The organism is Paraburkholderia madseniana, from assembly GCF_009690905.1.
In the GTDB taxonomy this organism is placed as follows: domain Bacteria; phylum Pseudomonadota; class Gammaproteobacteria; order Burkholderiales; family Burkholderiaceae; genus Paraburkholderia; species Paraburkholderia madseniana.
Map to the genome: position 1 here is coordinate 1 of NZ_VOSW01000061.1, position 57,146 is coordinate 57,146.

Annotated in this window: 54 protein-coding genes and 1 other RNA gene (1 of these 55 running past the window's edge); 27 read left to right on the forward strand and 28 right to left on the reverse strand. The window is 62.2% G+C overall.

Annotated features, from left to right (window positions below; genetic code table 11):
• Both dnaX and ffs read right to left on the reverse strand, forming a co-directional pair.
• Nucleotides 1–1,196: DNA polymerase III subunit gamma/tau (gene dnaX / locus FSO04_RS28370; protein WP_154564756.1), on the reverse strand; the 1,196-nt coding region annotated here is incomplete at its 3' end.
• Nucleotides 1,197–1,402: 206 nt separating this feature from the next.
• Nucleotides 1,403–1,501: signal recognition particle sRNA small type (gene ffs / locus FSO04_RS28375), an RNA gene on the reverse strand.
• 444 nt (nt 1,502–1,945) lie between these two features.
• Here ffs and trxA point away from each other — a divergent pair.
• The 8 genes from trxA (at nt 1,946) to FSO04_RS28415 (ending at nt 10,911) form a co-directional block, all read left to right on the forward strand.
• Nucleotides 1,946–2,272: a thioredoxin TrxA gene (trxA, locus tag FSO04_RS28380; protein ID WP_054039468.1), complete on the forward strand. Its 327-nt coding sequence runs from the start codon at nt 1,946–1,948 to the stop codon at nt 2,270–2,272.
• 236 nt (nt 2,273–2,508) lie between these two features.
• Nucleotides 2,509–3,777, forward strand: coding sequence for a transcription termination factor Rho (rho, locus tag FSO04_RS28385; protein ID WP_006048863.1), 1,269 nt, complete (start codon nt 2,509–2,511; stop codon nt 3,775–3,777).
• Between the two features lie 208 nt (nt 3,778–3,985).
• Nucleotides 3,986–4,537 (forward strand): MerR family transcriptional regulator, encoded by a 552-nt coding sequence (locus FSO04_RS28390; protein WP_154564758.1) that lies wholly within the window; start codon nt 3,986–3,988, stop codon nt 4,535–4,537.
• Nucleotides 4,534–6,090, forward strand: a complete 1,557-nt coding sequence (locus FSO04_RS28395; protein WP_154564760.1) for an MFS transporter — start codon at nt 4,534–4,536, stop codon at nt 6,088–6,090. Before FSO04_RS28390 ends, FSO04_RS28395 begins: the two co-directional genes overlap by 4 nt.
• A 15-nt stretch (nt 6,091–6,105) precedes the next feature.
• On the forward strand, nt 6,106–6,939 hold the full coding sequence (locus FSO04_RS28400) for a M90 family metallopeptidase (protein ID WP_154564762.1): 834 nt from the start codon (nt 6,106–6,108) through the stop codon (nt 6,937–6,939).
• A gap of 261 nt (nt 6,940–7,200) precedes the next feature.
• Nucleotides 7,201–7,467, forward strand: coding sequence for a type B 50S ribosomal protein L31 (locus tag FSO04_RS28405; protein WP_154564764.1), 267 nt, complete (start codon nt 7,201–7,203; stop codon nt 7,465–7,467).
• A 304-nt stretch (nt 7,468–7,771) separates the two neighbouring features.
• Nucleotides 7,772–9,529, forward strand: coding sequence for an ArnT family glycosyltransferase (locus tag FSO04_RS28410; protein WP_154564766.1), 1,758 nt, complete (start codon nt 7,772–7,774; stop codon nt 9,527–9,529).
• A 2-nt stretch (nt 9,530–9,531) separates the two neighbouring features.
• Nucleotides 9,532–10,911, forward strand: a complete 1,380-nt coding sequence (locus FSO04_RS28415; RefSeq protein WP_154564768.1) for an MATE family efflux transporter — start codon at nt 9,532–9,534, stop codon at nt 10,909–10,911.
• Between the two features lie 237 nt (nt 10,912–11,148).
• Here the strand turns inward: FSO04_RS28415 and FSO04_RS28420 are convergent, their stop codons facing one another.
• Both FSO04_RS28420 and FSO04_RS28425 read right to left on the reverse strand, forming a co-directional pair.
• Complete coding sequence (locus FSO04_RS28420; RefSeq protein ID WP_154564770.1) at nt 11,149–11,577, reverse strand: carboxymuconolactone decarboxylase family protein; 429 nt, start codon at nt 11,575–11,577, stop codon at nt 11,149–11,151.
• Entirely contained in the window at nt 11,529–12,038 is a 510-nt protein-coding gene (locus tag FSO04_RS28425; protein ID WP_154564772.1) for a MerR family transcriptional regulator, read from the reverse strand. The genes FSO04_RS28420 and FSO04_RS28425 overlap by 49 nt, the downstream gene beginning before the upstream one ends.
• Nucleotides 12,039–12,341: 303 nt before the next feature.
• Here FSO04_RS28425 and FSO04_RS28430 point away from each other — a divergent pair, with 303 nt between their 5' ends.
• Complete coding sequence (locus FSO04_RS28430) at nt 12,342–12,938, forward strand: ComEA family DNA-binding protein (RefSeq protein ID WP_154564774.1); 597 nt, start codon at nt 12,342–12,344, stop codon at nt 12,936–12,938.
• Between the two features lie 176 nt (nt 12,939–13,114).
• Complete coding sequence (locus tag FSO04_RS28435) at nt 13,115–13,543, forward strand: YidB family protein (RefSeq protein ID WP_154564776.1); 429 nt, start codon at nt 13,115–13,117, stop codon at nt 13,541–13,543.
• Nucleotides 13,544–13,711: 168 nt separating this feature from the next.
• On the opposite strand, the gene clpB is transcribed toward FSO04_RS28435, so the two are convergent.
• Entirely contained in the window at nt 13,712–16,309 is a 2,598-nt protein-coding gene (gene clpB, locus FSO04_RS28440) for an ATP-dependent chaperone ClpB (RefSeq protein ID WP_093632636.1), read from the reverse strand.
• Between the two features lie 119 nt (nt 16,310–16,428).
• Nucleotides 16,429–16,926 carry an RrF2 family transcriptional regulator gene (locus FSO04_RS28445; protein ID WP_154564778.1) on the reverse strand — a complete coding sequence of 166 codons (498 nt, stop codon included), beginning with the start codon at nt 16,924–16,926 and terminating at the stop codon, nt 16,429–16,431.
• A 304-nt stretch (nt 16,927–17,230) separates the two neighbouring features.
• On the opposite strand from FSO04_RS28445, the gene FSO04_RS28450 reads away from it, so the two are divergent.
• On the forward strand, nt 17,231–17,788 hold the full coding sequence (locus FSO04_RS28450; protein ID WP_154564780.1) for a group III truncated hemoglobin: 558 nt from the start codon (nt 17,231–17,233) through the stop codon (nt 17,786–17,788).
• 134 nt (nt 17,789–17,922) lie between these two features.
• Here FSO04_RS28450 and moaE read toward each other — a convergent pair whose 3' ends face one another.
• From moaE to FSO04_RS28480, 6 genes are all read right to left on the reverse strand, one after another.
• Complete coding sequence (gene moaE / locus FSO04_RS28455; protein ID WP_054039446.1) at nt 17,923–18,399, reverse strand: molybdopterin synthase catalytic subunit MoaE; 477 nt, start codon at nt 18,397–18,399, stop codon at nt 17,923–17,925.
• A gap of 71 nt (nt 18,400–18,470) precedes the next feature.
• Nucleotides 18,471–18,728, reverse strand: coding sequence for a molybdopterin converting factor subunit 1 (moaD, locus tag FSO04_RS28460; RefSeq protein WP_154564782.1), 258 nt, complete (start codon nt 18,726–18,728; stop codon nt 18,471–18,473).
• A 25-nt stretch (nt 18,729–18,753) separates the two neighbouring features.
• A complete protein-coding gene (locus tag FSO04_RS28465; RefSeq protein WP_154564844.1) occupies nt 18,754–19,986 on the reverse strand; it encodes a molybdopterin molybdotransferase MoeA in 1,233 nt (410 codons plus the stop codon).
• A gap of 460 nt (nt 19,987–20,446) precedes the next feature.
• Entirely contained in the window at nt 20,447–21,898 is a 1,452-nt protein-coding gene (gene thrC, locus FSO04_RS28470) for a threonine synthase (RefSeq protein WP_154564784.1), read from the reverse strand.
• A 7-nt stretch (nt 21,899–21,905) separates the two neighbouring features.
• Nucleotides 21,906–23,237 (reverse strand): homoserine dehydrogenase, encoded by a 1,332-nt coding sequence (locus FSO04_RS28475; protein WP_093632629.1) that lies wholly within the window; start codon nt 23,235–23,237, stop codon nt 21,906–21,908.
• A gap of 76 nt (nt 23,238–23,313) precedes the next feature.
• A complete protein-coding gene (locus FSO04_RS28480; RefSeq protein WP_168435878.1) occupies nt 23,314–24,561 on the reverse strand; it encodes a pyridoxal phosphate-dependent aminotransferase in 1,248 nt (415 codons plus the stop codon).
• A gap of 422 nt (nt 24,562–24,983) precedes the next feature.
• On the opposite strand from FSO04_RS28480, the gene FSO04_RS28485 reads away from it, so the two are divergent.
• The 12 genes from FSO04_RS28485 (at nt 24,984) to FSO04_RS28540 (ending at nt 38,266) form a co-directional block, all read left to right on the forward strand.
• The gene (locus tag FSO04_RS28485; RefSeq protein ID WP_154564788.1) at nt 24,984–25,358 is read left to right on the forward strand and encodes an Mth938-like domain-containing protein; all 375 of its coding nucleotides are present in this window, start codon (nt 24,984–24,986) and stop codon (nt 25,356–25,358) included.
• A gap of 211 nt (nt 25,359–25,569) precedes the next feature.
• The gene (locus FSO04_RS28490; RefSeq protein WP_154564790.1) at nt 25,570–27,327 is read left to right on the forward strand and encodes a glycosyltransferase family 39 protein; all 1,758 of its coding nucleotides are present in this window, start codon (nt 25,570–25,572) and stop codon (nt 27,325–27,327) included.
• Nucleotides 27,328–27,352: 25 nt separating this feature from the next.
• Nucleotides 27,353–27,724, forward strand: a complete 372-nt coding sequence (locus FSO04_RS28495; RefSeq protein WP_054034531.1) for an SMR family transporter — start codon at nt 27,353–27,355, stop codon at nt 27,722–27,724.
• A 259-nt stretch (nt 27,725–27,983) separates the two neighbouring features.
• Nucleotides 27,984–29,135: a DegT/DnrJ/EryC1/StrS family aminotransferase gene (locus FSO04_RS28500; RefSeq protein ID WP_154564792.1), complete on the forward strand. Its 1,152-nt coding sequence runs from the start codon at nt 27,984–27,986 to the stop codon at nt 29,133–29,135.
• 6 nt (nt 29,136–29,141) lie between these two features.
• A complete protein-coding gene (locus FSO04_RS28505) occupies nt 29,142–30,185 on the forward strand; it encodes a glycosyltransferase (protein WP_154564794.1) in 1,044 nt (347 codons plus the stop codon).
• Nucleotides 30,182–31,129 (forward strand): formyltransferase, encoded by a 948-nt coding sequence (locus tag FSO04_RS28510; RefSeq protein WP_154564796.1) that lies wholly within the window; start codon nt 30,182–30,184, stop codon nt 31,127–31,129. Before FSO04_RS28505 ends, FSO04_RS28510 begins: the two co-directional genes overlap by 4 nt.
• A complete protein-coding gene (locus FSO04_RS28515; RefSeq protein ID WP_154564798.1) occupies nt 31,126–32,172 on the forward strand; it encodes a bifunctional UDP-4-keto-pentose/UDP-xylose synthase in 1,047 nt (348 codons plus the stop codon). The genes FSO04_RS28510 and FSO04_RS28515 overlap by 4 nt, the downstream gene beginning before the upstream one ends.
• Before the next feature lie 10 nt (nt 32,173–32,182).
• Nucleotides 32,183–33,076: a polysaccharide deacetylase family protein gene (locus FSO04_RS28520; RefSeq protein ID WP_154564800.1), complete on the forward strand. Its 894-nt coding sequence runs from the start codon at nt 32,183–32,185 to the stop codon at nt 33,074–33,076.
• 150 nt (nt 33,077–33,226) lie between these two features.
• Nucleotides 33,227–33,688, forward strand: coding sequence for a peroxiredoxin (locus tag FSO04_RS28525; RefSeq protein ID WP_168435879.1), 462 nt, complete (start codon nt 33,227–33,229; stop codon nt 33,686–33,688).
• Between the two features lie 347 nt (nt 33,689–34,035).
• Entirely contained in the window at nt 34,036–35,925 is a 1,890-nt protein-coding gene (locus FSO04_RS28530) for a PhoH family protein (protein ID WP_154564802.1), read from the forward strand.
• Between the two features lie 205 nt (nt 35,926–36,130).
• On the forward strand, nt 36,131–37,303 hold the full coding sequence (locus tag FSO04_RS28535) for a C40 family peptidase (RefSeq protein ID WP_154564804.1): 1,173 nt from the start codon (nt 36,131–36,133) through the stop codon (nt 37,301–37,303).
• Between the two features lie 156 nt (nt 37,304–37,459).
• Nucleotides 37,460–38,266 carry an SDR family oxidoreductase gene (locus FSO04_RS28540; protein WP_154564806.1) on the forward strand — a complete coding sequence of 269 codons (807 nt, stop codon included), beginning with the start codon at nt 37,460–37,462 and terminating at the stop codon, nt 38,264–38,266.
• Between the two features lie 108 nt (nt 38,267–38,374).
• On the opposite strand, the gene FSO04_RS28545 is transcribed toward FSO04_RS28540, so the two are convergent.
• From FSO04_RS28545 to FSO04_RS28590, 10 genes are all read right to left on the reverse strand, one after another.
• Nucleotides 38,375–39,385, reverse strand: a complete 1,011-nt coding sequence (locus FSO04_RS28545) for an inorganic phosphate transporter (protein WP_154564808.1) — start codon at nt 39,383–39,385, stop codon at nt 38,375–38,377.
• Nucleotides 39,385–40,011 carry a DUF47 domain-containing protein gene (locus FSO04_RS28550; protein ID WP_028196679.1) on the reverse strand — a complete coding sequence of 209 codons (627 nt, stop codon included), beginning with the start codon at nt 40,009–40,011 and terminating at the stop codon, nt 39,385–39,387. Before FSO04_RS28550 ends, FSO04_RS28545 begins: the two co-directional genes overlap by 1 nt.
• A gap of 128 nt (nt 40,012–40,139) precedes the next feature.
• A complete protein-coding gene (locus FSO04_RS28555; RefSeq protein ID WP_063495982.1) occupies nt 40,140–41,525 on the reverse strand; it encodes a replicative DNA helicase in 1,386 nt (461 codons plus the stop codon).
• A gap of 147 nt (nt 41,526–41,672) precedes the next feature.
• Nucleotides 41,673–42,125, reverse strand: coding sequence for a 50S ribosomal protein L9 (gene rplI, locus FSO04_RS28560; protein ID WP_054034563.1), 453 nt, complete (start codon nt 42,123–42,125; stop codon nt 41,673–41,675).
• Between the two features lie 27 nt (nt 42,126–42,152).
• Nucleotides 42,153–42,428 (reverse strand): 30S ribosomal protein S18, encoded by a 276-nt coding sequence (rpsR, locus tag FSO04_RS28565; protein WP_012432802.1) that lies wholly within the window; start codon nt 42,426–42,428, stop codon nt 42,153–42,155.
• A 2-nt stretch (nt 42,429–42,430) separates the two neighbouring features.
• Entirely contained in the window at nt 42,431–42,730 is a 300-nt protein-coding gene (gene priB, locus FSO04_RS28570; protein ID WP_028196682.1) for a primosomal replication protein N, read from the reverse strand.
• A gap of 51 nt (nt 42,731–42,781) precedes the next feature.
• Nucleotides 42,782–43,156 carry a 30S ribosomal protein S6 gene (gene rpsF, locus FSO04_RS28575; protein WP_154564810.1) on the reverse strand — a complete coding sequence of 125 codons (375 nt, stop codon included), beginning with the start codon at nt 43,154–43,156 and terminating at the stop codon, nt 42,782–42,784.
• Nucleotides 43,157–43,391: 235 nt separating this feature from the next.
• Nucleotides 43,392–44,381, reverse strand: coding sequence for an anti-sigma factor family protein (locus FSO04_RS28580; protein WP_154564812.1), 990 nt, complete (start codon nt 44,379–44,381; stop codon nt 43,392–43,394).
• Complete coding sequence (locus FSO04_RS28585; RefSeq protein WP_233465010.1) at nt 44,371–45,090, reverse strand: RNA polymerase sigma factor; 720 nt, start codon at nt 45,088–45,090, stop codon at nt 44,371–44,373. The genes FSO04_RS28580 and FSO04_RS28585 overlap by 11 nt, the downstream gene beginning before the upstream one ends.
• A gap of 119 nt (nt 45,091–45,209) precedes the next feature.
• Nucleotides 45,210–46,124: a LysR family transcriptional regulator gene (locus FSO04_RS28590; RefSeq protein ID WP_154564816.1), complete on the reverse strand. Its 915-nt coding sequence runs from the start codon at nt 46,122–46,124 to the stop codon at nt 45,210–45,212.
• Nucleotides 46,125–46,436: 312 nt separating this feature from the next.
• Here FSO04_RS28590 and gcl point away from each other — a divergent pair, with 312 nt between their 5' ends.
• From gcl to FSO04_RS28610, 4 genes are all read left to right on the forward strand, one after another.
• Complete coding sequence (gene gcl, locus FSO04_RS28595; protein WP_154564818.1) at nt 46,437–48,212, forward strand: glyoxylate carboligase; 1,776 nt, start codon at nt 46,437–46,439, stop codon at nt 48,210–48,212.
• Between the two features lie 110 nt (nt 48,213–48,322).
• Nucleotides 48,323–49,132 (forward strand): hydroxypyruvate isomerase, encoded by an 810-nt coding sequence (gene hyi, locus FSO04_RS28600; RefSeq protein ID WP_154564820.1) that lies wholly within the window; start codon nt 48,323–48,325, stop codon nt 49,130–49,132.
• Between the two features lie 69 nt (nt 49,133–49,201).
• The gene (locus tag FSO04_RS28605) at nt 49,202–50,110 is read left to right on the forward strand and encodes a 2-hydroxy-3-oxopropionate reductase (protein WP_054034569.1); all 909 of its coding nucleotides are present in this window, start codon (nt 49,202–49,204) and stop codon (nt 50,108–50,110) included.
• A 538-nt stretch (nt 50,111–50,648) separates the two neighbouring features.
• Nucleotides 50,649–51,050 carry a DUF3597 domain-containing protein gene (locus FSO04_RS28610; RefSeq protein WP_154564822.1) on the forward strand — a complete coding sequence of 134 codons (402 nt, stop codon included), beginning with the start codon at nt 50,649–50,651 and terminating at the stop codon, nt 51,048–51,050.
• 159 nt (nt 51,051–51,209) lie between these two features.
• On the opposite strand, the gene FSO04_RS28615 is transcribed toward FSO04_RS28610, so the two are convergent.
• The 6 genes from FSO04_RS28615 to FSO04_RS28640 all read right to left on the reverse strand — a co-directional run.
• Entirely contained in the window at nt 51,210–52,253 is a 1,044-nt protein-coding gene (locus FSO04_RS28615; RefSeq protein WP_154564824.1) for an asparaginase, read from the reverse strand.
• A 224-nt stretch (nt 52,254–52,477) separates the two neighbouring features.
• Nucleotides 52,478–53,404, reverse strand: a complete 927-nt coding sequence (locus FSO04_RS28620; RefSeq protein ID WP_074284329.1) for a CysB family HTH-type transcriptional regulator — start codon at nt 53,402–53,404, stop codon at nt 52,478–52,480.
• A 95-nt stretch (nt 53,405–53,499) separates the two neighbouring features.
• The gene (locus FSO04_RS28625; RefSeq protein WP_154564826.1) at nt 53,500–54,558 is read right to left on the reverse strand and encodes a sulfate/molybdate ABC transporter ATP-binding protein; all 1,059 of its coding nucleotides are present in this window, start codon (nt 54,556–54,558) and stop codon (nt 53,500–53,502) included.
• Nucleotides 54,558–55,571: a sulfate ABC transporter permease subunit CysW gene (cysW, locus tag FSO04_RS28630; protein WP_154564828.1), complete on the reverse strand. Its 1,014-nt coding sequence runs from the start codon at nt 55,569–55,571 to the stop codon at nt 54,558–54,560. Before cysW ends, FSO04_RS28625 begins: the two co-directional genes overlap by 1 nt.
• Entirely contained in the window at nt 55,568–56,482 is a 915-nt protein-coding gene (gene cysT / locus FSO04_RS28635) for a sulfate ABC transporter permease subunit CysT (RefSeq protein WP_154564830.1), read from the reverse strand. Before cysT ends, cysW begins: the two co-directional genes overlap by 4 nt.
• 152 nt (nt 56,483–56,634) lie before the next feature.
• Nucleotides 56,635–57,146: the end of a sulfate ABC transporter substrate-binding protein gene (locus FSO04_RS28640; RefSeq protein WP_154564832.1), read on the reverse strand. The gene runs 538 nt beyond the window's last position; the window shows 512 of its 1,050 coding nt (coding positions 539–1,050); its start codon lies off the right edge, out of view; it ends in the stop codon at nt 56,635–56,637.

Sequence of the window (57,146 nt, forward strand, 5' to 3'; positions counted from 1 at the left end):
CCCCACACCGCCGGTGGCACAGCGCCCCCCGGCGAGCCGGCGCGTTTAGCTCCACCCGCCCCCGCCGGCCCTGCCGCTCGCGCCGAAGCCGCGCCACCACCACCTCCGGTGGGCGCCGGCTCGAACGCCAGCATGCGCAACAGCGTCATCGTGAAACCAGCGTATTCGTCAGGCGCGAGACCCAGTTCGCTTCGGCCGATAGTCGCAATCTGATAGAACAACTGCACCTGCTCGGCGCTCAACGCTTCAGCAAAACGACGTAGATCACCCGCTTCCGGCCACTCGTCCAACACCGACGACGGCGCGAACTGCGCCCACGCGATTCGGTGCAACAGACTCGCCAGATCCTGCAACGCCGTCGAAAACGACAGGCTGCGCAGCGCCATCTCGTCCGCGACCGACAGCACGGCGGCGCCGTCACCATCGGCAAGCGCGTCGAGCAGGCGAATCAGATAGCTTTGATCGAGCGCGCCGAGCATGCCGCGCACCGCTTCTTCATTCACCTGATTGGCCGAATAGGCGATCGCCTGATCGGTCAGCGAAAGCGCGTCGCGCATCGAGCCGTCGGCCGCGCGCGCGAGCAGGCGCAATGCCTGGGCGTCGAACGGCACCTTCTCTTCGCCGAGAATGTGCTCGAGATGCGACACGATATGCCCGGCCGGCATCTGCTTCAGATTGAACTGCAGACAGCGCGACAGCACCGTGACCGGAATCTTCTGCGGATCGGTGGTAGCAAGAATGAATTTGACGTGCGAAGGCGGCTCTTCCAGCGTCTTCAACATCGCGTTGAAGGCGTGGTTGGTCAGCATGTGCACTTCGTCGATCATGTAGACCTTGAAGCGCGCGTCGACCGGCGCGTAAACCGCACGCTCCAGCAGCGCCGCCATTTCGTCGACACCGCGGTTACTCGCCGCGTCCATCTCGACATAATCGACAAAGCGGCCTTCATCGATCTCGCGGCACGCGCGGCACACGCCACACGGCGTGGAGGTCACACCGGTTTCGCAATTCAGCGCCTTGGCGAAGATGCGCGACAGCGTGGTTTTGCCGACGCCGCGGGTGCCCGTAAACAGATAGGCATGATGCAGACGGCCACCGTCGAGCGCGTGCGTGAGCGCGCGCACCACGTGCTCCTGTCCGACGAGCGAAGCGAAATCCTTCGGCCGCCATTTGCGTGCGAGAACTTGATAGGTCATCCGGAAATTGTATCAGTAACGATGGCGCGCAAAACCGAATCGAGACGGCGCGCGAACGCGTGTTGCCGCTTCATTGAAACAGGCTAACGGACCGATAGAAAAAAATAGATGAAGCGCGCGAGAAATGCCACTGCGGCGTCTGTGTGACAGCGCTTGGGGTAAACAGGAGATGGGACGTACGGCAGAGGAAAAACAGAAAAAAGGAAGGTGACGAGCCTGACCCTCGGCACTGGTGGAAAACGGCTGTGGCTGCTTCGTTCCCGACCTGACCAGGTTGACCATCCCTCCATGCGAGGAGGCCCGTCACGAAACATTCTATCACCGCTTGGCCCGTCGCGCGACTGTTAATACGACCAAACTGACATCGACGCGCCGAATCAGGCGCCTCGTACCATATAGACAATCCCCTCGAATGACGCGTCCGGGTCACTTGAGTTTGCGCTGCCTGCCACCAGATAAGCTGCGTCGCGGTTACCAGAACGTAGCGGTACCTCACCGGCAGCCGTTGGCCCCACTGCCCTTGATGAGTACTATCACCACCGGCAACGCATAGCGAATTAAGCTAAACTGCCGTACGGATGACCCGCAGACGCGAGCTTTCCGCGCATTCCGGAATGGGTCTTTCGACCATTTCAAGCGTGCGCAGGTAAGGCTCCGATTGCGGCAAAGCGAACGGAAGTTTCCCTAGATTTTGACGTATCGTGGCGAGCAATTCAGGCGGGCCTCGAACCGATAGAGGTATTCATACAATGAGCGAATCAATCAAGCATATTAGCGACGCATCGTTCGAACAGGACGTCGTGAAATCCGATAAACCCGTGCTGCTCGATTTCTGGGCTGAATGGTGCGGTCCGTGCAAGATGATCGCGCCGATCCTCGACGAAGTCGCGAAGGATTACGCCGATCGCCTGCAAATCGCCAAGATCAACGTCGACGAACATCAATCGACGCCGGTCAAGTTCGGCGTGCGTGGCATCCCCACGCTGATCCTCTTCAAGAACGGCGCTGTCGCCGCGCAGAAGGTCGGCGCATTGTCGAAGTCGCAACTCACCGCGTTCCTCGACGGCAACCTGTAAAACGGTCGCATCGGCGCGCGTGAGGTCCTCAGGACCTTCAGGCGCGCTGCGATAGGCGTGTTGTCCGGCGACAACACGCTTAATAAGAAAGATGCCATGCCGCCGCACTGGCGGAAATTGGCGTGTGCTATGCTAGAATCCGCAAAACGTCGAAAAGACGTGTAAGTCCTTGAGCGGTTCCGCTCACTCTCCTCCCAGATTTCATTTCGTCGCACCTTCTCCTGCGGGTTCTCCGTATGCATTTATCCGAGCTTAAGACTCTGCACGTGTCCGAATTGATCGAGATGGCCAATGGCCTCGAGATCGAAAGTGCAAACCGCCTGCGCAAGCAGGAACTGATGTTTGCCATTCTAAAAAAACGAGCCAAAACGGGCGACACGATCTTCGGCGACGGCACGCTCGAAGTGCTGCCGGACGGCTTCGGCTTCCTGCGCTCGCCGGAAACCTCGTACCTCGCCAGCACGGACGATATTTACATCAGCCCGTCGCAAATCCGCCGCTTCAACCTGCACACGGGCGACACGATCGAAGGCGAAGTGCGCACGCCGAAAGACGGCGAACGCTATTTCGCGCTGGTCAAGGTGGACAAGGTCAACGGCCAGCCGCCGGAAGCCTCGAAGCACAAGATCATGTTCGAAAACCTGACGCCGCTGCACCCGAACAAGGTGCTGCTGCTCGAACGTGAAATGCGTGGCGAAGAAAACGTCACGGGCCGCATCATCGACATGATCGCGCCGATCGGTAAGGGCCAGCGCGGCCTGCTGGTTGCGTCGCCGAAGTCCGGTAAGACCGTGATGCTGCAGCACATCGCGCACGCCATCAAGCAGAACCACCCGGATGTCGTGCTGTTCGTGCTGCTGATCGACGAACGCCCGGAAGAAGTGACCGAAATGCAGCGTTCGGTGGCCGGCGAAGTGATCGCCTCCACGTTCGACGAACCGGCTGCACGTCACGTGCAAGTCGCCGAAATGGTGATCGAAAAAGCCAAGCGCCTCGTCGAAATGAAGAACGACGTGGTGATTCTGCTCGACTCGATCACGCGTCTCGCGCGTGCGTACAACACCGTCGTGCCGGCCTCGGGCAAGGTGCTGACGGGTGGTGTCGACGCAAACGCGCTGCAACGTCCGAAGCGCTTCTTCGGCGCGGCGCGCAATATCGAGGAAGGCGGATCGCTGACCATCATCGGTACGGCGCTGATCGAAACCGGCAGCCGCATGGACGACGTGATCTACGAAGAGTTCAAGGGCACCGGCAACATGGAAGTGCACCTGGAGCGTCGCCTTGCTGAAAAGCGCGTCTATCCGTCGATCAACCTGAACAAGTCCGGCACGCGCCGTGAAGAACTGCTGATCAAACCCGAAGTCCTGCAAAAGATCTGGGTGCTGCGCAAGTTCATTCACGACATGGACGAAGTCGAGTCGATGGAATTCCTGCTCGACAAGATTCGCCAGACGAAGAGCAATTCCGAGTTCTTCGACATGATGCGTCGTGGCGGCGGCAGCTAAGGTTTAAGCCTCAAGGCTGCACCAGAAGTAACCAACCGCACCGCACAAGAAAGCCGCTCGCCGCAAACGAGCGGCTTTTTTTCGTCTGTAGCACCTGCAATGACATACAAGTACCGCGCTCATTCAATTGCGAGCGCCTCTGCAAACCTGAACGTGAACGTACACGTTGTACTATAATGCGGTCAATCCATCCAACCCGGCAACTCCCATGTCAAAGGACTCGCCCACCCTGCTGACCGTCCGAGACGCCGCGGAGCGCCTTGGCGTCACACCACGCACGCTGAAATACTACGAGGAGCGCGGCCTCGTTTCGCCGAGTCGGAGCGAGGGCCGTTATCGCCTGTACGACGAAGAAGACCTCAAACGCTTCGGCCGCATTCTGCGTTTGCGCTCACTCGGTTTCTCGCTGCATGGCATCACCGAGATGCTCAAACGCCCGCTCGAATCGGTCGACGGCAGCCACCGTTACTCGCAGGAATCGCTGCAGCAGATTCGTGACGCCCTCGCGCAACAGGTCAGCGCCCTCGACACGCGCATTGAAGCGATGCGCCGCGAACTCAAGGAAGCACAGAAGCTGCGGACCGAGTTGGCGCCCGACCTCGAATATCTCGAGCGCCGCCTCGCAGGAGAAAACGCCGACGTTCTGCTCGAGCAACGGCGCAACGCGCGCGCCGCGGCGGCGGCGGGTCCGTCCGCGAAACGCCGGAAGACGCAGGATGAAGCAGCACCCGATGCCGCAGAGCCTGACAAATCCGCATGAGCGCCACGTCTTCTCGCGTACCGTTGTTTAGCGCCGCAAAACTGCGCGGCGATTTTTTCCCGTGGGTACTGGCCGTCGTCACCGGCCTCGACTATTTCGACAACGCGATCTTTTCGTTTTTCACCAGCTACATCGCGGGCGGCATCAACGCGTCGCCGGATGAACTGGTATGGGCGTCGAGCGCATATGCGGTGGCGGCCGTGCTCGGCATCCTGCAGCAGCAATGGTGGGTCGAGCGTTTCGGTTACCGGCATTACGTCGCCGGCTGCATGCTGCTCTATTCAGTGGGCGCGATCGCCGCCACATTGTGCGAGTCATCGATCGAACTCGCATTCGCTCGCGGATTTCAGGGCTACTTCATTGGCCCGATGATGGGCACCTGCCGCATCCTGATCCAGATGAGCTTTACGCCGCGCCAGCGACCCTTGGCAACCCGCGCTTTTCTGGTGCTGATCGTGTTGAGCAGTGCGCTTGCGCCGCTGGTCGGCGGTCAACTGGTCGCGCATTTCGACTGGCGTGCGCTGTTCGCCTGCACCGCGCCGGTGGGTGTACTGTTTGCCATCCTTGCCCTGCTCGCACTGCCCGACACCGGCAACCGTCTGCCGGAAGAGCGCGGCGCGGTACACTTCTGGCCTTACCTGATCTTCGCGTTCGCGCAAGGCGCGCTGCAAATCGTCATGCAACAAGTGCGGTTCCAGCTGTTCAGCGCCTCGCCGGGGCTGATTCTGCTGACGGTCGCGGGCATCGTCGCGCTTGGCTGGTTCGCGTATCAGCAATGGCATCATCCGGCGCCGCTGATGCGCCTGCACGCGCTGCGCGAAAAGGTGTTTCAGGTCGGGCTCGTGCTGTACATGTTCTACTACTACATCTCGACGGTGTTCAGCTATCTGACGTCGCGGTTTCTCGAGAGCGGCCTCGGCTATCCGGTCGAGAATGCCGGGCGACTGGTTGGCGTGACGTCGCTGATTTCGGCGAGCGCGCTGTTCGTCTACCTGCGCTACGCGAAGCTCCTGCCCCGCAAGAAGTGGATCATCGTGCCGGGCTTCGCGGTGGCCGCATTCGCCGCGGCATGGATGACGCGTATGTCGCCAGGCGTGGGCGAAGCCGCGCTGATCGTGCCGATGCTGCTGCGCGGCTTGCTGTTATTGTTCATCGTGCTGCCGGTCGCGAATCTGACGTTTAGAATCTTCGCCATTGAAGAATTCACGCACGGCTACCGGCTGAAAAACATCGTGCGGCAACTGACGATCTCGTTCGCGACGGCCTCCGTGATCATCGTCGAACAACATCGGCAGGCGCTACACCAAGCTCGCCTCGCGGAGTTCGTCAATCCGTACAATCCGTTGTTCCAGAACTCGCTCGCTGCGCTGACCAGCGGCTTCAGTGCCACCGGCCGCTCGCCGTCCGAGGCGCATTCGCTTGCGATATTGGAAATCAGCCGGACGGTTGCGCAGCAGGCGAGTTTTCTGGCGTCGCTGGACGGCTTCTACTTCCTGATTGGTATTGCGATATGCGGCGGCCTGTTCGCCGCGTGGCAAAAACAGATCGACTAAGGGTTTCATCAGGCCATGCTCTCGAAACTCACCCAATGGTTCGGCACGCGCCGCCGCGACCGCGCGCTGCGCAACTACGCGATCGAAGACGCGCTTTGGCAGGCCACGCTCGACGACCTGCCGTTCCTCGCTCACCTCGAGGCGCCGGATCGCGTGCGTCTGCGCCAGCTGACCAGCCTGTTCATCGCGCAAAAAGAATTTTCGACCGCGCACGAACTCGAACTGACCGACGCCATGACCGTGGCGATCGCCGCGCAAGCGTGTTTGCCGGTGCTGAACCTGAGCCTCGATCTGTATCGTGGATGGGTCGGCGTGATCGTCTATCCGGGCGAGTTCGTGATCCGCAAGACGGTCGAGGACGAAGACGGCGTGGTGCACGAGGTCGAGCAGGACGCGAGCGGCGAAGCGTGGGAAGGCGGCCCCGTCATCCTCTCGTGGGAAGACGCGCAGATGACGGACGGCTCGGACGCCTACAACGTCGTGATTCACGAATTCGCGCACAAGATCGATATGCTGACCGGCGAGGCGGACGGCCATCCACCGCTCATGCGCCGCTGGCATGCGCCGCTCGACTCGCAGGCGTGGGCCGACGTTTTCGATCATGCTTACGACCACTTCTGCGCCAAAGTCGAGGCTGTGCCGGAGCGCCGCTGGGCACGTTTCGAGCGCGATTCGCTGATCGATCCGTATGCGGCAGACCATCCATCGGAATTTTTTGCCGTTTGCAGCGAGGCGCTGTTCGTCCAGCCGCAGGCCTTCGAGGCGGAGTATCCCGAGCTATACCGCTTGCTGGCGCGGTATTACCGGCAGGATCCGGCGCGGATCGGGCTGACATTTGCTCCGACTTGACGCCCGCCGCCGCGCAAGCGCCCGCCAGATAAGGGCTGCCGCCCCGCCTTCCCATCCGATACGAATCGGCGCGGCGGCACCAAAAACGTGGCGAAAACGAGGCAAACGGCTGCCAAAAAGCTAGCAGAAAGGTCGTCAAGCGACTGATTTTCTGGCATAATCGCCGTTTTTCGACCATAGGCAAGTGGCTCGCGCCTAGATGCTGTCCGCATTCGTAGCGGCTGCTCGCGGGTTGGCTACCGCCAGATTAAAGGAAAGACCATGAAAGAAGGCATTCACCCGGATTACCGCGAAGTCCTGTTCGTCGACATGTCGATCGACTTCAAGTTTGTCACGCGCTCGACCATCCAGACGCGTGAAACCGCCGAATTCAACGGCAAGACCTACCCGCTCGCCAAGATCGAAATATCGTCGGAATCGCATCCGTTCTACACCGGCCAACAAAAGATCATGGACACGGCAGGCCGCGTCGAGAAGTTCAACAAGAAGTTCGGCTCGCGCGCTACCGGCAAGGCAGCAGCGAAGTAATACCCGCCTCGTCGCCGGCCTTGGCCCGCAACGAAGCAGCAGCAAAAAAGGGCAGCGCGAGCTGCCCTTTTTTGTCTCCGCTTCTTCGTCTCGCTTCTTTGTCCCCTTACCCCGGACGCCTGGTCGCACCCTGCCGCCCGTTGCGGCGACGTGTTACAGGCACCCCAATGACGTTGCGAGCCATTACCAGCCGTGACGCGCATCGCACGGCACGACTACAATGCCGGATGCTCCAAATTGGCCATTCCCGCCGGACCATTCGTCCGGTCCCGGCTGCACCGCTTATCCGATATCCACACACCGCATGAGACCTGCCGTTCGCCTCACTGCCTCCGCGACCAGTGCGTTGCCGCGCTGGCTGCTGCTGACCATCTGTATCGTCTACGCATTTTTCGGCCTGTTCGGCCGGGATCCGTGGAAGAACGAGGATGCAGCCGGCTTCGGCGTCATGTGGACGATGGCCAACGGCAGCGCGCACGACTGGCTGCTGCCGAACCTGGTCGGCAAATACATGACGGAAGACGGCCCGCTCGGGTACTGGCTCGGTGCCAGCGCGATCCGCGCGCTCGCGCCATGGGTCGACGCGAGCAACGCGTCCCGCGTCTTCACGGGCCTGCTGTTTTGCGCCGGCTGTGCGTTCGTCTGGTATGCGGCCTACCTGCTCGGCCGGCGCGCCGAAGTGCAGCCGTTCAAGTATGCATTCGGCGGCGAACCGGAGCCGCGCGACTACGGCCGCACCCTCGCCGACGGCGCACTGCTGATCCTGCTCGCCTGCTTCGGCCTTGCCGAACGCGGCCACGAAACCACGCCGCAGCTCGTGCAGTTCTTCGGCATCGCCATGCTCGTGTACGGGCTCGTGCGGATGATCGACAAGCCCATTCAGGGCGCGCTGATCTGGGGCTTGGCGCTCGGCCTCGTGACCCTGTCAAGCAGCCCGGTGCTGGTCGGCGCGCTATTGCTCGGAACCCTGGCGATGGCGCTGATCGTGCGTGAAGCGCGCACGCGCTGGCTGCTGCTGGCCGGTTTGCCGGTGGCGCTCGTGCTCTCGGTCGCGTGGCCAATCGCCGCGCTCGCCGCCTTTCCCGACGACGCGGTCTGGTACCTGAACCAGTGGGTGCACGTCAGCCTGTCGTCGTTCGCCGGGCCGCCCGGCTCGGTGGCAGCCTACGCGCTCAAGAATCTGCCGCTCTTTACCTGGCCGGCCTGGCCACTGGCCCTCTGGGCGTGGTTCAGTTGGTCGGGCCTACGGCGCGCGCCGCACGTCGCGATTCCGCTGTCGGTGATCGGGCCGCTGCTCGTGCTGGTCGTGTTGCAGAGCCATCAGTCGAACCGCCTTTACATGCTGTTGCTGCCGCCGCTCGCGGTGCTGGCCGCCTTCGCGCTGCCCACGCTCAAGCGCGGCGCGATCAACGCGATCGACTGGTTCGCACTGTTGAGCTTCACGATCCTCGGCAGCTTCGTCTGGCTGGTGTACATAGCCGGACTGACCGGCTTCCCGCATCCGCTCGCACGCAACCTGGCGCGTCTCGCCCCGGGTTTTGCGCCGCAGTTCAAAGTCCTGTCGTTCGTGTGCGCGGTCGCCGTGACGATCTGCTGGTTCGTCCTCGTGCAATGGCGTCTCGCCCGTCATCCGAAAGTCCTGTGGCGCAGCGTGGTGCTCTCGAGCGCCGGCACGACGCTGATGTGGGTGCTGCTGATGACGCTGTGGCTGCCGGTGGTCAACTACAGCCGGACCTATAAGGACGTCGCCGAGCAGATCGCGAGCCATCTGCCGGAGGACTACACCTGCATCTCGCCGGTGCGCCTCGGTAACGCGCAGATCGCGACCTTCGCCTATTTCGGCGATATGCATTTCTCGTTCAATCAGGATTGCGACGTGATCCTGCGTCAGGACACCCAGGACTTCGGCGATCCGAGCGCCATGTCGGACTTCATGTGGAAGCTGGTGTGGGAAGGCCGCCGCGTAGCCGACCGCGACGAACGCTTCCGCCTGTACGTGCGGATCGACCGTCCGAAGCCGCCGGTCGTCAAACGCCGCAACTGGCATAAGAAGCCGGACTGAGCATGTTCGCCGACGTACGGAAAATCGCTGGACTCGCATGGCCCGTGCTGATCGGCCAACTGGCGATCATCGCGTTCGGCGTGATCGACACGGCGATGGTCGGCCGCTATTCGGCCGTCGATCTCGCCGCGCTCGGCCTCGGCTCGTCGATCTACATTTCCGTCTACATCGGTCTGACCGGCATCCTCACCGCGCTGCAACCGATCACCGCGCAACTGTATGGCGCGCGCCGCTACACGGAGATCGGCGAGGAAGTGCGCCAGGCCTTGTGGCTCGCGCTCGCATTGACAGTGATCGGCTTTCTGATTCTCTATTTTCCGGGGCGCGTGCTGCAGCTCGCGCGCGTGCCCGAGACGCTGCATGAGCGCACGGTCGCCTACCTGCAGATTCTGGCGTTTGGCTTGCCGGCCGGCCTTGCCTTTCGCGTCTATAGCTCGATCACCAATGCCGTCGGCAAACCGCGGCTCGTGATGATCCTGCAGATCGGCGCACTGCTGCTCAAGGTTCCGCTCAACACATGGTTCATCTTTGGCGGACTCGGTGTGCCGGCGCTCGGCGGACCGGGTTGCGCGCTTGCCAGCACCACGATCAACTGGGGGCTGGCCGTAGTGGGGATGCTGCTGTTAAGGCGCGTCGACGTGTTCAAGCCGTTCGCGATCTTTGCCCACTTCTGCTGGCCCGTCTGGCGCCGGCAGGCGGCGCAACTGCGCCTCGGCATTCCGATGGGTCTGTCGTACCTGATCGAAGTCACCTCCTACACGTTCATGGCGCTCTTCATTGCGCGCTTCGGCACGACGACGCTCGCCGGCCACCAGATCGCCGGCAACATCGGTGCGGTGCTCTATATGACGCCGCTGGCGATCGGGATTGCCTCGTCGACGCTGGTCGCCCAGGCATTAGGTGCGCATCGCCCGGAAGCGGCGCGCACGCTGTCGCGGCACGGCATCATGATGGCTGTGGCGATTGCCTGCTGTTACGGCGTGATCGTGCTGGTGCTGCGGCCGTACGTGATCGAAGGCTATACGCCGAACGCGCAGGTCGCGGCGGCGGCGATGCCGCTGGTGCTGATCGTCGTGTGCTATCACCTGTTCGATGCGTTGCAGATCACCACCGCGTTCGTGCTGCGTGCGTACAAGGTGGCGGTCGTACCGACCGTTATCTATGCGGTTGCGCTGTGGGGCGTGGGGCTCGGCGGCGGGTATCTGCTCGGATTTAATGTCACGGGTTTTACGCCGGAATGGCTGACCGGCGCGCGCGGCTTCTGGGTCGCCAATACGGCGAGCCTGGCGATTGCCGGCATCGGTTTGCTGTTGTACTGGCGTGGTGTGAGCAAGCGGTATTTGGGTGCCGAGGCGGTGGTCAGGGTGGATTCGGCGGCTTGAGGAGGCTTGTTGGGCTCAATCGGCTTGCTGCCCTTGCCGGGCTTGCCGGGAGCATTCGACCGGATCGTGGGAGTTGGCGTGCAAGACCGCCGGAAAAGCCCCACCCATGCTAGCTGGGTTTTCCGGCCATATCCGCAGCGCGACGTCGAAGTGGCATGCGATAGCGGACCGTTAGTTGCATGTTGGACGCTGTAAAAAACGGCCGCACCCGGCAGCCGCCCGCCCTTCTCTCTTGTCTCAAGCCGCCTGCGCCTCTTTCGGTGCCTGCCGCTCCTCCAACGCCAGATCGCGCCGCTCGAAAATCTCCCGCGCCGCGAACAGCGCGTTCAGCGCCGCCGGGAAGCCCGCATAGAGCGCCATCTGCATGAACACCTCGACGATCTCCTCGCGCGTGCAGCCGACGTTCAACGCTGCCTCGATATGCACCTTCAACTGCGGTTGCGCACAACCGAGCGTCGCCAGCGATGCAATCGTCGCGATCTCGCGGGCGCGCAGGTCGAGTTGCGGCCGGCTGTAGATATCGCCGAAGCCGAATTCGATCACCAGGCGTCCGAAATCCGGCGCGATCGGCGCAAGCGCGGCGATCACCTGCTCGCCGGTCGAGCCGTCGATTTCCTTCAGTTTGTCCCAGCCTCGGGTGTAGCGATCGTTTTGTGCGTGTTCCATGGTGAGTCCTTGTCCGAATGCGAAAGTGATTGGGTTTCGTCGATCTGTCGTGTCGGATTGCTCGCGGCGGGCGTCCGCTCAACGGTTTGCTGCGCAGATGCTTCGTAGTAAGCGATTTTGTCGATGATCGCGCCGAGATTGCTTTGCAACTCGGCGATCCGCGCCAAAACGGCATCCCGATGCGCCACCAGCAAGTCGCGGCGCTCACCCACCGTAGACTGACCTTCTGTCCGCAGTGCCGCGAACGCCTGCATCCCAGCGATCGGCATACCGGTCGCCTTCAGGCGCATCACGATCTGCAGCCAGTCGAGATCGGCCGGCGAATACAGGCGATGCCCCGCCTGCGTGCGCCCGACCGCCCGAATCAGGCCGGCCTGCTCGTAATAACGCAGCGTATGGGTGGAGACGCCGATCGTTCCGGCGACCTCGCCGATGGTGAGTGCTTTTGACATTTTCGACATGACGGAACTCAGGTTAGGACTTCGAGTGCACTCTAAGTCAAGTGGAAGGTGCTGTCATTTATCCGCCTTGTCATTATTTACGGTGGATCGATAAACTCATAACTGCTTAATCACCAGGCAAAAGCTTCAAATATTGTCCAGCCTGATTTACTTGTCATGAATCGATCGGTATAAATCGTCGGCGTTCGCAAATAAGGGCGCGCAATTTGTTCTATGCTTAAGCGCAGCGCCTGCTGACAAGGTGCGTCGTCCCGAGTTTTCCCTTTGCGGCTAACTTTTTTTGCCCTCAATGGAGTGCTTGCCATGCTGAAGAAGCTTTTGATGCTTTGCGTTGCTTTGGCTTTGTCGCTGTCGGCCGGATTTGCGGCAGCCGTCGAAGTAAATTCCGCCGATCAGGCGGCGCTCGAATCGGTCAAGGGTATCGGGCCGGTGCATGCGAAAGCGATCATCGACGAACGCAGCAAGAACGGCCCGTTTAAGGATGCCGATGATCTCGCCACCCGCGTCAAAGGCATCGGCACCAAATCGGTGACCAATCTCGAAGCAGCCGGTCTGACGATCAACGGCTCGTCCACGCCGCCTACGGGCGCCAAGGCTGCCTCGAAATCCAGTAGCACCGCCAGCACCAAGGCGGCGCCTGCGGCCGCTCCTGCGGCGACTACCGCGGCCGCGACAACAACACCAGCGGCACCGGCTGCGCCTACCGAGGCATCCGGCACCAAAGCGTCGAAGTCGAAGAAGAAGAGCAAGGCCGCGGCGTCCGACGCGGCGGCTGCTTCCGCGCCGGCCACAGCGGCCGCTGCCAGCGCGCCGGCCGACGCATCCGGCACCAAGGCTTCGAAGAAGAAGGCGAAGAAGAGCAAGGCTGCATCGGCTGCGGCAGCCTCTGGCGGGGCGTAAATCGAGTTGAGTACCGGCCGCATGGCGGCCTCGCCGGTCACGCGCGATGCGCGCGTGATGCACACATAAGCGCGGCCCCGCTTCCGTCTACCTTCCTTCCACCGGCGCCGCGCGACCGCGCGGCGTTTTCACCCGCTGACTCGTCAAACACGGGTCGGCATTCAAGAGAGACCGTCATGAGCCTACTCGACACTATCGGTTCCCTGGTTGGCAAATCGCCTGAAGGCGGTGGCCAGCAAGCCCTCGTTTCAGCCGCGCTGGAATTCGTCAACAACCAGCCGGGCGGCCTGAACGGCCTGATCAGCAGCTTCAAGGAAAAGGGCCTCGGCGACGTCGTGTCGTCGTGGGTCAGCAACGGCGAGAATCAGGCGATCTCGCCCGACGCCCTGCACAGCGTGCTTGGGTCGGACGTCGTCACCAACCTTGCGGCGAAGGCCGGCGTGCAACCGGATCAGGTCACCGGTCTGCTGTCACAGATTCTGCCGCACGTCGTCAACGCGGCGACGCCCAATGGTGAAGTGCCCGCCGAGGGCCAGGTGAACGCGAGCAGCGTGCTCGGCGCGCTCGGCAGTCTGTCGTCGCTGTTCGGCAAGGGCAACGCGTAACGCCGAACGTATCGGCCGCCGCCGCGCTGATCCGGGCGCACCGCGGCAAATAAAAAGGGCAACGAATCTTGATTCGTTGCCCTTTTTTCATTCGTCCGCCAGGGGCAGTTCACCACGTCCGCCCTGTCGGAGCTGCGATACGCGCCGCAGGGGTGACTAGAACACCACTTAATGCACGACGCGGTCGAACACCAGCTTGCCGTCTTCCACTTCGACCGGAATCACATCCTTCGGACCGAACTTGCCGGCGAGTATCAGCTTGGCGACCGGGTTCTCGATCTCCTGCTGGATTGCGCGCTTCAGCGGCCGCGCCCCGAACAGCGGATCGTAGCCGACCTTGCCGACGTGCTCGAGCGCCGCGTCCGACACCACCAGTTGCATGTCGAGCTTGGCAAGCCGTTCATGCAGACGCTGCAACTGAATCCGCGCGATCGACTGGATGTTCGAACGGTCGAGCGCATGGAACACCACGACGTCGTCGATCCGGTTCAGGAACTCGGGCCGGAAGTGCAGCTTCACTTCTTCCCAGACCGCGTCCTTCACCGCTTCCTGCGGCTCGCCGACCATCGCCTGGATCACCTGCGAACCGAGGTTCGACGTCATCACGATCACCGTGTTCTTGAAGTCCACGGTACGACCCTGGCCGTCGGTCATGCGGCCGTCGTCGAGCACTTGCAGCAGGACGTTGAACACGTCCGGATGCGCCTTCTCGATTTCGTCGAGCAGGATCACGCTGTACGGCTTGCGGCGCACCGCTTCGGTCAGGTAACCCCCTTCCTCGTAGCCGACGTAGCCCGGCGGCGCGCCGATCAAACGCGCGACGCTATGCTTCTCCATAAACTCGCTCATGTCGATGCGGATCAGATGATCTTCCGAATCGAACAGGAACGACGCCAGCGCCTTGCACAGCTCGGTCTTACCCACGCCGGTCGGCCCAAGGAACAGGAACGAGCCATACGGCCGGTTCGGATCCGCCAGACCCGCGCGTGAACGGCGAATCGCATCCGCCACCGCGGTGATCGCTTCGTCCTGACCGACCACGCGGTCGTGCAGCTTCTCTTCGATCTGCAGCAGTTTTTCGCGCTCGCCCTGCATCATGCGCGACACCGGAATGCCGGTGGAACGCGAGACGACTTCAGCGATTTCTTCCGCGCCGACCTGCGTGCGCAACAGACGCGGACGCGTCGGGTTGTTCTGCTCCTTCGCTTCGGCCTGGGTCACTTCCTTCAACTGCGCTTCAAGACCCGGCAGCTTGCCGTACTGCAACTCGGCGACCTTCTCCAGCTTGCCTTCACGCTGCAAGCGAACGATTTCCGCACGCGTTTTTTCGATGTCTTCCTTCAACTGCGCGCTGCCCTGCACCGCCGCTTTTTCCGCGGTCCAGATTTCTTCGAGGTCCGAATATTCGCGATCCAGCCGCTCGATTTCTTCTTCGATCAGTTGCAGACGCTTTTGCGACGCTTCGTCCTTTTCCTTCTTGACGGCTTCGCGCTCGATCTTCAACTGGATCAAACGACGGTCGAGCCGATCCATCTCTTCCGGCTTCGAGTCGATTTCCATCTTGATCTTCGAAGCGGCTTCGTCGATCAGGTCGATGGCCTTGTCCGGCAAAAAACGATCCGTGATGTAGCGATGCGACAGTTCGGCTGCCGCGACGATCGCCGGGTCGGTAATGTCGACGCCGTGATGCAGCTCGTACTTTTCCTGCAAACCGCGCAGGATCGCGATGGTCGCTTCGACCGACGGTTCGTCGACCAGCACCTTCTGGAAGCGGCGCTCGAGCGCGGCGTCTTTTTCGATGTACTTGCGATATTCATCGAGCGTGGTGGCGCCGACGCAATGCAGTTCGCCGCGCGAAAGCGCCGGCTTGAGCATGTTGCCGGCGTCCATTGCGCCTTCGGCCTTGCCCGCACCGACCATCGTGTGAATTTCGTCGATGAAGACGATGGTCTGGCCTTCGTCTTTCGCGATGTCGCTCAGTACGGCCTTCAGGCGTTCTTCGAACTCGCCGCGGTACTTCGCGCCGGCCAGCAACGCCGCCATGTCCAATGACAGCACGCGCTTGCCCTTGAGCGTTTCCGGCACTTCGCCGTTGACGATACGCTGCGCGAGGCCTTCGACGATCGCGGTCTTGCCCACGCCCGGCTCGCCGATCAGCACCGGATTGTTCTTGGTGCGGCGTTGCAGGATCTGGATCGAACGGCGAATTTCGTCGTCGCGGCCGATCACGGGGTCGAGCTTGCCGGCCCGCGCACGCTCGGTCAGGTCAACGGTGTACTTTTTCAGCGCTTCACGCTGGCTTTCGGCGTCCTGGCTATGCACTTGCGAACCGCCGCGCACCGCCGCGATCGCGCTTTCCAGCGACTTGCGCGACAGGCCATGCTGGCGCGCCAGACGCCCGGCCTCGCCTTTGTCGTCGGCAACCGCGAGCAGGAACATCTCGCTCGCGATGAACGTGTCGTTGAGTTTTTGTGCTTCCTTGTCCGCCTGGTTCAGCAAGCCGGTCAGTTCGCGGCCGATCTGCACGTTGCCGTCGGTGCCCTGTACCTGCGGCAGGCGCGTGATGGCATCGTTCAGCGCGGTTTGCAGCGCCTGGACATGCACGCCGGCACGCGAGAGCAGCGAACGCGCCGACCCGTCCTGCTGGGCGACGAGCGCCGAGAGGACATGAACCGGTTCGATGTATTGATTGTCGTGACCAACGGCCAGACTCTGCGCGTCGGCCAGTGCTTCCTGGAATTTAGTAGTAAGTTTGTCGATTCTCATCAAGAGACCTCCAATTTCAATTACCACCAAATTGAGGCGTTTTACGCAGGTTTCAAGCGCTTTTTTGCAATCAGCAACAACTATTTAACATTTGACGCGCGAGAACTTGCCCGCAGGTTTCAGGAAGCCGGCGTGGCGCCGCCAGCAGAAGCGACCGGCACGATCGGGATGACGGTGCTCAAACCCAGCAGCGCAGCCAGCGGGCCGTGCGGCTCTGCAACCTCGCCGATGGTGTGACGATCGAGTTCGGCGAGGAAGGCGTTGCGCGCCGCCTCGAGCACGCCACGCAGTCCGCAGTGCGATGTAATGACACAGGCCCGGCGCTCGTTTTGCTGGTCCGGGAAGCAGCCGACCAGCGCAAAGTCGCTTTCCGTGGCCCGCACGATCTCACCCACGGTCAGCGCACTGGTCTGTTCAGCGAGCCGCAGCCCGCCGTTACGCCCGCGCACCGTCTCGACCCAGCCGAGTTCACCGAGTTGCTGCACCACCTTCATCAAATGGTTCTTGGATATCCCGTACGCGTCCGAGATGTCCTGAATGGTCGATAACCCTTCACCGCGGACGGTGAGGTACAGCAGGACGCGTAGTGAGTAATCCGTATAGTCGGTCAGTCTCATAAGTGCAGGTGCCACGATGAGCGCAAGCCGCGATCCGGGGGATAACCGCGTCGATGCAAGGGTTGCCGGGAGCCGTCGCTTCGCCATAAGATGCTGGCGCTACGCATGTTTTCTTATTTTGCGCTGACGGTCGGTGTTTGTCTTTCGGCAGTAATGGTAACGTTTCCCGCACGGGCCATTCATACGAAAAGCGGGGCATTCGTGGCCTACTTCCTTTTGTTTGGACACAGTTTGAGGTCATTCCTGACGGTCTGTGGCGCCATGTGGCGATTCATAATGAATAACGACATTATCTGGAATTTGCATGAATCCCTCTTTTCCCGCCGCACCGGTTGTCGAGCGCGCCGCCGAACCTACTGAGGCGAATATTCGCGAGCTCGTCTACGGCTTTTACGACCGCGTGCGCGCCGATCCGCTGCTGGGCCCCGTGTTCGAGGCGACGCTGGCGGGCCGTTGGGACGACCACTTGCCCAAGATGTGCACGTTCTGGGGCAGTCTTGTGCTGGGCGCGAAGCAATACCGCGGCAATGTGCAGCAGGCGCATCAGCCGCTCGAGGGCGTCGAGCCGCAGCATTTCAGCCGCTGGCTGTATCTGTTTCTGGATACGGTGGAGTCGCGCTATCAGCCGGCTGCCGCGGTGCGCTTCATGGAGCCGGCGCTGCGTATCGCGCAGAGTTTGCAGTTGAGCCGCTTTGGCTGGGATTACCAGATTCCGGCGGAGCAGCAGGCGTTGCTGGAGCGCGTCGCGCCGAAGCGTCCGCGCGACGATGACCCGCACGAACCGCATGCGCCGGGAGCCTCGACGCGGCGACGGGGTGAGCCGTTCCCGACGAGGATCATCGGCAAGGCGAAGACTGACTGACGGCGGTGCCCAAGCGGTGTCTCAGGGCCGCACGTAGGCCATGACGCGCAGGTACCCGAACTTGCACTGAAGATGCGCTGAAGCGTTCTGGGCGCGCCGCCCGGTCAGCTTCGGGACCTAAAACCGGCGCCCTCCTAATCCTCTTCCTGGTTACCCGACTCGATACCCCACCGGGCCAGCGCCGCGTCATCGGCGACGCGGGCATCCACCCAGCGCTCGCCCTCTTCGGTTTTCTCTTTCTTCCAGAACGGCGCCTGGGTCTTCAGGTAGTCCATCACGAACTCACACGACGCGAAGGCATCGCCCCGATGCGCGGCGGTGGTCGCCACCAGCACGATCTGGTCGAGTGGATACAGCTTGCCGACCCGGTGCACGATCAGCACTTCGATTCCCGGCCAACGCTCGCGCGCGCTCACGACGATCGCTTCCAGCGACTTCTCCGTCATGCCCGGATAGTGTTCGAGCTCCATGGTTTCGACCGTGCTGCCGTCGTTCAGGTCGCGCACGGTGCCGACAAAACAGGCCACCGCGCCGATCTTCGGATTGCGCGCGCGCAACGCGGCGACCTCGGCAGTGAGGTCGAAGTCTTCCGTCTGGACGCGAACGGGCATCTCTGGCTCCTAGGCGGCTTGGCGAGGTTTAGCGTGATCTGGCGGGTTTTTTAGCGACGATTCGACGCGTCTCAACCGCCGGTGACGGGTGGAAAGAACGCGACCTCGCAACCTTCGGTGACGCGTGCGCCGGCATCAGTCATCACGTGATTGCAGGCCATGCGCAGCGCGCGGCCTTCGGCAAGGGTGTCAGCCCAGGTGCCGCCGCGCACGCGCAACCAGGCGCGCACGTCGCCGACGGTCGAGATGCCGTCCGGCAGATCGACCGTTTCGTCGGCGGTGTCGAGCGCTTCGCGCACGCTTGCAAAATATCGGAGTTGAATCTTCATCGGGAAACCGCCGGCTTTGCCGGCCTCAGTTCAGCAATTCGGAAAAGGGGATGAAACGCACGGTCTCACCGGCGCTGATCGCGTGGTTCGGCGGATTGTCGATCAGGCCGTCACCCCACACGGTCGATGTCAGCACGGCCGAGCTCTGATTAGGAAACAGATCGAGGCCGCCGGCCGCATTGATACGCGCGCGCAGAAATTCGTTGCGCCGGTCGGCCTTCTTCTGCGTGAAATCCGCGCGCAACGACAGCGCGCGCGGCGCCACCGTCTGCATGCCGGCCAGAAGCAGGACGAACGGGCGAACGAACAGCAAAAAGGTCGCGAAGCTGGAAACCGGATTGCCCGGCAGGCCGATGAAGAAGGTTTCGGCTGACGCAGCCGCATCGGTCTGCTGCGCGGCACGGCGCACCGCGCCGAAGGCGAGTGGCTTGCCGGGTTTCATCGCGATCTGCCACATCGACAGGCGCCCCTCCGCCTCGACTGCCGGCTTGACGTGATCCTCCTCGCCGACCGACACGCCGCCGCAGGTGAGGATCAGATCGTGCGCTTGCGCGGCTTCGCGCAACGTCGCGCGGGTCGCGTCGAGTTTATCGGGGACGATGCCGTAGTCGGTGACTTCACAGCCTAGTTTTTCCAGCAGCCCGCGCAGCGTGAAACGGTTCGAGTTGTAGATCGCGCCGGGTTTCAGCGGTTCGCCAGGCATGGTCAATTCGTCGCCGGTGAAGAATACGGCGACTTTTACTCGGCGGCGCACCTGGAGTTCGGCGCAGCCGACCGACGCGGCGAGTCCCAATGCCTGCGGCGTCAGGCGCGTGCCCGCTGGAAGGATGGTCGAACCGTTACGGATGTCGGCGCCTTGGGCGGTGATCCATTCGCCGGGTGCTGGGTTGTGGAGGATCGTGACCTCGTTGCCGGCGGCCTCGGTTTGCTCCTGCATCACGATGGCGTCGGCGCCCGGCGGCACCGTAGCGCCGGTGAAGATGCGGGCTGCCGTGCCGGGTTTTAACGGCTCGGGCGCGTGGCCGGCTGGAATGCGTTGCGAGACCGGCAGGCGGCGGTTGCCATCGGTTGCCAGATCTTCTGCGCGGATCGCGTAGCCGTCCATTGAACTGGTGTTCATGGGGGGGACGTCGAGCGGCGACGTAACGTCTGCTGATAGCACGCGGTTGAGCGCGTCTAACGTGGGGATCGATTCCGTGCCGGTGATCGGGCTCGCTGCGCTGAGCAGGGTCGCCAACGCTTCGGCAGTGGAGAGCATCGGGGCGCGGGGCGTTGGGGTGGACATCTTCTGGTCTCGAAGCCGCTGGTTAAAAGAATATTGTAGCGGTCGAACTTGGTGGACGGTGGTGGGTGGGTGTTATGGTGGTTTTTTTGCCTTCGGCGCTGGCCGTTCCTTGATCTGGTTTTTGTGCCTTTCCTTGTTTTGTTAGTGGTCTATTAGCGTTGCCCCTGTGCGGGGCGGCACCTACTTTTTTTTGCATGCCGCAAAGAAAAGTAGGCAAAAGAAAGCGGCTCAAACCACTCCTGCTAAGCGGGGCCCGTAGTTTACACGGGGTAGTGGTGCATCTGGAATCTGTGTTCGTGCACCTGCATGCGCCAGTGACAAGGGCGTCATTCTTCCGGCGGCGCTGCGCGCGCCGAAGAGCACTTCTTCAAACCAATCTCACCCGTCGCCCGTCGTATCGAGCGCGACGCTGTCGCGCTCGATACTCACGGTGTTACTCGCCCGTGTTCGCGACGATGAAGTCCTTTACGCGCTGTACGTCCGCCGGTAGCACTTCGAATCGCTGCGGCAGCGATTCCAGGCCCGAGAATGCGGCTGGGCGCTCCGGTTCGCGTAGCAGCGCTTCGCGGATCGTTTCGCCGAACTTGATCGGTTGCGCCGTCTCCAGCACGATCATCGGAATGCCCGCTTGCAAATGCTCGCGCGCTACCTTCAGGCCGTCTGCCGTGTGCGTGTCGATCATCGTGTCGTAACGCTCGAAGACGTCGCGGATCGCATCCACACGGTCCTCGTGGCTGCTGCGGCCCGACACGAAACCGAATTCCTTCACGCGCGCAAAATCACCGCTCGCCGCCAGGTCGAAACCGCCCTTCTCTTCGACGTCGCGGAACAGTTGAAGCACGCGCGCCGGGTCGCGGCCCAGCAGGTCGAACACGAAACGCTCGAAGTTCGAAGCCTTCGAAATGTCCATGCTCGGGCTGCTCGTGTGGTATGTCTCTGCCGCCTTGCGCACGCGGTAAATGCCGGTGCGGAAGAATTCGTCGAGCACGTCATTTTCGTTCGTCGCGACCACCAGCTTCTCGATCGGCAAACCCATCATGCGGGCGATGTGGCCCGCACATACGTTGCCGAAATTGCCCGACGGCACCGTGAACGACACGCGCTCGTCGTTCGACTTCGTCGCGGCAAAGTAGCCCTTGAAGTAGTACACGACTTGCGCCACCACGCGCGCCCAGTTGATCGAGTTGACTGTGCCGATCTTGTACTTCGCCTTGAACGCGTGGTCGTTCGAAACCGCCTTCACGATGTCCTGGGCGTCGTCGAACACACCCTCGACCGCGATGTTGAAAATATTCGGGTCCTGCAGGCTGTACATCTGCGCGGTCTGGAACGCGCTCATCTTCTTGTGCGGCGAGAGCATGAACACGCTGATGCCCTTTTTGCCGCGCATCGCGTATTCCGCTGCGCTGCCGGTGTCGCCCGACGTTGCGCCCAGAATGTTCAGCGTCTCGCCGTGTCTGGCCAGCGCGTACTCGAACAGGTTGCCGATCAACTGCATCGCCATGTCCTTGAACGCGAGTGTCGGACCGTTCGACAGTTCCAGCAGCGACAGCGGCGCGCCGTTCTCGACGCCCAGCGTCTTCAGCGGTGTGATCTGCGCGGCGCTTTCGTCGTCGCGCACGTGGCAATACGTCTTAGCCGTGTAGGTCTTGCGCGTCAGGGCGCGCAGGTCTTCGGCGGGGATGTCGTCGCTGAATTTCGACAGGATTTCGAAGGCGAGATCCGCGTACGGCAGCGTGCGCCAGCGCGCCAGTTCGTCGGCCGTGACGCGCGGATATTCGGCCGGCAGGTACAGGCCGCCATCTTTCGCAAGACCGCCCAGCAGAATGTCGGAAAACGTATGGCGCTCGCCGGCTCCGGCGCCGCGCGTAGAGAGGTAGTTCATATTCGGCCTAGTTCAGCGCTTCCATGCGCAGCTTCGTGACTTGCGAGACAACGGTCTTCAGCGCTTCGATCGTTTTGATCGCCGCGTTGACGTTCTTTTCAACCGTTTCGTGCGTAATCAGGATGATGTCGGTTTCGCCCTTGCCGTTCGCGTCGACCTGCTCCGATTCCTTCTGCAGCAGCGCGTCGATCGAAATGCCCCGATCCGCCAGAATGCGCGTGATGTCGGCCAGCACGCCCGTCACGTCAGCCACGCGCAGGCGCAGGTAGTAGCCGCTCGTCACTTCGTCGATCGGCAGGATCGGTGTGCTCGACAGGCTGTCCGGCTGGAACGCCAGATGCGGCACGCGATGCTCCGGGTCCGCCGTATGCAGACGTGTCACGTCGACCAGGTCGGCCACCACGGCGGATGCCGTCGGCTCCGCGCCCGCGCCCTTGCCGTAGTACAGCGTGGAGCCAACCGCGTCGCCGTGCACGACAACCGCGTTCATCGCGCCTTCCACGTTCGCCAGCAGGCGTTTTTCCGGAATCAGCGTGGGATGCACGCGTAATTCGATGCCCTTGTCCGTACGGCGCGAGATGCCAAGCAGCTTGATGCGGTAGCCGAGTTCTTCAGCGTATTTGATGTCGATTGCAGCCAGTTTGCTAATGCCTTCGACGTACGCCTTGTCGAACTGCACCGGCACACCGAACGCGATCGCGCTCATGATTGTCGCCTTATGGGCGGCGTCCACGCCCTCGATGTCGAAGGTCGGATCGGCTTCGGCGTAACCCAGTTCCTGCGCGGCTTTCAACGCGGTCGCGAAATCGAGCCCGCGGTCGCGCATCTCCGAGAGGATGTAGTTCGTCGTGCCGTTGATGATGCCGGCAATGTACTGGATGCGATTGGCCGTGAGCCCTTCGCGCAGCGCCTTGATGATCGGAATGCCACCCGCCACCGCCGCCTCGAACGCCACCATCACGCCGTTGGCGCGCGCCGCTTCGAAAATCTCCGTACCGTGCACGGCGAGCAGCGCCTTGTTGGCTGTCACCACATGCTTGCGATTCTTGATCGCGCGCAGGACAAGGTCGCGTGCCACGCCCGTGCCGCCGATCATTTCCGCCACGATATCGATCGACGGATCGTCGACCACCGCGTTGAAGTCATCGGTCAGCGCCACAGTGCCGGCTTCACTGCCGAGCGCCGCGGTCGCCTTGGCGGGATTGCGCACGGCAATGCGCGCAATCTCAATGCCGCGGCCCGCGCGGCGTTTGATTTCTTCCTGATTGCGGCGCAGTACCGTGAAGGTGCCGCTGCCTACCGTGCCGAAGCCCAGCAGTCCAACTTTGATCGGTTCCATGCAGCGTGTGTTTTCGAGTAAGGGATTAAAAGGAAACTGGGGCTGGCAGCGGCGCGCGCCGGGCGCGCCGTCCATCTCAAGCCGTGTGGCGTTTGCGGTAGCCGTCGAGGAAGCGCGCGATCCGGTTGATCGAATCCGCGAGGTCGTCCACGTTCGGCAGGAACACGACGCGGAAGTGATCCGGCGTCTTCCAGTTGAAACCGGTGCCTTGAACCAGCAGCACGCGCTCTTCCAGCAGAAGGTCGAGGATGAACTGCTGATCGTCCTTGATCGGATAAATCTTCGGGTCGAGGCGCGGGAACATATACAGCGCCGCCTCGGGCTTCACGCAACTCACGCCGGGGATGGCCGTCAGCATGTCGTACGCGAGTTCGCGCTGTTTGTACAGGCGCCCGCTCGGCACGATCAGGTCGTTGATGCTCTGATAGCCGCCGAGCGCGGTCTGGATCGCGTACTGGCCGGGCACGTTCGGGCACAGGCGCATCGAGGCCAGAATGCCGAGCCCTTCGAAGTAGTCTTTGCCATTGCGGCGGTTCTCGCCGGTCAGGCCCGAGATGAACATCCAGCCGGCGCGGTAGCCGCACGAGCGGTAGCTCTTCGAGAGGCTGTTGAACGTGACGGTGAGCACGTCCTCGGAGAGCGCGGCCATCGACGTGTGCTTCTTGCCGTCATAGACGATCTTGTCGTAGACCTCGTCGGCAAAGATCACGAGGCCGTGCTGGCGGGCGATCTCGATCAGGCCGAGCAGCAGTTCGTCCGAGTAGAGCGCGCCGGTGGGGTTGTTCGGATTGATGACGACGAGCGCACGAGTATTCGGCGTGATTTTCGCGCGAATGTCGTCCAGATCGGGCATCCATCTATTCGATTCGTCGCAGATGTAATGCACCGGCGTGCCGCCCGACAGGCTTACGCCGGCGGTCCACAGCGGGTAGTCAGGCGCGGGCAGCAACACTTCATCGCCGTCGTTCAGCAGGCCCTGCAGCGCCATCACGATCAGCTCGGAGGCGCCATTGCCGATGTAGATGTCGTCCAGTTCGACGCCATGCACACCCTTTTGCTGCGTGTAATGCATGATCGCCTTGCGCGCGGCGAACACCCCCTTGGAATCCGAGTAGCCGGACGAGCCCGGCAGATTCAGGATCATGTCCTGGATGATTTCATCCGGCGCGTCGAAGCCGAACGGCGCGAGATTGCCGATGTTCAGCTTGATGATGCGGTGGCCCTCTTCTTCGAGCCGTTTCGCATGTTCGAGGACAGGCCCGCGAATGTCGTAGCAGACATTCAACAACTTGTTGGATTTGAGAATCGGTTTCACGGCGGGCACTTCATCCTGTTGATGGGCTTGGGCGAACAAGCGGGGGCGGAAAAACCGGGACCCGGGCAAGTCCGCCGATACGGGGAATTATGACGCGGCACGTCCGCCAGAGACGAGAAAAGCAGACGAAATGCGGGCAGAACCAGGGCAGGTAGCCGATGGGCCGCGCCCGTGCCCTCAGGGCGGCTTATGACAGCACATGAGGTGGCACTTGAGCGAGGGGCGCCGCAAGGCGGCTAAAAAGTTATAATTTAGCGGATTTTGGCCGACTTCCGCAATGCACCAACCGCATCGGCAAGCCTTTTCGGCCGCTTCTGTGTCACTCGCTGTGCCACTCGCGTGTCCCGCTCGCGTCAAACCGCCCTGCTTCCGTTCTGCCAGGTCAGGCCGCCAACACGCATGATGTCTCACGACGACTTCGGAAAACGAATTTGAAATTACATCAGGATTCCAGCGGCGCCCTCAACACCGTCACCGGTTACGGCGCCGGCTATGTCGAAATCAATCTGGTGCGCCACGTCGGCAGCATTCTCCTGCTGCCGGAAGCCCCCGTCATCCCTTGGCCTGTCTCCTCGTTCGAAGACCTGAGCGCCGAGCACTTCGCCATGCTGGTGGACGCCGCGCCCGAAGTGGTCATATTCGGCAGCGGTGAGAGGCTGCGCTTCCCCCATCCGCGCCTGACCGCCGCGCTCACCGCCAAACGCATCGGCGTCGAAACGATGGACTTCAAGGCCGCCTGCCGCACCTACAACATTCTGATGGCCGAGGGCCGCAAGGTCGCGGCCGCGTTGCTGATCGAAGCCTAGTGGCGCCGAGCAGCGGGTGTTTGCCTGACGTGCCGGCACCGGCCGTCGGGCATGGCAGCCGCCGCGTGCGCATCGCCGGACCGGCCGCGCGCCCTGGCCGCGCCACGGCCGATAACGTACACTGCGCGCCATTGGCGCCATGCTGGCGATCGCCATTTTCAAATAACACTGCCTCGCTGCCCACGCGGCGTCGCCAAAAAGGTTGAAATTCATGAACGATACGCCGACGAGGCTACCGCTCAACCGCACCACGATCCTGCTGCTGGTGCTGGCCCTCGCCGTAATCTGGTTCGTGCCGCTCGGCTGGCGGCATCTGCTGCCGAGCGACGAAGGCCGCTACGCCGAAATGGCGCGCGAAATGTTCGTCACCGGCGACTGGATCACGCCGCGCTACAACGGCTACAAGTATTTTGAGAAGCCACCGCTGCAAACCTGGCTCAACGCGCTCACGTTCGCGTGGTTCGGCATCGGCGAATGGCAGGCGCGGCTCTACACCGCGCTGACGGGCTTTGCCGGCGTGCTGTTGATCGGCTTCACCGGGGCGCGCGTGTTCAATGCGGCGACCGGCGTGTTCGCGGCGATCGCGCTGGCCACGTCGCCGTACTGGAACCTGATGGGCCACTTCAACACGCTCGACATGGGCCTGTCGTTCTGGATGGAGCTGACGCTCTGCGCGCTGCTGCTGGCGCAGCGCCCCAACCTGCCGACGGCCAACGTGCGGGCATGGATGTGGGTGTGCTGGGGGGCGATGGCGCTGGCGGTGCTGTCCAAGGGCCTCGTCGGCGTGATCCTGCCGGGTGCGGTGCTGGTGCTGTACACCCTCGTCGCACGCGACTGGGCCGTATGGAAGCGTCTGCATCTGATCGGCGGCCTGATCGTGTTCTTCGCGATCGTCACGCCGTGGTTCGTACTCGTGCAGCAGCGCAACCCGGAATTCCTGAACTTCTTCTTCATCGTTCAACAGTTCAAGCGCTATCTGACGCCTGAACAGAACCGCCCCGGGCCGTTCTACTATTTCGTGCCGGTGCTGCTGGTCGGCTTCCTGCCGTGGTTGTCGGTGACCTTCCAGAGCGTGCGCCATGCGTGGCGCTTGCCGCGCCAGCCGAACGGCTTCGCGCCGGTCACGCTGATGCTGGTATGGACCGCGTTCATCTTTCTGTTCTTCAGCGCTTCTCACTCCAAGCTGCTTTCGTACACGCTGCCGATCGCGCCGCCGATCGCCCTGCTTGTCGGCATGTACCTGCCGCTCGTCACACGTGACCAGTTGCGCCGCCATCTGGCCGGCTATGCGTTGTTTCTCGTCGTGGCCGCGTTTGCCGCGATGTTCATGGGGCGCTTCGGCAACGCGCGCAACCCGACCGAGCTGTACGTCGAATACCGCACCTGGGTGCTGGCGGCGCTCGGCGTCGCCTTCGTGGTCACGCTGTTCGCGCTGTGGCTGAACCGCCGCAGCCGCGTCGGCACCCTTGGCGCCGTCGCGAGCTTTGGCGCGGCGTGGCTGCTGCTCGGCACGATCGCCGGCACGGGTCACGACGTGTTCGGTCGCCTGAGTTCCGGCGCGCCGCTCGCGCCCGCGATCAAAGCCGAAATCGCGAAGTTGCCGGCCGATACGCCGTTCTACTCGGTCGGCGTGCTCGACCATACGATGCCGTTCTACGTCGACCACACGATGATCATGGTCGAACATCCGGACGAACTGGCGTTCGGCATATCCGTCGAACCGCAGAAATGGGTGCCGACGGTCGACGCGTGGATCGAGCGCTGGAAGGCCGATCGCTATGCGCTCGCGCTGATCCCGCCGTCCACTTACGACAGGCTGCTCAAAGAGGGGCTGCCGATGCAGGTGATCGCGCGCGACTCGCGCCGGGTGGTGGTGACGAAGCCCGTGGCGGTGCCCGCATCCGACGCTGCGGCGCAGAACGCACCGGCGCCCGACGCACCCGCACCAGTGGAAAAACCACAACAATGACCCCATCTCAGGAACTGACCGTTCGATGAACCCGATTTCGCTCTTTTGTATCCTCGCAGGCGTCACGTTGAACGCCGGTGCGCAGTTGCTGCTCAAAGCCGGAACGAATGCCGTTGGACACTTCGAATTCACCCGTGCGAACATCCTGCCCATCGCCTTTCGCCTCGCGACCCAACCGCCGATCATCGGCGGGCTGGCCTGTTATGTGATCAGCGTGGGCGTATGGGTGATCGGACTCTCGCGGGTGGACGTGTCGATCGCCTATCCGATGTTGTCGCTCGGATACGTCGTCAACGCGTTCGCGGCGTGGTATCTATTCGGCGAAGTGATGTCGGTACAGAAGCTGGTGGGGATCGGCGTCATCCTGATCGGCGTGGTCGTCCTGGCGCGCAGCTAGGCGGGCACGGCCCCGGCAGCACGGCGCCGGGCACGATTTATTACCGTTTATTGCGCGGCACTGATGCGCGCGCCGCGAAAATGCCGGCGGAAAAAGATGCGGAAAACCGGGCATCGTCGCCGGATAAGTAAAACGTAAGCTTGGCCGCGGTAAGCTTGGCGGTTGCGCCCTTTTTTAGTCGTGGCCTTGGGTTTGCGCGTAGTTTGTGATCTACTTCGCGCCCTTCGGGTTGCGCCCCTTTCAATCGAGCGAAGCATTCATGAGCCAGTCAACAGTCCCGTTTTTGCCGTTTGTCAAACCTGAGATCGATGAAGAGACGATTCAGGGCGTCGCCGACGTGCTCCGCTCCGGTTGGATCACGACCGGCCCGCAGAACCAGAAGTTCGAAGCGGCGTTGTCCGAGTTCTGCGGCGGCCGTCCGGTGCGCACGTTCAATTCCGGCACCGCGACGCTTGAAATCGGGCTGCGTATCGCCGGTGTGGGCGAAGGCGACGAGGTCATCACCACGCCCGCCTCGTGGGTCGCGACCAGCAATGTGGTCTACGAAGTCGGCGCGACGCCGGTGTTCGTCGACATCGATCCGGTCACCCGCAACATCGACCTCGATCTGCTGGAAAAGGCCATCACGCCGCGCACCAAGGCGATCATTCCGGTGTATCTGTCGGGCCTGCCGGTCGACATGGACCGGCTGTATGAAATCACCCGCGCCCACAAGCTGCGCGTGATCGAAGACGCCGCGCAGGCGTTCGGCTCGACGTGGAAAGGCGAGCGCATCGGCAAACTCGGCGATATGGTCTCGTTCAGCTTCCACGCGAACAAGAATCTGACCTCGATCGAAGGCGGCGCACTGGTGCTGAACAACGAGGAAGAAGCGATCCTCGCGCAGAAGTACCGCCTGCAAGGCATCACTCGCACCGGCTTCGACGGCATGGACTGCGACGTGCTGGGCGGCAAGTACAACCTGACGGACGTCGCCGCGCGCGTCGGCCTCGGCCAACTGCCGCATCTGGAGCGTTTCCTCGCACAGCGCAAAAAGCTCGTGCGCGCCTATTTCGCCGGGCTCGAAGGCGGCGCGGCGGTCAAGCTGGGCATCGGCCTGCCGTATGCCGACTTCGAAAACAGCAACTGGCACATGTTCCAGATCACGCTGCCGCTCGAAAAGCTGTCGATCGACCGCGCGGGCTTCATGGGCCAGTTGAAGGAACGCGGCATCGGTTCGGGCGTGCACTACCCGGCGATTCACCTGTTCTCGCTGTACCGTGCGCGCGGCTTCAAGGAAGGCATGTTCCCGCATGCGGAGCGCTACGGCGCCACCACCGTCACGCTGCCGCTGTTCACGCTGATGAACGAGGGCGACGTGGAGCGGGTCTGCCGCGCGGTCAATGAAATTTGCGAACAATACGGAAAATAAGCGGAAATGATTTATTCGGAACATCGCGCCGTCGCACCGGAAGTGTCGATCATCATCCCGGTGTACAACGAGGAAGCCGGGCTGGCCGCGCTGTTCGCGCGCCTCTACCCGGCGCTCGACGCGCTCGGCACCGGTTATGAAGTGATCTTCATCAACGACGGCAGCCGCGACAAATCCGCCGCCCTGCTCGCCGAGCAGTTCCGCGCGCGGCCCGACACGACCCGCGTGATCCTGCTGAACGGCAACTACGGCCAGCATATGGCGATTCTGGCGGGCTTCGAGCAGTCGCGCGGCGAGATCGTGATCACGCTCGACGCCGACCTGCAGAATCCGCCGGAGGAAATCGCCAAGCTGGTCAACAAGATGCGCGAAGGCTACGACTACGTCGGCACGATCCGTCTGCAACGCCAGGACAGCTTGTGGCGCCGCAAGGCGTCGCGCGCGATGAACCGTCTGCGCGAGCGCATTACGCGCATCAAGATGACCGACCAGGGCTGCATGCTGCGCGCGTACAGCCGGCACATCATCGACACGATCAATCGCTGCGGTGAAATCAACACCTTCATTCCGGCGCTCGCGTACACCTTCGCGCAGAACCCGGTCGAGATCGAAGTCGCGCACGAAGAGCGTTTTGCCGGCGAATCGAAGTACTCGCTGTATTCGCTGATCCGTTTGAATTTCGACCTCGTCACCGGCTTCTCGGTGGTGCCGCTGCAATGGCTGTCGTTCATCGGCGTGATCCTGTCGCTCGGATCCGCGGCACTGTTCGTGCTGCTGCTGATTCGCCGCTTCATCATCGGCGCGGAAGTGCAAGGTGTGTTCACGCTGTTCGCTGTCATCTTCTTCCTGCTCGGCGTGATCATCTTCGCGTTGGGCCTGCTGGGTGAATACATCGGCCGGATTTATCAGCAGGTGCGCGCGCGTCCGCGTTATCTGGTGCAGACGATTCTCGAGCAGCGCGACGGCACCACCGTGACCGAAGCGCCGCGTCAGGCGGTCGTGCAGGCCGTGCAGGCCGCGCCGCTGATCGATCAGGGCCCGAATCCATGAAGCCGCGCGCCGTCGTATTCGCGTATCACAACGTCGGCGTGCGCTGCCTGCAGGTGCTGCTCGCGCGTGGCGTCGACGTGGCACTGGTCGTCACGCATGAGGACAGTCCGACCGAAAACATCTGGTTCGGCAGCGTCGCCTCGGTTGCGGCCGAGCACGGCATTCCCGTCGTTACGCCGGCCGATCCGAAGGGCCCGGAACTGCGCGCCGCGGTCAGCGCCGCGCGTCCGGACTTCATCTTCTCGTTCTACTACCGCCACATGTTGCCGGTCGACCTGCTGGCGCTCGCCGCACGGGGCGCTTACAACATGCACGGCTCGCTTCTGCCGAAGTACCGCGGCCGCGTGCCGACCAACTGGGCGGTGATCCACGGCGAAACCGAAACCGGCGCGACGCTGCACGAAATGGCTGCCAAGCCCGACGCGGGCGCGATCATCGCGCAAACGCCGGTGCCGATCCTGCCCGACGACACCGCCGCGCAAGTGTTCGACAAAGTCACGGTGGCCGCGGAACAGACCCTGTGGCGCGTGCTGCCGGCCTTGCTGACGGGCGAAGCGCCGCATCTGCCGAACGATCTGACGCACGGCAGCTACTACGGCGGGCGCAAGCCGGAAGACGGCCGGATCGATTGGACGCAACCCGCGCAACAGGTCTACAACCTGATCCGCGCGGTCGCGCCGCCCTATCCCGGCGCATTCACCGATATCGCAGGCCACCGCTTCATCGTCGCCCGCGCGCGTCTGGCTACGCCCGGCGCGCTTCGCTCGGATTTGCCCCCGGGCCTGCACGTAAGCGATAATGCCGTTTTTGCGATATGCGGCGACGGTCGCTCGATCGCCATCCACGAATTGCGGCACCAGCATGACGGCAACGAAACCGTTGTCACCGCGGCCGAATTCGCCCGGCTCATCCAAACTCCCCTCGAAACTCCCCGTTACTCATGAAAAAAGTCCTGATTCTGGGTGTGAACGGCTTTATCGGCCATCACCTGTCCAAACGCATTCTCGAAACGACCGATTGGGAAGTCTTCGGGATGGACATGCAAACCGAACGTCTGGGTGACCTGATCAACCATGAGCGGATGCACTTCTTCGAAGGCGACATCACGATCAACAAGGAGTGGGTCGAGTATCACGTCAAGAAGTGCGATGTGATCCTGCCGCTGGTCGCGATCGCCACGCCCGCCACTTACGTGAAGCAGCCGCTGCGCGTGTTCGAACTCGACTTCGAAGCGAACCTGCCGATCGTGCGTTCGGCCGTCAAGTACGGCAAGCACCTCGTGTTCCCGTCGACCTCCGAGGTCTACGGCATGTGCACGGACGAACAGTTCGACCCGGAAGAGTCGCAACTGTCGTACGGCCCGATCAACAAGCCGCGCTGGATCTACGCGTGCTCGAAGCAGTTGATGGACCGCGTGATCTGGGGTTACGGCATGGAAGGCCTGAACTTCACGCTGTTCCGTCCGTTCAACTGGATCGGCCCGGGTCTCGATTCGATCTATACGCCGAAGGAAGGCAGCTCGCGCGTGGTCACGCAGTTCCTCGGCCATATCGTGCGCGGCGAGAACATCAGCCTCGTGGACGGCGGCGCCCAAAAGCGCGCGTTCACGGATATCGACGACGGCATCGGCGCGCTGATGAAGATCATCGAAAACAAGGACGGCGTCGCCACGGGCAAGATCTACAACATCGGCAACCCGACCAACAACTTCTCGGTGCGCGAGCTCGCGCACAAGATGCTGACGCTGGCCGCCGAATTCCCGGAATACGCCGAGCTGGCCAAGAAGGTGCAACTGGTCGAAACGTCCTCGGGCGCGTACTACGGTGCGGGCTACCAGGACGTGCAGAACCGCGTGCCGAAGATCGACAACACGATGCAGGAACTCGGCTGGGCGCCGAAGTCGACCTTCGACGAAGCGCTGCGCAAGATTTTCGAAGCGTATCGCGGCCACGTCGCCGAAGCTCGCGCCCTCGTCGAACAACAATAAGGCCTGATCCTTGGCTCGTATCGTCCTGAAGATCGACGTCGACACGCTGCGCGGTACCCGCGAAGGCGTGCCGAATCTCGCGCGCATCTTCGACCGCTTCAAGGCGCGCGCCACTTTCCTCTTCAGCCTCGGGCCCGACCACACCGGTTGGGCGATGCGCCGCGTGTTGCGGCCGGGCTTTCTGAAGAAGGTGTCGCGCACCTCGGTGGTCGAACATTACGGCATCAAGCAATTGATGTACGGCGTGCTGCTGCCGGGCCCGGATATCGGCGTGAAGACCGCCGCGGAAATGCGCGCGATTCACGAGGCCGGTTTCGAATGCGGCATCCATACCTGGGACCACGTGTACTGGCAGGACAACGTGCGTTCGCAAGACCAGGAGTGGACCGAGAAGCAGATGCAGAAGAGCTTCAACCGCTTCGTCGCGATCTTCGGCGCGCCGCCCGTCACGCACGGTGCGGCGGGCTGGCAGATGAACGGACATGCGTTCGAGCAGATCGACGCGTGGGGCATGCACTACGCGTCCGACGGGCGCGGCCACTCGCCGTATCTGCCGGTGGTCGACGGCCGGCAACTGTCGCACGTGCAGATGCCCACCACGCTGCCCACGCTCGACGAAGTGCTGGGTGTGGATGGGGTCGATGAGCACAACGTCGCCGCATGGATGTTGAAGCACACCGAAAACAATCCGCACGATCAGGTGTTCACGCTGCACGCGGAACTCGAAGGACAAAAGCTCGCACCGATTTTCGAGCAGTTGCTGGAAGGCTGGCGCGCGCAAGGCCACACCTTCGCGACCATGGGTGATTACTACGCCACGCTGGACCGCAGCACGCTGCCATCGTACCCTGTTACGTGGGGCGAAATTCCAGGCCGCTCCGGCGAGTTGATTGTCCAGCTCTGACTGGCCAATCCATAGCCCGCACTGACGACCCGGCCGCCGCGCGAGCGACCACCACACGCGCCAGTCGCCCTCCCCGAAAGCCTCGATGCCAGGCCGACGCCGCAGCAGTTGCAAGTGCTGCGGCGTCGGCCATAACAACCGGAGAACCTCGTGCCCATCGCAGTCGACCAACCCATCCCCGACTTTACCGCCCCCGCTACCGGTGGCGAGATCACGCTGTCCAAGCTGCGGGGCAAGAAGGTGGTGCTGTATTTCTACCCGAAGGACAACACGCCGGGCTGCACGACCGAAGGTCTGCAATTCCGCGATCTGTATCCGAAGTTCAGGAAAGCCGGCGCGGAAATTCTCGGCGTGTCACGCGACAGCCTGCGCTCCCATGACAATTTCAAGGCAAAGCTCGAACTGCCGTTTCCGTTGATCTCGGACCCGGAAGAAACCTTGTGTGCGCTCTTCGGCGTCATGAAATTGAAGAAAATGTATGGCAAAGAAGTGCGTGGGATCGAACGCTCCACGTTCCTGATCGACGCCGAAGGCGTGCTGCGCCAGGAGTGGCGCGGCGTGAAAGTGCCAGGGCATGTCGATGACATTCTGGAGGCTGTACAAGCGCTTTGAGGCGCGTTATATTGGGTTCCAATGAGTGCCTGTCCACCCCACACTTTTCGTCGCTGCGCCAGACTTGACGGCCGTTTTGTCGGCTCCGTCGAAGTCATGAGGCGCAACGCGATAACCGAAGGCGAGCCGCTTGTCCCGTACGCCGGGGCGGCGGCTTTTTTAATTGCGCAGAGCCGTGCGTTCACTCGGCCACGCGCTTCCGTTAAGGAGCCGATCGAAAACCAGGCGAACCGGCATCTCTAGACCGAATGCGCGCCTCCGGGCGCAAACTGCGTGCGCACTCACTGGCACCGGCAGAATGCGACAGGCGGCGCACGAAATGTGACCCGATTAATTCGAGGGAAACCATGCCTTTGCCTACCCCCCCCAGCAAGCTCGGCAATCTCCTGCCGCCTGACGAATACAAGGCCAAAGCCGCCACGCCGGCGCGCTCCGCCGCGAAGAAACAGGCAGTCGGAGGGGAATCAGCAGAGTCGGCCGATTACGGCCGCGCGAACGTCGCCACACCGATGGCGCACGCCGCCAATGCCGCGACCACGTTGCGGCCCGTGCCGGCATCGTCGGCCTCCCCTGCTGCGTCTGCATCCGCCGAGCAAGCCGCACCGGCGCGCGACGCAGGCGCGCGCGGTCGCAAATCGAAGCAGACCGCCGCCTTGCTGCAACCGGTTCCCGCTACCCGTCCGCAAGCCGAACCAGCGGTCGTTCCTACGCCTGCGGCCAAATCGCAACCGGTCGTCGCGCGCGCGCCAAGCGCGAAAGACCCGGCCGCCAGCACGCCCGCAGCCGTAGCACCCAGCACGCGCGGCACCAGCAAGAAGCGCGGCGCAGCCGCAGACCCGCTCGAAATGCAGAAGCTTTTCGTGCTCGACACGAACGTGCTGATGCACGATCCAAGCTGCCTGTTCCGTTTCGAGGAACACGACGTCTATCTGCCGATGATGACGTTGGAAGAACTCGACAACCACAAGAAGGGCATGTCGGAAGTCGCGCGCAACGCGCGGCAGGTGAGCCGCACGCTGGACGCGCTGGTGGCGAACGCCGGCAACATCTCGGACGGCATTTCACTTGCGCGTCTCGGCAGCCGTGAGGCGTCCGGGCGCCTGTACTTCCAGACCAAGCTCAACGCCATCGAGCCGGTCGAAGGTCTGCCGGAAGGCAAGGCCGACAACCAGATTCTCGGCGTGGTGCGGGCGTTGCAGCGCGACCGGATGGATCGCCAGGTCGTGCTGGTGTCGAAAGACATCAACATGCGCATCAAGGCGCATGCACTCGGCCTGCCCGCGGAAGACTACTTCAACGACCAGGTACTCGAAGACAGCGATCTGCTGTACTCGGGCATCCGCGCGCTGCCCCAGGATTTCTGGACCAAGCACGCGAAGGGCATGGAAAGCTGGCAGGACACCAAAACCGGCACCACGTATTACCGCGTGACGGGTCCGCTCTGCGCTTCGATGCTGGTCAACGAATTCGTCTATCTGGAACCGCAGAACGGCGAGCCGACGTTTCATGCGCTGGTGCGCGAGCTGAACGGCAAGACGGCGCTGCTGCAAACCTTGCGCGACTACGGCCACCACAAGAACAACGTGTGGGGCATCACGGCGCGCAATCGCGAGCAGAACTTCGCGCTGAACCTGCTGATGAATCCGGAGATCGACTTCGTCACGCTGCTGGGTCAGGCTGGCACCGGCAAAACGCTGGTCGCGCTCGCGGCCGGTCTTGCCCAGGTGCTCGACGACAAGCGCTACAACGAGATCATCGTGACGCGCGCCACGGTGCCGGTCGGTGAAGACATCGGCTTTCTGCCGGGTACGGAAGAGGAAAAAATGCAGCCGTGGATGGGTGCATTCGACGACAACCTCGAAGTCCTGCAGAAAACCGACGACGCCGCCGGCGAATGGGGCCGCGCCGCGACTCAGGAACTGATCCGCTCGCGCCTGAAGGTCAAGAGCATGAACTTCATGCGCGGCCGTACGTTCGTGGACAAGTATCTGATCATCGACGAGGCGCAAAACCTGACGCCGAAGCAGATGAAGACGCTGGTCACGCGCGCGGGTCCAGGCACGAAGATCATCTGTCTCGGCAATATCGCGCAGATCGATACGCCTTACCTGACGGAAGGCAGTTCGGGCCTGACGTACGTGGTCGACCGCTTCAAAGGCTGGGCGCACAGCGGGCACGTGACGCTGGCGCGTGGCGAGCGCTCGCGCCTGGCGGATTACGCGTCGGAGATTCTTTAAGTTTCAATGCTTTAGCTTCGGCTAGAAGCCGCGTCCGGGTCAGCCCGGACGCGGCTTTTTTATTGGGCACACGTTCCCGCTGGGCAACACTTAGCGCACAAACTTCAAGTAAGTTATCAAGAATTCTTGCCTGAGCCAGGTTCGACGGGCTACCATCCCGAAATCGTCCGCCATTAAACGAGCGTTTACCGCTCCCTTCGTCTTCATGCGCCGACTCGCCTTTTCGCTGCTGACCGTTTTGCTGCTCGCCGCTTGCGCCGGCGCGCCGCAAAACACGTCGCGCGGGCCGGGTTCATCGGTCGTGGTCACGAACGGCGCCTATCATGCGCCGCCGCCGGGCTTCCCGAATTTCGTCGACCACAGCATCGGTCGCGAGGAAATCTCAATCCAGGCGATGAGTCTGGTCGGCATTCCATACCGCTGGGGTGGGAATACGCCCGATAGTGGCTTCGATTGCAGCGGATTGGTTCGCTATGTGGTGTCACGCGCTGCATCCGTGAATCTGCCGCGGACTACCGCGGATATGAGCGGCCGCGGCGAATCGATCGAACCGGATGAAATTGCGCCGGGCGATCTGATTTTCTTCAACACCACCGGACGCGCGCATTCGCATGTCGGCATTTATGTGGGCAAGCTGCGCTTTGTTAACGCGCCGTCGACGGGCGGCACCGTGCGGCTCGACTACCTGACCAATCCGTATTGGGCCAAGCGCTTCGACGGTATTCGTCGGGTGGCGGCTCCGGCTGCGACACCGGCGCCGTTCGATACGCCGAGCTATCAGGCGGCGGCGCCTCAACCCGAGCGTGTTGCGCCGGTGGGTCAGGCTCAGTCGGCACCGGCTTATGCGGATGCCGCGGTGACAGCGCAAGCTTCGGGCTATGCCGCGAACCCTGTGACGCCACAGCAAACGGCGCGTGTCGCGGCGACCACTCGTCCGCCGTTGACCGCAACCGGCCAACCTACGGTAGCCGCGACTGCGGCACCGCAAGCTGATCCGTTCGAGCCCCCACCGCCTGGTATGAGCGCCGCGCAGATGCAAGCGCGCGCGACAGGTGCGGTGTCTCCGGGGTCCGTGCCGACCGCTCAGGCGAGTACGTATGACGCTGTTGCCGGCTCGGCGAATCAGCAGACAGCGGCTGCGCGTGCTGAACCGCCAACGGTTACGGCTCGCGCGCCTGATCCGATCGACGCGGCTGCCGATGCGTTCGAGCCGCCGCCACCCGCTTCCGTCGCCGTGCGCCAGGCCCAACAAGCTCGTCAAGCCGAGGGGAACGCGGGCGTGCAGATCATGCGCGCCTCGACCGCATCGCGTGGCACCCCTGCCCCCACGCAAACCACCGACGACCCAATCGCGCGCTTTGCCAACGGCAGTTTCTAACGGCTCAGGCCGTGGCTCATTGCTCGTAGCGACGGCCGTGCCGCTCGAATTCAGTCTCCCGGTAGCGCCCACACTCCGCACCTGGAACCTGCCCATCCCCGCTGCGCTGCCGATCTGCTATCGTCATCGATATTCTTCCGACAGCGGGTGATAACGATGGATCTCGGGCTGAATGACAAGGTGGTATTAATCACGGGCGGCAGCAAAGGGATCGGGTTCGCCTGCGCCCGGGCGTTCGCCCTCGAGGGCGCAAAGGTCGCGATCGTTTCGCGCGACCCCGCCAATCTCGCACGCGCTTACGAACAGTTGAAGCAGGAGGGTCTGCACGTGCATCGCACTCGCGCCGACCTGCACGAACCGCACAGTGCTGCGGACATCGTCGAGGAAGTCAGCACCGCCGTCGGCCCCATCGACGTGTTGATCAACAGCGCCGGCGCAGCCCGCCGCTATGACCCGGAAACGCTGGACGCCGACGCGTTCCGCGCCACCATGGAAGCCAAATATTTCCCTTACATCTACCCGCAGCAGGAAGTGCTGCGGCGCATGGCCGAGCGCGTCAAGGCCGGCGACGGCGCCGCACCCGGCACGATCGTCAACATCATCGGCATGGGCGGCAAAATCGCTAGCGACATCCATATCGCCGGTGGTGCCGCCAATGCCGCGCTGATGCTCGCCACCGTCGGCCTCGCCCACTACTACGCGCGCTACGGCATCCGCATCAACGCAATCAATCCGGGGGCGACGCTGACCGAGCGCGTCGAGGAAGCAGTCAAGCTGGAAGCGTCGCGGCAAGGCATCGAAAACGCGGACGCGCTGGCGCGCGGGCAGGCCAAGGTGCCGCTCGGACGCTATGCAAAACCGGAGGAAATCGCTGACGTCGCGCTGTTTCTGGCGAGCCGCCGCGCGAGCTATGTGACGGGCGCAATCGTCCCGATGGATGGAGGCAGCACGCCGCTGATTTGAGTGGCGCGCTTTATTTGCAGCTTTTAGGGGTGTGCGGCCCGGTGCTTTTGGCTCCGGGCTCCATGGCAGAGCATTGTGCGGACTGCCTTCGCCGTCCGCACTTGCCGTTTACAGGAAGCGGTGGCCGAGCCACCAGGCAGCCGCGGAGAGCGCTGCGGAGGCCGGAATCGTCAGAATCCACGCCCAGACGATGTTGCCCGCTACCCCCCAACGCACCGCACTCAACTTCTGCGTCGCGCCGACACCGACGATCGCGCCGGTAATCGTATGCGTGGTGGACACTGGAATGCCGAGCCACGACGCGGTGAACAGCGTGATCGCCCCGCCCGTCTCGGCGCAAAAACCCCCTACCGGCTTCAGCTTGGTGATCTTCTGGCCCATCGTGCGGACAATCCGCCAACCGCCGAACAACGTGCCGATACCCATCGACAGATAGCAGCCACCGATCACCCACAGCGGCGGTGCGTCCGCGATCGACGAGGCATAGCCGGTCGCGATCAGCAGCATCCAGATGATGCCGATGGTCTTCTGCGCATCGTTACCGCCGTGGCCGAGGCTATACAAACCTGCGGAGACAAGTTGCAGACGCCGGAAACGCCGGTCGACCTTACTCGGTGGCGTGCGGAAATAGATCCACGAGACCGCCAGCATGAAGAACGAGCCGAGTACGAAACCGAGCAGCGGCGAGATGAAAATGAAGGTAACCGTCTTCATCAACCCGTCGAAATTGAGCGAACCCCAGCCCGACTTGGCAAGCGCCGCGCCCACCAGCCCACCGATCAGCGCATGCGACGAGCTGGACGGAATACCGTAATGCCACGTGATGATGTTCCAGCCGATCGCGCCGACCAGCGCGCCAAAAATGACGTAGTGGTCAACGATATTCGGATCGATCGTGCCTTTGCCGACCGTTTGCGCCACTTTCAGGTGGAACACAAAATACGCGATAACGTTGAATGCCGCCGCAAAGGCCACGGCCTGCTGTGGTTTCAGCACGCCGGTCGACACGACCGTGGCGATCGAATTCGCCGCGTCGTGGAAACCGTTCATGAAGTCGAAAATCAGCGCGACGGCAACCAGGCCGGCGACGACCCAGATAGCGAGTTGTATCGATTGCATTATGCGTTTTCCAGCACGATGCCTTCGATGATGTTCGCCACGTCCTCACACTTGTCGGTGATCGTTTCGAGCAGTTCGTAAATGGCCTTCAGCTTGATCAGCGTCTTGACGTTGTCTTCTTCGCGGAAAAGCTTCGACATCGCCGAGCGCAGCACGCGGTCGGCTTCCGATTCCAGACGGTCGATGTCCTCGCACGCCTTCAGGATCTGGCTCGCCTGCTTCATGTCCGACAGCAGGCTGACGGCGAACTGCACACGCTCGGAGGTGGCCGTGCAGATATGCGCCAACTGGCTCGCTTCGGAGGTCACCGCCTGCACGTCGTACAGCGAGATAGCGGTAGCGACGTCCTCCATCAGATCGAGGATGTCGTCCATCGTGGTGATCAGCTTGTGGATCTCGTCGCGGTCGAGCGGCGTGATGAAGGTCTTGTGCAGCAGGTCGATGGCTTCGTGGGTGAGCTTGTCAGCGGCCTTTTCGGCCTTCTGCACGTTTTGCTTGTGGGTCTCGGCGTCCTGCAGGTTGTCGATCAGCAGCTCGAGTTCGCGGCTTGCAGAGACGATGCACGTTGCGTGCGCATTGAAAATTTCAAAGAACTTGCCCTCGGTGGGCATGAAACGACCGAACATTGGGATCCCGAAAATTGGTCACATTATGGCTGACATAAAACCGCCACATTGTACCGTTCCGGGATCGACGCCGCACTTTTGAAAGCACCGTTACAACAGGCGCTTCACTTATCTCTTCACTTATCTCTTCACTCGCTGTAGAAATTCTGCGCACCGGCAAAATTGTCGAACTTCGTGAATTGGCCGTGGAACGTAAGGCGAACAGGGCCGATCGGACCATTCCGCTGTTTACCGATGATAATCTCCGCCGTGCCCTTGTCCGGGCTGTCCGGGTTGTACACCTCATCGCGGTAAATGAACAGAATGACGTCCGCATCCTGCTCGATAGCGCCGGATTCGCGCAAGTCGGACATGATCGGCCGCTTGTTCGGGCGCTGCTCAAGACCCCGGTTGAGCTGCGACAACGCGATCACGGGTACGTCGAGTTCTTTGGCGAGACTCTTCAGCGAACGCGAGATTTCCGAGATTTCGGTCGCACGGTTTTCACCCGACGACGAACCGCTCATCAGTTGCAAATAGTCGATGATGATCAGGCCGAGCTTGCCGCACTGGCGCGACAGCCGACGCGCGCGGGAGCGCAGTTCCATCGGGTTCAGGCCGCCGGTTTCGTCGATGAAAATCTGCGCCTCGCTCATTTTCTGCACCGCGTGCGTGAGCTTCGGCCAATCCTCGTCAGTCAGACGCCCGGTCCGCATGCGGTGCTGGTCGAGCCGGCCGACCGAGCCCAGCATACGCATGGTGAGCTGCGAACCCGGCATTTCCATGGAGAACACGGCGACCGGCAGGCCATACTCGACCGCCACATACTCGCCGACGTTCATCGAAAACGCCGTCTTACCCATCGACGGGCGCCCTGCCACGATGATCAACTCACCGCCGTGCATGCCCGAAGTCATGCGATCCAGATCGACGAAGCCAGTCGGCGTGCCGGTCACATCGCTCGGATTGGCGGTGTGATACAGCGTGTCGATCCGCTCGACCACCTCGGTCAGGAGCGGCCCGATCTCCAGGAAGCCCTGCGTGCCACGCGCGCCGTCTTCAGCGATCGAAAACACCTTCGATTCGGCCTCGTCCAGCAACTGGCGGACTTCCTTGCCCTGCGGATTGAAAGCGTCGGCGGAAATTTCGTCGGCCACGGATACGAGGCGGCGCAGCACCGCACGATCGCGCACGATTTCCGCGTAGCGGCGGATATTGGCCGCGCTTGGCGTGTTCTGCGCCAGCGCGTTCAGGTACGCCAGACCGCCGACCTCTTCCGCCTTGCCCGAGGTGCCGAGCGCCTCATACACGGTAATCACGTCGGCCGGACGCGTCGCCGCGATCAGCTTGCCGATGTGCTCGAAAATGATGCGGTGGTCGTATCGGTAAAAATCGCTCTGTGACAGGAAGTCGGCGATGCGGTCCCATGCCGCGTTGTCGAGCAGCAGGCCGCCCAGCACCGACTGCTCGGCTTCGATCGAATGCGGCGGGACTTTCAGCGACTCGATTTGGGGATCTTTGGACGGTGCGTTCATGGAGAGGAATTATCGGGGTAAATGCGCGCGGAGGGAAATCAAAAACCGATACTTCGGTGCATCGAAAACGGGCAATAAAAAAGGCAGGGGCCGGTCACCCGGCCCCTGCCTTTTGCCAGCAACAACCTGGCAGATGCTACTACATGCTTAGACGTGTTCGCCGATCACAGCCACGTTGACATCGACGAGAACGTCGGTGTGCAGCGAGATCTGAACAGCGTGGTCGCCAACCAGCTTCAGCGGGCCTTCCGGCAGACGCACTTGCGCCTTTTCCACTGCGAAGCCTTGCTTAACCAGTGCGTCAGCGATGTCCGCGTTCGTCACCGAACCGAACAGACGGCCGTCGACGCCAGCCTTCTGATTGATCTGAACCGTCGAGCCTGCCAGCTTTTCGCCTTGAGCTTGAGCGGCAGCCAGCTTTTCAGCGGCGATCTTTTCGAGTTCTGCGCGGCGAACTTCGAATTCAGCCAGGGCTTCCTTCGTTGCACGGCGAGCTTGCTTGTTCGGGATCAGGAAGTTACGTGCGTAACCGTCCTTGACCTTCACGATATCGCCCAGGTTGCCCAGATTGACGACTTTTTCCAGAAGAATAATTTGCATTCGGATACTCCTTATCGCGTCGTCGGGTTAGGCCTTGTGCTGGTCGGTGTACGGCACCAGCGCGAGGAAACGTGCGCGCTTGATTGCCGTATCCAGCTGGCGTTGATAGTGCGACTTCGTACCCGTGAGACGCGCCGGCGTGATCTTGCCGTTTTCGCCGATGAAGTCCTTCAGCGTTTCGAGGTCCTTGTAGTCGATGTGATCGACGTTAGCGGCCGTGAAACGGCAGAACTTCTTGCGCTTGAAGAGCGGATTTTGTTGCTGACGACGCTTGTCGAATTTCTTACCAGTCGGGCGGGGCATGTTCAGTCCTTTCCAATGTCCTGCAATTCTGTGATGTGAAATACCAGAGTTCTTGCGTTGCGGTGCTTTTTCGCCAGAAAGCCTGTGAAGAGCGTTTCTACGCCCATCTGACAGCCTTCCAGCTTACCGCTCGCCTCACCTGCGGCTACCGCCTGCATGGTCAGTTCGACTTGCCGGGCAATGCCGGCTTCGACGACTTCCGTGCGGTGGTGCAACGTGCAGCCTGCAATCGGAACGCCGGCGGGGGTATACCGCACCGGTTCGCGTTCGACGACGCTGGCCGTAAGTTGCAGCCGATTCATGTAGCCTTTGGCGAGAGCGACGCTTTCGTCTGGTAGCTTAAATAGTGTGTCTTAAGCCTGCGCTTCGGACGGTTGCGTAGCAGCCGACTTCTTGGCTTCTTCGCGCTGCACTTCCTTCATCATCGGCGACGGGCCGGTTTCGGCCTTCTTCATCTTGACGATCAGGTGACGCAGAACCGCGTCATTGAACTTGAATGCGTGTTCCAGCTCGTCGAGCGTGGTTTGGTCGCATTCGATGTTCATGCAGACGTAGTGAGCCTTCGCGAGTTTCTCGATCATGTAGGCCAGTTGGCGACGGCCCCAGTCTTCGATACGGTGGATCTGGCCACCGTGCGAGGTGATCGCGCTCTTGTAACGCTCGATCATGGCGGGCACTTGCTCGCTCTGATCGGGGTGCACAATAAAGACGATTTCATAATGACGCATACACACTCCTTGTGGACTTGTGGATTAGAGCCACCCGGGCGTCTGAACCGGTGTGGCAAGTGAGAAGCCAAAGAGTGTAACGCGATTAGGGCCGGGTTGCAAGATATCCCGTTAATCCGGCACGCGAATCGGTTGTGTTTTCAAGGGTTTAGGACGAAGCGGATAAACGGGGACAAACGGCCGCCGCGCGTGCGCGCCCGGAAAAATCCCCCCGGATCGCGCACGCTGAGCCCGCTCAGCCCCCCTCAGTCTGCTCGCTGCCGCCCGCCAGACGGGCTTTCAGCGCCGTTTCGAGCCCGCGGAGCGCGTCCGGCGCGGCGTCGGTGACGGCCCACCAGGTCATCCCCTGCGCGTTCCAGTGCGCAAGCGAGTAACCCTCGCGGGTCTGCGCCATCGAAAGTCCAGCGGCGGCTTCTCGTCCAGCATCGGCGGAGCGCGCTTCCGGAAACACGTAGACGTCGATGATGTGCTTCTGATAGCGGTACACCAGCACCGCCACCCGCTGATGCGCGATGTAATCCAGGCGGCCGCCTTCAAGCGGAAAACCGTTCGCCGCGAGGTCCTCGACCGGCGGCGAATAGTCGATCCGGCCGTTGAACCACGGCTTCACCGTGTGCCGATCAGTCGAAATGACGTCGATGTCGTGGCCGGACATTTGCGCCCGCACATGGCTTTCGACCAGTTCATCGGAAAACCCGCCGCCTTGCGTCGGACGATGCTGGTTCATTGTCACGCCCACCGCCACCGCACCTAGTGCGACCACCAGCGCGACGAGCCAGCCCTGCCCGATCGTTGCGCCTGAGCCTGAGCCTGAGCCTGAGCCTGAGCCTGAGCCTGAGCCTGAGCCTGAGCCTGAGCCTGAGCCTGAGCCTACGCCGCCGCCCGGCCGCCCCATCGCACCTTGCGGACGCAGCCAGCCATTCAGCCAGTTACCCAGCCAGTTTCGCTTCGGCCTCGGCTGTGCAGCGGCCCGCGGAGCTTCTACGGGCTCGTCGACGACGGTGTCGCCCGCCGGGAGGGCAGCAAGAATCCGCGCCCGCAGGGCATCCGGTGCCCGGTAATAAGGCTGTGCGCGCAGCGAAGCGCTCAACGTATGCAGATTTTCGCTTTCGCGCCGACAGGCGTCGCAGCTCTCGATATGCTGCTGGACGCGCTGAGCATCCGGCGCGGGCAATTCATGGTCGGCGTTCGCATCGAGGAGCGGCCGCGCTTCGTTACAGTCCATCTGGCGTCTCCTGAGTTAAGCCGGCAGCGCTCGCGCCGGGGTTGTTGGATGGACGGCCGTTGGAAGCCGCCCGGAGTGGCGTGACAGAAGCCGTGGGTGCCGCGCAGGCACCCGGCGCCGTGGCTCGCGGCGGACTTCCACCGCCCTGCTTCGCCATCAGCAGCGCGGCCAGCTTGCGCCTGCCCCGTGCGAGCCGCGACATCACCGTGCCGATCGGCACATCGGCGACCATCGCGATCTCGCGATAACCCATTTCTTCGAGCTCCCGCAGGATCAGCACCTCCCGATACTCGACCGGCAACTGCGCCAGCGCCTCGTGCACGAGCTTCGTGTCTTCATCGCGGATCAGGAGCGTCTGCGGATCGGCGCCGCCCGCGCTCCAGCCTTCGAAGGTCGCCTCGTCCATGGTGTCGTCGAACTCGACCACCTCGTGCGACGACGCGCGCCGCCGCCATTCCGTGTACCAAGTGCGGCGCACGATCGCCAGCAGCCACGGCCGCGCGGAGTCGCCACGGAACGTGTCGAAGAAACGAAACGCGCGCATGAATGCTTCCTGCACGACGTCGTCGGCATCGTTGGCGTTGCCGCACAGCCAGCGTGCAAGGTTGTACGCGGCGTCGAGATGCGGGAGCGCCAGTTCCTGAAAACGGCGGTTCCTCGCTACATCGGCGTCGTGCGCGCGGGCGGCATTTGAATCGGGTTGACCCACCTCGGCCCTCCGGGGCATTGCGGCTAAGCTGTTGACTCGTCATCCAACATGACCGGCTGCATACCGAGTTTATTCCCGCCTTCGCGTGAAATCCGCGAAAAATTACCTTACCCCCGCACTCAGTAGGTCGGACGACTCCAGTAATCCTCGCTGGCATACACCTCTTTCAGATAGTCGATGAAGTAGCGCACCTTGGCCGGCACGTAACGCTGCTGCGGATAGACCGCCAGAATGTCGTAGTCGGGCAGCGCGAATTCATCCAGCACCGTTTCCAGCTCGCCGCGCGCCAGTTGCTGCTGGATTTCCCACGTGGAGCGCCAGCCGAGACCGAGCCCTTCGGACACCCAGCGATGCAGCAGTTCGCCGTCGTTACAGTCGAGCGTGCCGCCTACCCGCACCGTCGCCAGCTTGCCATTGCGGCGGAAGTACCAGCCGCGGTTCTGCCCGCCTTGCAGGTTGAACGCGAGGCAATTGTGCTGCGGCAGATCTTCGAGCGTTTTCGGCTTGCCGTATTTGCGGAAATATTCCGGTGTGCCGCACACCACGCGCCGGTTCGACGCCAGCTTCACCGCGACGAAATTCGGATCGACCGCGCCGCCGATCCGGATCGACAGGTCGTACCCCTCGCGCACCAGGTCCACGACCCGGTCGGTCAGGTTGAAAGACACCTGCAATTCCGGCTTGTCGGCGAGAAAAGCCGGCGCAAGCGGCGCGACGTGCTTGCGCCCGAAGGCGGCCGGCGCCGACACGATCAGATGGCCGTTCACCGCGCGCCGTCCGGCGCTCAGTTCGTTTTCCGCCTGGTCCCATTCGGTCAGCAAGCCGCGGCAGCGCTCGAGAAACGCCGCGCCGTCTTCGCTCACCACGAGGCGCCGCGTCGAGCGGTACATCAGCTTCACGCCGAGGCGCTTTTCCAGCGCGTCAATACGGCGCCCGAGAATCACCGGCGACACCCCCTCTTCCAGCGCGGCCGCCGCGAGACTGCCCGCGTCGGCGACCCGCACGAAAGTTTCGATTTGTTTGAAGCGGTCCATTTTTTGTCTCCTGTGTCGACCGGAGTTAGCGCTTTAGCTGTCGACCGGAGTTAGCGCTTTAGCGCGCTACTCGGGTCCCATGCAGAGCACTTACTCCGGTCCCATGCAAGCGGGTTGCAACCGCCTTGCGCGCCGCCCCTGCCCCGAGGCTAACGCATTCCATACTTTTTGTTTCGAAATAAGCGACCTCGACTGATCTTATCAAACCTTTAGGTGAAGCCTACAGTTCGATCAACACCTTGTGGTTTGCACATCCGTGAGCGAATTCGTTACCCCACTTATTCGCCAACCCCAGACATTCAGGAGACATTCATGGCCAAAATGAGAGCCGTCGACGCAGCCGTGCTGGTGCTCGAAAAAGAAGGCATCAACACCGCATTCGGCGTTCCGGGCGCTGCAATCAACCCGTTCTACTCGGCCATGCGCAAGGCAGGCAGCATCAGCCACGTGCTGGCGCGTCACGTCGAAGGTGCGTCGCACATGGCCGAAGGCTATACGCGCGCCCAGCCGGGCAATATCGGCGTGTGTATCGGCACCTCGGGCCCTGCCGGCACCGACATGATCACCGGTTTGTACTCGGCTCAGGCTGACTCGATTCCTATTCTGGCTATCACGGGCCAGGCGCCGCGTGCGCGTCTGTACAAGGAAGACTTCCAGGCCGTCGATATCGAATCGATCGCCAAGCCGGTCACCAAGTGGGCCGTCACCGTGCGCGAACCGGCGCTGGTGCCGCGCGTGTTCCAACAGGCCTTCCACCTGATGCGCTCGGGCCGTCCGGGTCCGGTGCTGGTCGACTTGCCGATCGACGTGCAACTCGCGGAAATCGAATTCGACATCGACACGTACGAGCCGCTGCCGGTCTACAAGCCGAAAGCGACCCGCAAACAAATCGAAGCCGCGTTGAAGCTTTTGAATGACGCTGAAAAGCCGTTGATCGTCTCGGGTGGCGGCGTGCTGAACGCAGCCGCTGAAGACCTGCTGGTCGAATTCGCCGAAACCGTCGGCGTGCCGGTGATCCCGACGTTGATGTCGTGGGGCGCGATTCCCGACGACCATCCGCTGATGGCCGGCATGGTCGGCTTGCAAACGTCGCACCGCTACGGCAACGCGACGATGCTCGCCTCCGACTTCGTGCTCGGCATCGGCAACCGCTGGGCGAACCGTCACACGGGCAGCGTCGAGGTTTACACCAAGGGCCGTAAGTTCGTGCATGTGGACATCGAGCCGACGCAGATCGGCCGCGTGTTCGGCCCGGATCTCGGCATCGTGTCGGACGCGAAAGCCGCGCTCGAACTGTTCGTTGAAATAGCGAAGGAATGGAAGGCCGCCGGCAAGCTGAAGGACCGCAGCGCATGGGTCGTCGATTGCCAGCAACGCAAGAAGACGATGCTGCGCAAGACGCACTTCGACAACGTGCCGATGAAGCCGCAGCGCGTGTACGAAGAAATGAACCAGGTGTTCGGCCGCGATACGTGCTACGTGAGCACGATCGGTTTGTCGCAGATCGCCGGCGCGCAATTCCTGCACGTCTACAAGGCGCGCAACTGGATCAACTGCGGCCAGGCAGGCCCGCTCGGCTGGACGATTCCGGCAGCGCTCGGCGTGCGTGCAGCAGACCCGCAACGTCCGATCGTCGCACTCTCGGGCGACTACGACTTCCAGTTCATGATCGAAGAACTGGCAGCCGGTGCGCAATTCAAGCTGCCGTACGTGCACGTGGTGGTAAACAACTCGTACCTTGGCCTGATCCGCCAGGCACAGCGCGCGTTCGATATGGACTTCTGCGTGCAGCTCGGCTTCGAGAACATCAACTCGCCGGAGACGAACGGCTACGGCGTGGACCACGTTGCGGTTGCCGAAGGCCTGGGTTGCAAGGCGATCCGCGTGTTCAAACCGGAAGAACTTAAGCCGGCCCTGCTGAAAGCGCAATCGATGCTCTCCGAGTTCAACGTGCCGGTGATCGTCGAAGTGATCCTCGAACGTGTGACCAACATTTCGATGGGCACCGAAATCGACGCGATCAACGAGTTCGAAGAACTGGCCGAGAAGCGCGAAGACGCGCCGACGGCAATCAGCATGCTCGACTGAGCTTTCCGACTTTGCAGTAGATGAGCGCGATTCAGCCGCGTAGCAATTCAACGCAACTGAATCGCCTCATGAAGTTATTCCACTGACCGACCAGCGAGACAAAAAGCACCATGCCGAAATTTGCAGCGAATCTCACCATGCTGTTCAACGAAGTCCCGTTCCTCGACCGCTTTACGGCAGCAGCGGACGCGGGCTTCAGCGCCGTCGAATTCCTGTTTCCGTATCCGTATCAGATCGCCGAATTGAGCGAACGTCTGCAGCAGAACCGTTTGAAACTCGTGTTGCACAACCTGCCCGCGGGCAACTGGGAAGCGGGTGAACGCGGCATCGCGTGCCTGCCGGATCGCGTAGGCGAGTTTCAGGAAGGTGTCGGCCGCGCGATCGAATACGCGAGCGCCCTGAAGGTGCCGCAACTGAACTGCCTCGTCGGCATTCCGACTGCGGGCGTCGATGCGGACAAGGCGCGCTCGACGATCGTCGGCAATCTGCGCTTCGCCGCCGGCGAACTGAAAAAAGCCGGCATCAAGCTGCTGGTCGAGCCGTGCAATTCGTACGACATCCCCGGCTTCGCGCTGAACCGTTCGGGCGAAGGCCTCGACGTGATTCGCGCGGTGGGGTCGGACAATCTGTTCCTGCAATACGACATCTATCACATGCAACGGATGGAAGGCGAACTCGCGGCAACGATCAAAAAGAATCTGCCGCAGATCGCGCACATCCAGCTCGCCGACAACCCCGGCCGTAACGAACCGGGCACCGGCGAAATCAACTACCCGTTCCTGTTCGACCTGCTCGACTCGCTCGGCTACGAAGGCTACGTCGGTTGCGAATACAAACCGCGCACGACCACCGCCGCCGGCCTCGGCTGGGTGCAGAGCGTGGCCGGGCAAACCCGCGGCGCAGCCCACGCCGCTGCCTGATCGGCTCATTGATCGACTCATTGATCGGCTTAGGCATATCACCCCAAACAACACTGGAGATTTAGACACATGGCAAAGATCGGTTTCATCGGCCTCGGCATCATGGGCGCGCACATGGCGCGCAACCTCATCAAGGGCGGTCATTCGCTGTTCGTGAATGGCGCTTATCCGGTGCCGGAAGATCTGAGCAAGACGACCACCGTGGTCGCCAATTCGACCGCTGTCGCACAAGCCGCCGACATCGTCATCATCATGGTGCCGGACACGCCTGACGTCGCCAACGTGCTGTTCGCGGACGACGGCGTCGCTGCCGGCCTCACGCAGGGCAAGCTGGTGATCGACATGAGCTCGATCTCGCCGCTCGACACGCAAGCCTTCGCGAAGAAGATCAACGCCCTCGGCGTCGACTACCTCGATGCACCGGTGTCCGGCGGTGAAGTCGGCGCGCGTGAAGCGTCGTTGACGATCATGGTCGGCGGTCCGGAAAAAGCGTTCGCGCTGGCCAAGCCGCTGTTCGAACTGATGGGCAAGAACATCTCGCTGATCGGCGACAACGGCGCGGGTCAAACCTGCAAGGTCGCGAACCAGATCATCGTCGCGCTGAACATCGAAGCGGTTGCTGAAGCGCTGCTGTTCGCGTCGCGCTCGGGCGCCGATCCGGAACGTGTGCGCAAGGCATTGATGGGCGGCTTCGCTTCGTCGCGCATTCTCGAAGTGCATGGCGAGCGTATGACCAAGCGTAAGTTCGATCCGGGTTTCCGCATCGAATTGCACCAGAAGGATCTGAACCTCGCACTCGACGGCGCACGCAAGCTGGGTATCGCCCTGCCGCATACGGCAAGCGCGCAGCAACTGTTCAGCGTATGCGCAGCGAATGGCGGCAAGGCATGGGATCACTCAGCAATGGTGCGCGCGCTCGAAATCATGGCGAACTACGAAGTCGCGCAAGCGCCGGGTAGCGAAGCCAAGGCAGCTTAAGCAACAACAAGGTTGCAGTGACGGTTGCGATTTCAACGTGACCGTCGTGGCGACCGCAGGTGGGGCGCCCGGTTCGTCGTGCGGCATGCATGGCGGAACGGGCAAATCGTGCCGCTCTGGGCTGAGAGCGGCAAGTGGGGTCCGCAGCGGCACCCGGCGGCGCCGGGGAAGCCTTGGTCGGTCAGACGTCGTCGTCGGGTGTCCGGCTGTCGGATTTCAAATTTATGCGTTTTCCGCCAATCTCTCGCAGCGGCTGCATCATGCACGCCGCCTGCCCGCACCTCTCCTTGCAGGTGTGCTCGCAAGTCTGCTTGCATTTGCTTGCAACTCCGCGCCCGCAGCACGACCTTTTTTGACACATCCCTCCACGCTTTTCTCCTACACTCGTTGAGTCTGGTTGCTGGCGTATCAGCGTTCACGTGTGGCTTGCCGATCATTGCAGCGCATGTGCTCTGTTTCATTCGCCCGATTCGCAACCAGAGTTCAACCCGTGAGCGGAATGTGCTTGCGCCGGTAACCCCTCTGCAAAGGATTCAGCATGAGTATCTTTGGTGACATCGTAAACAAGCTCTTCGGCAAAGCGAAGCCCGACCAGCCTGCGCCTGCGGTTGAGCCGACACCGGATCCGGCAGCGGCACAAGCTGCCGCACCGGACGCTGCACCGGCACCGCCGCCGCTGACTGACGTCGACGTCGCTGTCGTCATGGACCAGTTCGTGAGTGAGAGCGGGCAAACGTTGAACTGGCGCACGTCGATCGTCGACACGCTGAAAGCGCTCGGCGTCGACAGCAGCCTCGAGCATCGCAAGCAACTCGCACAGGAACTGAAGTACAGCGGCGACACGAACGATTCGGCGAGCATGAACATCTGGCTGCACAAACAGGTGATGCAAGCGCTGGCGGCGAACGGCGGGAAGCTGCCTCCGGATCTGGCGGGCTAACTGCTTGCCGGCGTCGCCTGTTTCCGGCGACAGCCATAAACCTTGAGCTGAAACGACAACGCGGCGCTCGGGTCGATGACCTGGGCGCCGCGTTGTCATTCAAGCTTCATGTACGGGACACGGTTCTGACTTTGAACCGGGATGCCCGCGCTCAATCAATCAGTACGTATCGAAAGTCTTCTGCAACGCAACCGGCCCTGTGCCGCCCGCGGCCAATGCCAGCATCAGCAGCACGCGCGCCTTGTACGGATTCAGCGAACCTGCGCTGACGAAACCGAGTGCATCGTCGGCGGCCGCGCCGTTGCGCATCACATGCCCTGAACCCACGCGCGACGCACGCACCACCACGACGCCTTGCGAAGCGGCATCGGCCAGCGCCTGCTGCACCGAAGCGTGAATCGAGCCGTTACCCGTGCCCGCCACGACGATACCGCGCACACCAGCGGCGACCAATGCGTCCACAGCAATACGCGAGACGCCCGCGTAACTCGCGACGATCTCCACATGCGGCCACTTCGCGCCGATCACGAATTCGGTCGCGAGCGTATGCGGACGCACCGCGCCGCGCTGGAATTCGACGCGACCGTCCTGCACCCAGCCGAGCGCGCCGATATCCGGAGACTGGAAGGCATCGACTGCATACGTGCTCGTCTTGACCACGTCGCGTGCGCTGTGAATCTTGTTGTTGAACGCGACCAGCACGCCCTGCCCGCGCGAACCGGCATTCGCCGCGACCGTCACGGCGTTCAGCAGATTCAGCGGACCATCGGCCGACAGCGCCGACGCCGGGCGCATGGCGGCGGTCAGCACGACCGGCTTGTCCGACTTGATCGTCAGATGCAGCAGATAGGCGGTTTCTTCGAGCGTATCGGTGCCATGTGTGACCACCACGCCGTCGACGTCATCGTCGGCGAGCAGCGTGTTGATGCGTTGCGCGAGCGTGGTCCACAGCGACATTTCCATGTCTTTACTGTCGACGCTGGCAATCTGCTCGGGCGCGATGCGCGCCACCGTGGACAAGGCCGGCACCACGGCCAGCAATTGCTCGACGCCGACCACACCGGCCTGGTAGCCCGATGTGTTGGTCGCGTCCGCGGCCGCGCCGGCGATCGTGCCGCCGGTCGCCAGCACGGCGATGCGTGGCAGCAGCGGCGTGGCGCCTTCGTCTGAAGGCGTGGTGGAGGAAGAAGTCAAAGTGTTCATGGCGGCGATTGTAAGCGATGCGCCGCGTGCCGCCATGCGTGAAAAAACGGATACCCGTTCGTTTTGGAGCTGGATGAGGCCGGCGCTCTGTGCGCCACGAGTTTGCGCAGCGTTTACATCAAGGCCAGCCGCAGCCCGCGTGAAGATCGCACTTTTGGCGCCGCAATGAATTCACGCGGCGCCTTGCGTGCCCTGCGCCGAACCACGACGATCCGGCGCAACCCTCAAACCGCTTCGCGCAACTGTGCGGCGATTTCCGCTTCATTCAACTGCGGCGCGAACATTTCGATCAGCCGGTACGCATACGCGCGCAGGAACGCGCCCTTGCGCAAGCCGACCCGCGTCGTGCTCGCTTCGAACAGATGCTGCGTGTCCAGCGCGACCAGTTCCGTGTCGCGCTTCGGATCGTAGGCCATCGCGGCAACCACGCCAATGCCCATGCCGAGTTCGACGTACGTCTTGATCACGTCGGCATCGATGGCAGTCAACACGACATCAGGCAACGCACCCGCTTTCGCGAACGCCTGGTCGATGTGCGAGCGGCCCGTGAAGTCCTGGTCGTACGTGACGATCGGGAATTCGGCAATCTCGTCGAGCGTCAGATTCTCGCGGCCAACCAGCGGATGCCCCTTCGGCACCACCACGATGTGATGCCACGAATAGCACGGGAACGTGACGATATCGGGAAAGCGGTCGAGCGCTTCCGTCGAAATGCCGATGTCCGCTTCGCCGTTGATGATCATCTGCGCAATCTGTTGCGGGCTGCCCTGGCGCAACGCCAGATGCACCTTCGGGAACACCTCGGTGAATTGCCGAATCACCTTCGGCAGCGCGTAACGCGCCTGCGTGTGAGTCGTCGCCACGACGAGGTGGCCGCTGTCCTGATCGGCATACTGACGCGCGACGCGGCGCAGATTCTCCGCATCGAGCAACATCCGCTCGATCAACTGATGCACCGCCTTGCCCGGCTCGGTGAGGCCCGTCAGACGCTTGCCGCGCCGGATGAAAATATCGACGCCGAGCTCGTCCTCCAGATCCTTGATCTGTTTCGATACGCCCGACTGCGACGTGTACAACACGTTCGCCACCTCAGTCAGATTCATGTTCTGACGCACGGCCTCGCGCACAAAGCGCAATTGCTGAAAGTTCATCTGTATGTCTCCGGTTGAGCCAGAGTTGAGTTATTAGAGTTTGATTGAAACGCCGAGTGGTGTTGCGCTGCCTGTGTTGCTGCTCGTGGCGCCGCCTATTGCGCCGGAAATACGCGCAACGCGCGCGGCACAGCCGTCACGCCGTCGCCGATCGACAGTTGCAGATCGCGCCACGATTCGCGATCGAGTTCAGCCTCGAGCACATTGCCTTCGCGGCCCGCCAGTTCCACACGCACCGAGCCGCCGAGCGTGACCACGCGCCGCACGTCGACCACAATGCCTTCGCGATGGCCGGATGCTTGCGGATACAACTGCAGATCGTGCGGACGTACATAGGCGAACGCCGGCCCCTTGAAGTCAGCCTTGATCGCGACCGGCAACGCCGCGCCGTCGACCACGAAGCCGCTCGCATCCACGTTGCCATGCAGACGGTTCGCCGCGCCGAGAAACTCGTAGACGAACGAGGTTTGCGGATGGTCGTACACGTCCTGCGGACTGCCCACCTGCTCCACATGCCCACGATTCAACACGACAATACGGTCGGCCACTTCAAGCGCTTCTTCCTGATCGTGCGTGACAAAGATCGTCGAGATATGCAGATCGTCATGCAAACGACGCAGCCAGCTACGCAGTTCCTTGCGCACCTTCGCATCAAGCGCGCCAAACGGTTCGTCCAGCAGCAGGACCTTCGGTTCGACAGCGAGCGCACGCGCCAATGCAATCCGCTGGCGCTGACCACCCGACAATTCCGATGGGTAGCGTTGCGCAAGCCAGTCGAGTTGCACGAGCTTCAGCAGTTCATGCACCTTCTCGCGAATCACCGCTTCCGAAGGCCGCTCCTTGCGGGGTTTCACACGCAAGCCGAACGCCACGTTCTCGAACACCGTCATATGACGGAACAGCGCGTAATGCTGGAACACGAAGCCGACTTCACGCTCGCGCGCGCCGACCGTCGCCACGTCCTGGCCTTGCAGCACGACCTGGCCGGCATCCGCGTATTCGAGGCCCGCAATCACACGCAGCAAGGTGGTCTTGCCACAACCCGACGGCCCGAGCAGCGCAACCAGCTCGCCCGGCGGAAAATCGAGCGAAACGTTGTCGAGCGCGACGAAATCGCCGAAGCGCTTTTGCAGGTTACGAACGGTGATACCCATTACAGCTCTCCTTGCTTGAGCGCGTGTTGATGCGATGCATGCGTTGCATTGACGGACTGTGAAGCAGACGGCGGCGTGACCGGCCCTGCATATGCCGGCACATCGCGCGCGGCCGACAGTTCCGCCGACATATGGCGCTCGGCGAGCAGCTTCAGGCCGAGCGTTACGAGTGCGAGCAAGGCCAGCACCGACGCCACGGCAAACGCCGCCGAGAAGTTGTATTCGTTATAGAGAATTTCGACGTGCAGCGGCATCGTGTCGGTCTGGCCGCGAATGTGGCCGGACACCACCGACACCGCGCCGAACTCACCCATCGCCCGCGCGTTACACAGGATCACGCCGTACAGCAGACCCCATTTCACGTTCGGCAGCGTGACGCGCCGAAAGATCTGCCAGCCCGATGCGCCGAGTACATGCGCGGCCTCTTCTTCGTCGTTGCCTTGCGCCTGCATCAGCGGAATCAATTCACGCGCGACGAACGGGAATGTGACGAAGATCGTCGCCAGCACGATGCCCGGCACCGCGAAGATGATCTGCACGTTATGGTCCTGCAGCCACGGGCCGAACCAGCCCTGCGCGCCGAACATCAGCACGTAGATCAAACCGGAGATCACCGGCGAGACCGAGAACGGCAGATCGATCAACGTGGTCAGCAATGCCTTGCCACGGAACTCGAACTTGGCGATACACCATGACGCCGCGAGGCCGAACACAAGATTCAGCGGCACAGCGATCGCAGCCGTGATCACGGTGAGCTTGATGGCCGACAACGCATCCGGATCGGCCAGCGATTCCAGATAGAAGCCGATGCCCTTGCTCAAGGCCTGATAGAACACGGCGACGAGCGGCACGACGAGAAACAACGCGAGAAACAGCAACGCGATGCCCGTCAGAATCCAGCGCACGACGGGTGGTTCGGTAACCGGATCGGGCCGGCGTGCAATATTGAGCGGCGCGCGCGGCGCCACGGCAACAGTCGTAGCATCCGCGCTATTCAAGGAGTTGCGGCTCATTGCACACCTCCGCCGACACCGACACCGACACCGATCGCCGCCACACTCGCTGCGGCAGGCGCCGGGCCTGCGCCGCCACGTCCCGTCCGGCGCTGCAGATACCACTGCAGCGTATTGATCAACAACAGCATCAGGAACGACACCACCAGCATTACGACCGCAATCGCGGTGGCGCCGGCGTAATCGTATTGTTCGAGCTTGGTAATGATCAGCAGCGACGTGATTTCCGATTTCATCGGCACGTTACCGGCGATGAAAATCACCGAGCCGTATTCGCCGAGCGCCCGCGCGAACGCCAGCGCGAAACCCGTGAGCAAGGCCGGGAACACCGCAGGCAGCACCACGCGCCGAAACGTCAGCCAACGCGACGCGCCGAGGCACGCAGCCGCCTCTTCCTGTTCGCGCTCGAACTCTTCGAGCACCGGCTGCACGGTTCGTACGACGAACGGCAAACCGATAAAGGTCAGCGCGATCAGCACGCCGGCCGGCGTGAAAGCGATCTTGATGCCGAGCGGTTCGAGAAACTGTCCGATCCAGCCGTTGCCCGCATACACCGCCGCAAGCGATATACCGGCCACAGAGGTCGGCAAAGCAAACGGCAGATCGACCACCGCGTCGACGATACGCTTGAAGGGAAAGGTATAACGCACCAGCACCCACGCAACCAGAAAGCCAAACACCGCGTTGATCAGCGCGCCACCGAGCGCAGAGAAAAACGTCAGGCGATACGACGCGAGCACGCGCGGCGAGCTGACCGCGCGCACGAACTGAGGCCAGTCAAGCGTCGCGGTCTTGAGAAAGGTCGCCGCAAGCGGAATCAGCACCACGAGGCTCAGATAAGCCACCGTGATGCCGAGTGTCAGGCCAAAACCGGGCAAGGCGCTCGGTTTTCGGAAGGTCAACGTCGTCATGCTCAGTACTCTTTCAGGATTGAGGCCGGCGGCTCTTTTTTCGGCCGCCTGGCTGGCCAAAAAGCGCGCCTCGCCGGCACGCTTTCTGGCGAAGTGTGACTACGCGTTCAACTGCGGCGTCTAACTGCGCATCTCGTCTGGCTGACTACCCGTTACTGCGGCGAGTAGATCGAATCGAACACGCCGCCGTCGGCAAAGTGGGTCTTCTGCGCGTTCGCCCAGCCGCCGAACGAATCGTCCACCGTGTACAACTTCAGCTTCGGAAATTTCGAGGTCAGCTCGGCCGGCACCTTGTTCGAACGCGGACGGTAGAAGTTCTTCGCCGCGATTTCCTGACCTTCCTCGCTGTACAGAAAGTTCAGATACGCTTCCGCCACTTTGCGCGTGCCGTGCTTGTCGACCACCTTGTCCACCACCGCAACCGGCGGTTCAGCCAGAATGCTCACCGACGGCACCACGATTTCAAACTTGTCCGGACCGAACTCCTTCAGCGACAGGAACGCTTCGTTTTCCCACGCAATCAGCACGTCGCCGATACCGCGCTGCACGAAGCTGGTGGTCGCGCCACGCGCGCCCGAATCCAGCACGCCGGCATTCTTATAGAGCTTGCCGACGAACTCCTTCGCCTTCTGGTCGTTGCCACCCGGCTGATGTTCAGCATAGG

Excerpts from the sequence above, each read along its gene's own strand:
- moaE (WP_054039446.1), bottom strand. The coding sequence starts at position 18,399 with ATGCCCGTTCGCGTCCAGACGGAAGACTTCGACCTCACTGCCGAGGTC.
- hyi (WP_154564820.1), top strand. The coding sequence starts at position 48,323 with ATGCCGAAATTTGCAGCGAATCTCACCATGCTGTTCAACGAAGTCCCG.
- FSO04_RS28500 (WP_154564792.1), top strand. The coding sequence starts at position 27,984 with ATGAGCCAGTCAACAGTCCCGTTTTTGCCGTTTGTCAAACCTGAGATC.
- FSO04_RS28540 (WP_154564806.1), top strand. The coding sequence starts at position 37,460 with ATGGATCTCGGGCTGAATGACAAGGTGGTATTAATCACGGGCGGCAGC.
- FSO04_RS28515 (WP_154564798.1), top strand. The coding sequence starts at position 31,126 with ATGAAAAAAGTCCTGATTCTGGGTGTGAACGGCTTTATCGGCCATCAC.
- FSO04_RS28605 (WP_054034569.1), top strand. The coding sequence starts at position 49,202 with ATGGCAAAGATCGGTTTCATCGGCCTCGGCATCATGGGCGCGCACATG.
- FSO04_RS28610 (WP_154564822.1), top strand. The coding sequence starts at position 50,649 with ATGAGTATCTTTGGTGACATCGTAAACAAGCTCTTCGGCAAAGCGAAG.
- FSO04_RS28620 (WP_074284329.1), bottom strand. The coding sequence starts at position 53,404 with ATGAACTTTCAGCAATTGCGCTTTGTGCGCGAGGCCGTGCGTCAGAAC.
- FSO04_RS28410 (WP_154564766.1), top strand. The coding sequence starts at position 7,772 with ATGAGACCTGCCGTTCGCCTCACTGCCTCCGCGACCAGTGCGTTGCCG.
- FSO04_RS28625 (WP_154564826.1), bottom strand. The coding sequence starts at position 54,558 with ATGGGTATCACCGTTCGTAACCTGCAAAAGCGCTTCGGCGATTTCGTC.
- FSO04_RS28395 (WP_154564760.1), top strand. The coding sequence starts at position 4,534 with ATGAGCGCCACGTCTTCTCGCGTACCGTTGTTTAGCGCCGCAAAACTG.
- FSO04_RS28450 (WP_154564780.1), top strand. The coding sequence starts at position 17,231 with ATGAATCCCTCTTTTCCCGCCGCACCGGTTGTCGAGCGCGCCGCCGAA.
- FSO04_RS28615 (WP_154564824.1), bottom strand. The coding sequence starts at position 52,253 with ATGAACACTTTGACTTCTTCCTCCACCACGCCTTCAGACGAAGGCGCC.
- FSO04_RS28475 (WP_093632629.1), bottom strand. The coding sequence starts at position 23,237 with ATGGAACCGATCAAAGTTGGACTGCTGGGCTTCGGCACGGTAGGCAGC.
- FSO04_RS28530 (WP_154564802.1), top strand. The coding sequence starts at position 34,036 with ATGCCTTTGCCTACCCCCCCCAGCAAGCTCGGCAATCTCCTGCCGCCT.
- clpB (WP_093632636.1), bottom strand. The coding sequence starts at position 16,309 with ATGAGAATCGACAAACTTACTACTAAATTCCAGGAAGCACTGGCCGAC.
- FSO04_RS28490 (WP_154564790.1), top strand. The coding sequence starts at position 25,570 with ATGAACGATACGCCGACGAGGCTACCGCTCAACCGCACCACGATCCTG.
- FSO04_RS28390 (WP_154564758.1), top strand. The coding sequence starts at position 3,986 with ATGTCAAAGGACTCGCCCACCCTGCTGACCGTCCGAGACGCCGCGGAG.
- FSO04_RS28545 (WP_154564808.1), bottom strand. The coding sequence starts at position 39,385 with ATGCAATCGATACAACTCGCTATCTGGGTCGTCGCCGGCCTGGTTGCC.
- FSO04_RS28510 (WP_154564796.1), top strand. The coding sequence starts at position 30,182 with ATGAAGCCGCGCGCCGTCGTATTCGCGTATCACAACGTCGGCGTGCGC.
- FSO04_RS28415 (WP_154564768.1), top strand. The coding sequence starts at position 9,532 with ATGTTCGCCGACGTACGGAAAATCGCTGGACTCGCATGGCCCGTGCTG.
- rplI (WP_054034563.1), bottom strand. The coding sequence starts at position 42,125 with ATGCAAATTATTCTTCTGGAAAAAGTCGTCAATCTGGGCAACCTGGGC.
- FSO04_RS28590 (WP_154564816.1), bottom strand. The coding sequence starts at position 46,124 with ATGGACCGCTTCAAACAAATCGAAACTTTCGTGCGGGTCGCCGACGCG.
- rho (WP_006048863.1), top strand. The coding sequence starts at position 2,509 with ATGCATTTATCCGAGCTTAAGACTCTGCACGTGTCCGAATTGATCGAG.
- FSO04_RS28435 (WP_154564776.1), top strand. The coding sequence starts at position 13,115 with ATGAGCCTACTCGACACTATCGGTTCCCTGGTTGGCAAATCGCCTGAA.
- moaD (WP_154564782.1), bottom strand. The coding sequence starts at position 18,728 with ATGAAGATTCAACTCCGATATTTTGCAAGCGTGCGCGAAGCGCTCGAC.
- cysT (WP_154564830.1), bottom strand. The coding sequence starts at position 56,482 with ATGACGACGTTGACCTTCCGAAAACCGAGCGCCTTGCCCGGTTTTGGC.
- FSO04_RS28535 (WP_154564804.1), top strand. The coding sequence starts at position 36,131 with ATGCGCCGACTCGCCTTTTCGCTGCTGACCGTTTTGCTGCTCGCCGCT.
- gcl (WP_154564818.1), top strand. The coding sequence starts at position 46,437 with ATGGCCAAAATGAGAGCCGTCGACGCAGCCGTGCTGGTGCTCGAAAAA.
- FSO04_RS28505 (WP_154564794.1), top strand. The coding sequence starts at position 29,142 with ATGATTTATTCGGAACATCGCGCCGTCGCACCGGAAGTGTCGATCATC.
- trxA (WP_054039468.1), top strand. The coding sequence starts at position 1,946 with ATGAGCGAATCAATCAAGCATATTAGCGACGCATCGTTCGAACAGGAC.
- FSO04_RS28465 (WP_154564844.1), bottom strand. The coding sequence starts at position 19,986 with ATGCTCTCCACTGCCGAAGCGTTGGCGACCCTGCTCAGCGCAGCGAGC.
- FSO04_RS28405 (WP_154564764.1), top strand. The coding sequence starts at position 7,201 with ATGAAAGAAGGCATTCACCCGGATTACCGCGAAGTCCTGTTCGTCGAC.
- FSO04_RS28550 (WP_028196679.1), bottom strand. The coding sequence starts at position 40,011 with ATGTTCGGTCGTTTCATGCCCACCGAGGGCAAGTTCTTTGAAATTTTC.
- FSO04_RS28555 (WP_063495982.1), bottom strand. The coding sequence starts at position 41,525 with ATGAACGCACCGTCCAAAGATCCCCAAATCGAGTCGCTGAAAGTCCCG.
- FSO04_RS28425 (WP_154564772.1), bottom strand. The coding sequence starts at position 12,038 with ATGTCGAAAATGTCAAAAGCACTCACCATCGGCGAGGTCGCCGGAACG.
- FSO04_RS28400 (WP_154564762.1), top strand. The coding sequence starts at position 6,106 with ATGCTCTCGAAACTCACCCAATGGTTCGGCACGCGCCGCCGCGACCGC.
- FSO04_RS28580 (WP_154564812.1), bottom strand. The coding sequence starts at position 44,381 with ATGGACTGTAACGAAGCGCGGCCGCTCCTCGATGCGAACGCCGACCAT.
- FSO04_RS28445 (WP_154564778.1), bottom strand. The coding sequence starts at position 16,926 with ATGAGACTGACCGACTATACGGATTACTCACTACGCGTCCTGCTGTAC.
- FSO04_RS28420 (WP_154564770.1), bottom strand. The coding sequence starts at position 11,577 with ATGGAACACGCACAAAACGATCGCTACACCCGAGGCTGGGACAAACTG.
- rpsF (WP_154564810.1), bottom strand. The coding sequence starts at position 43,156 with ATGCGTCATTATGAAATCGTCTTTATTGTGCACCCCGATCAGAGCGAG.
- cysW (WP_154564828.1), bottom strand. The coding sequence starts at position 55,571 with ATGAGCCGCAACTCCTTGAATAGCGCGGATGCTACGACTGTTGCCGTG.
- rpsR (WP_012432802.1), bottom strand. The coding sequence starts at position 42,428 with ATGCCCCGCCCGACTGGTAAGAAATTCGACAAGCGTCGTCAGCAACAA.
- FSO04_RS28430 (WP_154564774.1), top strand. The coding sequence starts at position 12,342 with ATGCTGAAGAAGCTTTTGATGCTTTGCGTTGCTTTGGCTTTGTCGCTG.
- thrC (WP_154564784.1), bottom strand. The coding sequence starts at position 21,898 with ATGAACTACCTCTCTACGCGCGGCGCCGGAGCCGGCGAGCGCCATACG.
- priB (WP_028196682.1), bottom strand. The coding sequence starts at position 42,730 with ATGAATCGGCTGCAACTTACGGCCAGCGTCGTCGAACGCGAACCGGTG.
- FSO04_RS28495 (WP_054034531.1), top strand. The coding sequence starts at position 27,353 with ATGAACCCGATTTCGCTCTTTTGTATCCTCGCAGGCGTCACGTTGAAC.